Raw genomic sequence first — 57,671 nt, 5'->3', positions numbered from 1 at the left:
GGGAGCGCGCGAAGGCATAGGCGATCCCCGGCCCCACCATGGCGCGTTCGGTCGCACCGACCATCTCGCCGGTCGTCAGGTACGCGTTGTGGTCGGCGAACTCGCCGGCGCAGAACGCCGAGGCGCCCGCCTTCTCGGCCTCCGCCGCCAGCTCCGCCCCGGGCCAGGGAAGTCCCCACTCCATCGGTCCGCCTCCTCGTCAGTCCTGTTCCTCTGGTAGATAACCTAGTAAACCATGTATGCTCCGTTCGAGTAGAACCAAGTTCGAATCAACACGCGAGGAGGATGGATGTCCACCGTCCAGACCGGAGTCGCGGGCACGTCCCGCGACACCGCGTCCGACACCGGGCCCGGCTGGCGGGCGCGGCTGGGCGACTTCCTCACGGCCCACCAGGGTCGCCCGCCCCGTGACAGGGCAGCCCGCCTCCAGTGGGCCAGGGACTTCCACGCGGATCTCGAAGAGGCCGGTCTCGCCGCGCCGGGCTGGCCGGCCGACGCCGGAGGCATGGCGCTCGGCCTCGTCGACCAGATCGCCTATCACCGGCTGATGACCAAGGCGCGGGCCCCGAAGCATCCCTGCGGGCTGTCGTTCATCGTCGCGCCCACCCTCATCAAGCACGGGACTCCCGAGCAGAAGGCGCGCTTCCTGCGGCCGCTGCTGCGCGCCGACGAGTTCTGGTGCCAGGGCTTCTCCGAGCCCGGCGCGGGCAGCGACCTGACCGCCCTGTCGACCCGCGCGGTGCGCGAGGGCGACGACTACCTCGTCACCGGCCAGAAGATCTGGACGTCGATGGCGGACCAGGCCGACTGGATGTTCGCGCTGGTCCGAACCGGTCCGCCCGAACCCGGTCCCGCCGGCATCAGCTATCTGCTCATCCCGATGGACGCGCCCGGCATCACCGTCCGGCCGCTGCGCGACATCAGCGGCGGCGCCCACTTCGCCGAGGTGTTCCTCGACGAGGTCCGCGTTCCCGCGGCGAACCTGGTGGGCGAGGAAGGCGGCGGCTGGGCCATCGCCCGCACGAGCCTCGGCCACGAGCGCGCGACCGCGTTCCTCTCCGACGAGTTCCGCTACCGCCGGATCGTGGACGAGCTGTTCTCCCTGGCTCTGACCACGGGTGAGGCCGATGACCCCGTGGTCCGCCAGGCGCTCGCCGGCCTCGAGGCGGCGGTGCGGGTGCTGGCGTCCAACAGCCGCCGCGCCCTGGAGGCCGTGCTCCGCGGAGACGATCCGGGGGCGGCCGCTTCGGTGAACCGGCTCGTCAAGTCCGAGTTCGACCAGCGGCTGCACGAAGTGGCGCTCCGCGTGCTCGGTCCGGCTGCGGTGCTCGGCCAGCGCGAGCCGTCCGCGCCCGAACACGGCCGCTGGACGTACGGATACCTGATGAGCCGGTCGTCGACGATCGGCGCGGGTACCGCGGAGATCCAGCGGAACACGATCGCGGAGAAGGTGCTGGGACTGCCCTCCCATCGCGACGATCCGCGGAGCGGGGGCGCCCGATGAGCGAGGCCGAGATCGAAGGCGAGCTGCGCGGCGCCATCGCCCGGCTGCTGCGCGACCGCTGCGGCATCGAGACCGTGGCCGCGCTGGCGGACGGTCCGGACCAGTGGGACGAAAGTCTGTGGCGCGCGCTCACCGAGGTGGGCGTACCGGGACTGCCCGTCGGCGAGGAGCACGGTGGCGGGGGAGCGGGTTTCGCGCTCGCCGCCGCTGCGCAGGAGGAACTGGGCCGCCGGCTGGCGCCCGTCCCGACCGTCTCGCTGGTCGCCGTGCAGGCCGCACTGATGGCCGCCGGATCCGACGTCGCGGAACGGTGGCTGCCGCGGCTGACGTCCGGTGAGGTCGTCGCCGCCGTCGCGACGGGGCGGACCGCGGACGGCTGGAGCGCCGCCGACGACGTCTGTGCGACACGCGGCCGCGATGGCTGGTCGCTCCACGGCCACGTGCCGATCGTCGCCGACGCCCCGGCGGCCGGGCTGCTCCTCGTCGCGTGCGTCACCGACGACGGAGACCCCGGTCTCTTCCTCACCGAGATCGACGCATCGGCCGGAGTGCACGCGCTGGAAGCGCTCGACCCGACACGCCCCCTCGGCGGCGTCACCCTGGACGGGCCCGCCGAACGCGTCACCGGGCCGTCCGGCCACGACACCGTGCTGGCCGCGGCGGAGAACGCCGCGCTGGTGATGCTGGCCGCCGACATGGTGGGCGTCGGTGCCGAGGCGACCGGCCTCGCCGTCGACCACGCCAAGACCCGCCACCAGTTCGGCCGTGCCATCGGTTCCTTCCAGGCGATCTCCCACCGCGCCGCCGACATGTTCGTGGCGGTCGAGTCGGCCCGCGCGCTGGTCGCCGCCGCGGCGGGCGCGCTCGACGAGGACCCCGGTTCCGCCGAGACCCGGATCGCCGTCCGGCTCGCCGCCGCGCAGGCCGTCGACGCGGCCGTCGCCGCCACCCAGGGCTGCGTGCAGATCCACGGCGGGATGGGCTTCACCTGGGAGCATCCCGCCCACCGCTACCTGCGCCGCGCCAAGGGCGCCGAGGCGCTGATCGCCTTTCCCGACCGCCTGCGCGAGCAGGCCGTGACCGCTGTGCTCCACAGCCGAAAAGAGGACTCCCATGCGTGACGCAGTGATCGTCGACGCGGTCCGTACCCCGGTCGGCCGCCGCAACGGCGCGCTGTCCGGCGTCCACCCGGTCGACCTGTCCGCGACCGTGCTGACCGCGCTGGCGGCGCGGACCGGCGTCGACCCGTCCCTGATCGACGACGTGATCTGGGGGTGCGTGCAGCAGGTCGGCGACCAGGCCAACAACATCGCGCGCAACGCGGTGCTGTCGGCCGGCTGGCCGGAGTCGGTGGCCGGCACGTCCGTGGACCGGCAGTGCGGATCGTCCCAGCAGACCGTGCACTTCGCCGCCGCCGGACTGATCGCCGGGCAGTACGACGTCGTCGTCGCCGGCGGCGTGGAGAGCATGTCCCGCGTACCGATGGGCACCTCTGTGCTCGACGGGAACCCGATGGGACCGGGCTTCGAGAAGCGTTACGGCATCGCCATGGCCAACCAGGGCATCGGCGCCGAGATGATCGTCGAGCGCTGGGGGATGTCCCGCGAGCGGCTGGACGAGTTCTCCCTCGCCTCGCACGCCAAGGCCGCCGCCGCGATCGACGCGGGCCGCTTCGAGAGCCAGATCGTCCCGGTCACGCTGGACGACGGGACCCGCGTCGACACCGATGAGGGCGTCCGGCGCGGCGGGACCCTGGAGTCGCTCGCCAAGCTGAAGCCGGCCTTCAAGGCGGACGGCACGATCCACGCCGGCAACAGCTCGCAGATCAGCGACGGCGCCGCGGGGCTGCTGATGACCACCTCCGAGAAGGCCGCCGAGCTCGGCCTGACGCCCCTCGCCCGCGTGCACACCGCCGTGATCGCCGCCGACGACCCGGTCATCATGCTGACGGCGCCGATCCCGGCCACCCGCAAGGCGATCGAGCGGAGCGGCCTGTCCCTCGACCGGATCGGCGTGTTCGAGGTCAACGAGGCGTTCGCGCCCGTGCCGCTCGCATGGCTGCACGACCTCGGCGCCGACGAGAAGGCCCTCAACGTCAACGGCGGCGCCATCGCCCTGGGGCATCCGCTCGGCGGCAGCGGGGCCCGGCTCATGACCACCCTCGTCCACCAGATGCGCGACTCGGGCACGACCTACGGACTCCAGACGATGTGCGAGGGCGGCGGCATGGCCAACGCCACCATCCTCGAGCTGCTGTGAAGGAGACTTCGGTGATCACTTCGGCGACCACGTCCGCGCTGGCCGCGCGGTTGCGCGGGCTGGACGACGTCGGCGGCGACGTCCCGGCCGTCGAGTTCGGCGGAGCCTGGGTCGCCTGGGGCGACCTGCGGCGCCTCGCCGCCCGGGCGTCCGCGGAGCTGGACGCCCTCGGCCTGGGCGAGGGCGCGCGGGTCGGGGTCGTCCTGGAGAACCGGCCGGAGTCGATCGCGCTGGTCTGGCTCGCCCTGACGACCGGCCGGTGCCTGACCGTCTTCAACCCGCTCCAACCGATGGAGCGGCTGACCGCCGAGATCGGCCGCGGCGCACCGCCCGTGCTGTTCGCCACGTCACGGTTCTGGGACGACCAGGCGTTCACGTTCGCGGCCGTGAAGGCGGGGGCCGCCGGGTTCGTCCTGGACGGCCCGGACGCACGGGCCGCCGAGCTCCCGTCCGTCCTCCACCCGGCGAGCCCCACGCGCACCGCGCCGGGGATCGCCGTCGAGCTGTCGACGTCCGGTACGACGGGGCCGCCCAAGCGGATCCCGCTGTCGTACCGGCAAATCGAGGCGGCGCTCGGCTCGGTCAACGGTCATATGGCGCCCGGGCAGCGCGAACGCGCGCCGTTCACCGGCGGGGTCAGCCTCATCACCACGCCGATGGTGCACATCGGCGGGCTCTGGGGGGCGGTGCAGGGCCTCGCGGAGACGCGCCGGCTCGTCCTGCTGGAGCGCTTCACCGTGGACGGCTGGAGGGACGCCGTGCGCCGGCACCGCCCGCGGATCGCTGGGCTGCCCCCGGCGGCCATCCGCAGCGTCCTCGACGCGGACGTCCCCGCCGAGGACCTGGAGAGCCTGCGGGCCATCACCGCCGGCGCCGCGCCGACCCCGCCGGAGCTGGCCGACGCGTTCCTCGACCGGTACGGCATTCCCGTCCTCGTCGTGTACGGCGCGACGGAGTTCTCCGGCGCCGTCGCCGGCTGGTCCCTGCGCGACCACGGCAAATGGTGGGTGCGCAAGCGCGGCAGCGTCGGCCGCCCGTTCCCCGGCGTCGAACTGCGGGTGACCGGTGAGGACGGCGCGCCGCTCGCCACCGGCGAGGTCGGCGTGCTGGAGATCCGGACGCCGCAGGCCGGCAGCGACGGCGACTGGATCCGCACGAGCGACCTCGCCCGAGTGGACGAAGACGGGTTCCTCTGGCTGCGCGGCCGCGCCGACGACGTGATCATCCGGGGCGGCTTCAAGGTGCTGCCGTCGACCGTCGTGACCGCTCTCGAACGGCACCCGGCGATCGCCGAGGCGGCGGTCGCGGGCGTCCCCGACCGGCGGCTCGGGCATGTGCCCGTCGCCGCGTTCGAGCTGGCGCCCGGCCACGAGGCGCCGGCCGGCGACGAGCTGCGCGCCTTCTGCCGCAAGGAACTGCTGCCCTACGAGGTCCCGGTGCGGTTCCTGCCCGTGGAAGCACTGCCGCGCGGAGTCTCGCAGAAGGTCAGCCGCACCGACCTGCTCGCCCTCTTCACCGGAGCCGAAGGGAAGTGACCGCGATGGAACGCGACGTATTCGAGGCCGATCACCGGGCGTTCCGCGAGGTCGTCCGGGACTTCGTCACCCGTGAGATGGCGCCGCACATGGAGCGCTGGGAGAAGGCGGGGATCGCCGACCGGGAGATCTTCACCGCGGCGGCGAAGGTCGGGCTGGTCGGGTTCAACGTCCCCGAGGAGTTCGGCGGGGGAGGCGTGGACGACTTCCGCTTCAACGCCATCGTCGCCGAGGAACTCGCCGCATCCGACGTCCACGGCCCCGGCTTCACCCTGCACAACGACGTCGTCGCGCCGTACCTGCTGAAGATGGCGAACGATGAGCAGAAGGCGCGATGGCTGCCGCCGTTCGCTTCCGGCGAGGAGATCTGGGCGATCGCGATGACCGAGCCCGGCACGGGCAGCGACCTGAAGGGCATCGCCACGACGGCGGTGTGCGACGGCGACGACTGGGTCATCAACGGCGCGAAGACCTTCATCTCGAACGGCATCAATTCCGATCGGGTCATCGTCGTCGCCAAGACCGACCCCGCGGGCGGCAGCAAGGCCTTCACCCTCTTCGTCGTCGAGCGGGGCATGGACGGGTTCACCCGCGGCCGCAACCTGGACAAGATGGGCCTGCACGCGCAGGACACGGCGGAGCTGAACTTCGACAACGTCCGCGTTCCCGCCGCGAACCTGCTCGGCGAGGAGGGCAGGGGCTTCTACCAGCTCATGACCAACCTCCCCGAGGAGCGGATGTCCATCGCCGTGTCGGCGGTCGCCGCCTCCCGCTCGATCCTCGACCAGACGATCGAGTACGCCAAGACGCGCACCGCGTTCGGGCAGTCGATCGGCTCCTTCCAGAACAGCCGGTTCCTGCTCGCCGAACTCGACACCGAGGTCGACATCGCTCAGGTGTTCGTCGACCGCTGCCTGCGCGCCTTGTCGACCAACGAGCTGACCCACGTCGAGGCGGCCAAGGCCAAGTGGTGGACGACCGAGCTGCAGCAGCGGGTCGTCGACCGCTGCGTGCAGTTGCACGGCGGGTACGGGTACATGAACGAGTATCCGGTCGCGAAGGCGTTCGTGAACGCCCGTATCCAGACCATCTACGGCGGCACCACCGAGATCATGAAGGAGATCGTGGGCCGCGCGCTGGGCGTCTGACACCCGCCGGCCAGGGGCCGGCATCACGGGACCGCCGCCGGACCGCCGCCACGGCGGTCCGGCTCAGCCGAGGAGGAGAACGACCGTGGAGTTCGGTGCCGGTACACCGCTGGAGGACTTCCGCCGGGAGGTGAGGGAGTTCGTCGCCGCGCACGCCCCCCGCTTCAAGGTGCGCGCCGGGGTGCGAAGCCCGGAGGACGAAGGCGAGCTGAAGGCGTCCCTGCGGTGGACGGCCGAACTGTACGCCGCCGGATACCTGGGCGCCGACTGGCCTGAGCGGTTCGGCGGGACCCCGGAGCATGACCCGCTCCGCGACGTTGTCGTCCGGGAGGAGATCGCGCGGGCCCGCGCCCCTATGCCCGGCTCCGGCAGCGACCTGGCCGCGCACGCCCTGATCGGGTTCGGCACGGAGGCGCAGAGACAGAAACACCTGCCGGCCATCCGGGACGGCGAGCAACTGTGGTGCCAGCTGTTCAGCGAGCCGGACGCCGGCAGCGACCTGGCCTCCCTGCGCACCTCCGCCGTCCGGGACGGCGACGACTGGGTGATCAACGGCCAGAAGGTGTGGACGACCAACGGGCACTGGGCCGACCTCGGCTACCTGCTCGCCCGCACGGACCCCGACGCTCCCAAGCACAAGGGCATCAGCGCCTTCGTGCTGGACATGCGGGCGCCCGGCGTCCAGGTGAGGCCGCTGCGCGAGCTGACCGGCACCTCCGACTTCAACGAGGTCTTCTTCGACCAGGTGCGCGTACCCACCGAGGCGATGATCGGGAAGCCCGGGCAGGGCTGGGCCATCGCCAACACCTCGCTCGCGCAGGAACGGCACGGGGTCGGCGCCTCGGTCGTCTCGGTGGAGATGGCCTGGGAGGACCTCGTCAAGACCGCCCGCACTCTGAAGATCGACGGGCGGCCCGCGATCGACCTGGAGGACGTCCGGCAGCAGCTCGCCGCCTTCCGCGCCGAGGTCGACGCCGTCGCGGCCCTGGCGCACGCGTCGCTGATGCGCTGGAGCGCGGGCAAGGACCGCATCACCGACGCGCCGATGGCCAAGCTCGGCTTCAGCGAGCTGAACCTGCGCCTCGCCGAGTACGCGGTGTCACTGCTCGGTGAGCGCGGCGTGCTGACGGAAGGCGACGACGAGGCCGTCGACGAGGGCCGCTGGCAGGACGCCTACCTGTACGCCCGCGCCTACACGATCGCGGGCGGCAGTTCCGAGGTCATGCGCAACATCATCGCCGAGCGAGGCCTCGGCCTGCCCCGAGAGCCACGCTGAGGAGGGACGGTGCACCTGTCGGAACTGGCCCGCCGGTACCCGGGCAAGCCTGCCGTCATCACCGCGGCCACCGGCGCGGTCGTCACCTACCGGGAGCTGGACGACGCGTCCATCCGGCTGGCCCGGCTTCTGGACCGGCACGGCATCGGCTACGGCGACCACGTCGCGCTACTGTTCGACAACACCGACGGCTACTTCACCGCGGCGTGGGCGTGCCAGCGGTCTGGTGTCCTCTGGACACCGGTCAACCACCACCTGACCGCGGACGAGGCCGCCTACATCGTCCGGGACTGCGGTGCCCGCGCCCTCATCGCCTCCGCAGGCCTCGGCGACCTTCCGAAGCAGGTCGCCGACGCCTCGCCCGATGTCGAACTGCGGCTGATGTCAGGCGGACCGGGAGGCGGCGGCTTCGCCGGTCTCGCGGAGGCCACCGCGTCGGAGGCGGCGGGGGAGCGCGGCGGCGAGCGCGAGGGCCACTACATGTTCTATTCGTCCGGGACGACCGGACGGCCCAAGGGCATCCTCCCCTCCTCGCAGGGCGAACCGTTCGGAACGGGCCTGCGCATCGACCACACCATGCCGCGGCTCTTCGGCTTCGACGACCGGACCGTCTACCTGTGCCCGGCGCCGCTCTACCACGCCGCACCGACCGGCTGGACTCTCGGCACCATGCGCAACGGCGGAACGGTCGTGATCATGGACCGCTTCGACCCCGAGCGCACGCTCGCCTTCATCGAGAAGTACCGGGTGACGCATGCCCAGTTCGTCCCGACGATGCTCGTCCGGATGCTGAAACTGCCCGACGGCGTCCGTGCGGGATACGACCTGTCGAGCCTGCGGATGGTCGTGCACGCCGCGGCGCCCTGCCCGGTCGAGGTCAAGCGGCGGATCATCGAGTGGCTCGGCCCGATCGTCCACGAGTACTACTCGGGCAGCGAGGGCAACTGCTTCTTCCTTATCGACTCCCACGACTGGCTCGCCCACCCCGGTTCGGTCGGCCGCCCCACGTTCGGCAAGGTGCATGTGCTTGACGACGCCCACCGCGAACTCTCTGAAGGCGAAGTCGGCACCCTCTGGTTCGAGGGGGCGCCCCAGTTCAGGTACCACAACGATCCGGGCAAGACCGCCGACGCCTTCGACGAACGGGGTTGGAGCACGCTCGGTGACGTGGGGCGGCTCGACGCCGACGGCTACCTGTACCTGGTCGACCGCCGCACGGACCTGATCATCACCGGCGGCGTCAACATCTACCCGCAGGAGATCGAAAACGTCCTGCTCCCGCACCCGGCAGTAGCCGATGTCGCGGTCATCGGTGTCCCCGACCCCGAACTCGGACGGCGCGTGCACGCTATCGTCCAGCCCGCGGACGCGTCCGCTGCGGGCCCGCAACTGGAGGCGGTGCTGATCGCGTATTGCCGCGAGCACCTCGCCCTCTACAAGACGCCGCGTTCCCTCGAATTCGTCACCGAACTCCCTCGCACCCCCACCGGCAAGCTGCTGCGACGCGTTCTGGTCGCCGCGGCCGAAGAGAGGCAAACATGAAGCTGAGTATGACTCTGCGGTACGCCGGCGACCCCGTGAAGACCATCGAGCAGGCCGCCGCCATGGAGCGCGTGGGCGTGGACGTCCTCTGGGTCGCTGAGGCCTATGGGTTCGACGCCCCGACCCTCATGGGGTACCTCGCTGCGCGCACCGACCGCGTCCAGATAGGCTCCGGCATCCTCAACGTGTACTCTCGCACCCCCGCGCTGATGGCACAGACCGCCGCCGGCCTGGACGCGATCTCCGGCGGTCGCGGAATGCTCGGTCTCGGTGCGTCGGGTCCGCAGGTCATCGAGGGGTTCCACGGGGTGCCCTATGAGCGGCCGCTCGCCCGTACCCGCGACGTCATCGAGATCGTCCGGCAGGGGTTGCGCCGCGAGCCGCTGCGCTACGAGGGCCGCACGACGACCGTCCCGCTCCCCGCCGACCGGGGAACCGGGCTCGGCAAGCCGCTGAAGCTGCTGACCAAGCCCCTCCGCGACTCCATCCCGATCTACCTGGCGGCGCTGGGCGCGAAGAACGTCGAGCTGGCGGCGGAGCTCGCCGAAGGCTGGCTTCCGCTGTTCTACCTGCCCGAGCGGGCGAAGGAGACCTGGGGCGAGGCCGTGGAGGCGGGAAAGGCGCGCCGCGATCCAGAGCGCGGCGCTCTGCAGGTCGTGGCGGGCGGCATCCTCGCCATCGGCGAGAACCGCGATGAACTGCGTGATCTGGCTCGCCCGCACCTGGCGCTCTACGTCGGCGGGATGGGTGCTAAGGGGCGTAACTTCTACAACGACCTGGTCCGCCGGTACGGCTTCGAGAAGGAGGCCGAGCAGATTCAGGAGCTCTACCTCTCCGGACGTAAGGCCGAGGCCATCGCGGCCGTCCCGGACGAGCTGATCGACATGACGAACCTGATCGGCCCGGAGTCCTTCGTCCGTGAGCGCATCGCCGCCTACCGCGAATCGGGGGTCACGACGCTCAACCTCGACCCGGCTGGACCGGACCCGGTGGGCGCGATGGAGAAGGTGCGCGGATGGCTGTAGACGCCGTGGGCGCCGACATCGCCTCGCTGGTGCTGCGAATATCGGTCGGTGGCACCCTCATCGCCCACGGCTGGAACCATGCCTTCGGCGGGGGCAAGATCGAGGGCACCGCGGGCTGGTTCGAGTCCATGGGGCTGCGCCCGGGGCGCCTGCACGCCCTGATGGCGACGGGCACCGAACTGGGCGCCGGGCTGCTGCTGATCCTCGGCCTGCTGACGCCCTTCGCCGCGGCAGGCGCGGTCGGGACGATGGCCGTCGCCCTCATCACCGCCCATCTGCGCAACGGCTTCTTCATCTTCCGGCCCGGGCAGGGCTATGAGTACGTCATCATGATCATTCTCGTGGCATGCGGCCTCGGAGCTCTGGGCGGCGGTACGGTGTCCCTCGACCGGGCCCTGACCATCTCGGACGACCTGTCCGCCTGGACCGGGCTGATTATCGCCGCCGGAGCAGGACTCCTGGGCGCCGCCCTTCTCCTGGCGGCCTTCTGGCGCCCCCGCCGCTTGGCCGAGCAGGACTGAGTGCCCGGCTCGGGGCATCAGAGGGAGTCTTGGAGCCAGTCCGATAGGGCGTCCAGGTGCCGGGCCAAGCGGTGCCGGGCCAGGCTCCCATCGCCGGCGACAACCGCGTCGGCGATCTTCTGGTGAGTCGCCGCCGAGCGTTCTCGGTACTCGTCGTTCCCGGGCAGCCTTAGTGGAGTCGTGGCGGCCAGTACGGCGGTGAAAAGGGTCAGCAGGCGGTTGCCGCTCAACCGCGCCAGCGCCACGTGCAGGTCCGCATGGGCACGGTGGCGTACTTCGGCGACTCGTTCGTGGTCGAGGGCCGCCACCACCTCCAGCCGCTGGGCCGTAGCAGCCGGATCCGCGGCACGGGCTGCCGCCAGTTCGATCGCCTTGAGCTCAACGGCCGTTCGCACCTCGAACAGGTCGGTGGCCTTCACCTTCAGATAGCGCAGGTACAGTGCGAGAGCCTCGACGACCCTGGCCGGGTCTGGCGCGAGCACCAGGAGCCCGCCGCCCGGTCCCTGCCGCATCCGCGCGACCCCGTTGTGCTCGAGAATGCGCACCGCCTCGCGGAAGACGGCCCTGCTCACGCCCAGCTCCTCGCACAGCGTCGGCTCGTTTCCGAGGATCTCCCCGGTGGGCCAGCCGAGCCGGTGTATCTCCTGCCGGACGATCAGCGCCACCTTCTCGGGCAGTTTGGCGGAGGTCGAGTCCGCGCCCGCCTGGGCGAGCCGTTCGCGGAGTGGCAGTGCCGGCGCGACGCCATAGCGGGCGGCTCGCGGCTCGCGAACTCTGAGGAGCCAGGTCCGCTCGCCTTGAAGATGGCTGCGGACGCGCCGTTCGGCTTTGACCTCGTCACCGGACACGATCGCCTCGGCAATGGCACGCAGCGCTCTGCTCCGTTCGGCGGAACTGCTCTCTCCGAGTTCGTAGTCATCGGTTGGAGGACCGGCGAGGACACCGGTCACCCTGGTCAGCGTCGGGATGAAGATCGACAGCACCGGGTTGGCGCTGGCCCGCGCGATCGCGACGCTGAGCGGTCGGGCCACGGTGTCGGTGGCGGCAACGTCGCGCAGGTGTGCGATGTCGTCCTCACCGATACGGCGGGCCGCCAGTCGTGCGGCCAGCACTTCCAGCGTGATGCGGGCCTCGTACAGTTCCTCGACGGACACGTCCGCGAAGTGGAAGAAGGCGGCCACCGACTCGGCGACCGCGGCGCCCGCCGGCGCCCGCACCACCAGACCGCCGCCTCTGCCGCGTCGCATCGCCGCGACTTGTTTGTACTCCAGGATGCTGATCGCCTCACGGACCGCCGCACGCGAAACCCCGTAGCGGTCGATCAGTTCCGCCTCGGCGCCGAGCACCTCGCCGACGGGCCAGCCGCGATCGATGATGTCGTCCTCGATGCGCCGGGCCACCTGCTCGGCGAGTTTGCGTCGTGGCTCCGCGGGGGCCGCCTCCTCGCGCACCGTCACTTCGGGCCCCCCAGTCGCTGTCTCCCGGTCGGGGGAAATCGTAGCGAGCATCTTGGCGGGATGGATTAAACATGCTACTAATTTTGCCAAGAGAGACCTGCATCACGAGATGACCGTCGCCATGCCCGGTCGCCGGAGTGGTGCGTGAACCTGTCCGCCGATCAGCTTCATGCCGCTGAGTGATACTGCTCAAGCGCGCCTGCCGCTGACTCTGCGGGGAGAGGTGGCCTGATGGGGCCGATAACGGACCATGCGTCGAAAGACTCGGACGCCCAGTCGATCCTCTGCAAAATAGTGAACCAAATAGCGCTGATCACGCTCAACCGACCAAGCCGTCTCAATGCCCTCACACCCGAGATGCGTGAGGCGTATCTGGAGACGCTCGACCGCGCCGACCGCGACGCGGACGTCCGGGCCATCGTGGTCACGGGCGCCGGGCGGGCCTTCTGCGCCGGCGCCGACCTCACCGCGTTGGAGGGGCTGGACGCCGCGAAGATGCGGTCGCGCATGCAGGACCAGAAGGTCCCGTTCGACCGGGCGCTGCGGCTCGGCAAGCCGCTCATCGCCGCCGTCAACGGCGCCGTCGCCGGGATCGGCATGGCTCATGTGCTCATGGCCGACATCCGGTTCGCCGCGCCCGAGGCCAGGTTCACCACCGCGTTCGCCCGGCTCGGGCTGACCGCCGAGGGCGGGACGGCCTGGCTGCTGACCCGCCTGGTCGGCACGGCAAGGGCCATGGACATGCTTTGCTCGTCCCGCATGGTCGGGGCGGAGGAGGCCGAACGCATCGGCCTCGTCCAGTGGATCGTTCCTGCCGACGAGCTGCTCGATCGGGCGCTCGCCTACGCCGTCGTCCTCGCCGGGAACTCCGCGTACTCCCTGGCCCGCATGCGCGAACAGGTCTACTCCGCCTGGGAACAGGACTGGCCGTCCGCCTACGAGCACTCCCAGCAGTTCGTCTACGAGAGCCTCGATCGCCCCGAGTTCACCGAGCTCGCCGCACGCCGCAAGGCCGAGCGCGAGAGCCGTGCGGCAGATGCCAGCACGGCATCCGCTTGAACTTTCCTCGGCCGAGCCTTCCGCGCCTCCCGCGGCGCCTTCCCATCCCAGCAGCGCATGAAGGAGTTGCAACCGTGACCCAAACGGCGACCGAGACGCCCGCCCGTCCGGCGACGCTCACTCCGCTCGTCTCGCCGCGTTCGATCGCGGTGGTCGGCGCGTCCGACCAGCCGGCCCGCATCGGCGGACGCATCCTCGCCCGCCTCAAGGAGACCTACGGCGGCGGAATCTTCCCGGTGAACAGCTCCCGCACGACCGTGCAGGACCTGCCGGCCTTCCCCGACATTTCCGCGGTTCCCGAGCCGGTCGACCTCGCCATCGTCGCCGCGCCGGGCCCTGCGGTCCCGCAGATCGCCCGGGACGCCGCCGCGCAGGGCGTCGGTGCCCTGCTCGTCCTGTCGGCCGGCTTCGGCGAGGTCGGTGAGGAGGGACGCCGCGCTCAGGACGAGCTCGTGGCGATCGGCAGGGCGTCGGGGATGCGGATCTGCGGTCCGAACTGCATCGGCATCATGAACCTGACGATCGGGCTCCGCGCGGTCTTCTCCACCATCACCGGCGTCCCGCAGGAGACGGGGAACTTCGGCATCGTCAGCCAGAGCGGCGGCTTCGGCATGGGGATGTTCGAGACGGCCCAGCAGTCCGGGCTGGGCGTGTCCTACATGCTCGCCACAGGTAATGAAGCGGACGTGACCTGCGGTGAGATGGTCGCCCACCTGGTCGAACAGCCTGATGTGCAGGTCGTCGGCCTCTTCATGGAGGGGGTGCGCAAGCCCGGCACGCTCATGGCCGCGGCACGCCGCGCGGTCGAACTGGGCAAGCCGATCCTCGCCGTTCGCACTGGCCGGTCCACGGTCGGCGCCCGGGCTGCGGCCAGCCACACCGGCGCGTTGTCCTCCGCCGACGACGTGGTTTCGGCCGCTTTCGAGGCGGCGGGCATCATCCGGGTGGACGGGCCGGCCGAACTAGTGGAGTTCGCCCGTGTCTTCTCGGCCGGACGCCGACCGCGCGGCAGGCGCCTCGCGGTCATTACCTCCAGTGGTGGCGCGGGCGTGTTGATGGCCGACGCCGCGGAAAGCGCCGGACTGGAGATGCCGAGTCCGGCCGGGTCCCTTGAGGGCGAACTCGCTTCGCTGGTGCCTTCATTCGGGTCGATCGCCAATCCCATCGACCCGACCGCACAGATCGTCAACGACCAGTCGATGCTCCGGGAGCTGTTCACCAAGGTCGCCGCGGCGCCGGACTATGACATGGTCGTCGTCGCCGGCGCCGCGCGGGGCCTGGGATCCCAGCTCCGCGACACGATGCAGGCGGCGAACGAGGCCACCCCTAAGCCGTTCGCGGTGTGGGCGAGCCAGCCGGACGTCGCGCGCGACCTCATGGGACGCGGCGTCACGGCCTGCCATGACCCCAATCTGCTGATTCGTGCCATGGGGGCACTGGCCCGGTACCAGGAGAGCCGCGAGCGCCTGCTGAAGGAACCCGCTCGCCCGGAGGGCGGTGTTCCAGCCCGGGATGCGCCTTCGCGCTCGCTCGCCGAGCACGTCTCCCGGCGTTATCTGACCGAGGCCGGCATCCCGGTGCCCCCCGAGCGGATCGTGGTCGACGCCGCGGAAGCAGAAGCCGCCGCGGCCGAGCTCGGCGGCCGGGTCGTGATGAAGCTCAGCGCCGGATGGCTCACCCACAAGAGCGAGCACGGTGCCGTACGGGTCGGTCTGTCGGACCCTGTCGAGCTCCGAGCGTCGTTCGAACAGCTCACCGGCGTGGCGGAGACATTGCGCCCCGATGGCGCGCCCGCCGCCGAAGTCCTGGTGCAGCGGATGGCCGAGCCGGGCCCGGAGCTGGTCTGCGGCCTTTTCACCGATCCGACTTTCGGGCCGGTGATCACGGTGGGGCTCGGCGGGACGCTCGTCGAGATCACCAGGGACAGGCGGCTGGGACTCGCTCCGGTCAGCCGGGCGGAGGCCGAGCGGCTCGTCGGCGAGCTCTCCGGAGGACGTCTGGTCGGTGCGGCTCGCGGACTCACCCGCGAGCAGGCCACCGGCGTGGCCGATGTGCTCGTCACGCTCGGGGAGATCGCCCGCAGCCATCCCGAGGTCCGCGAACTCGAGCTGAACCCGCTCATCGTCGGCCCGTCGGGCGTCGTCGCGGTGGACGCCCTCGCGGTGGTGGCGGGAGACGGGCCATGCTGAGGACGGTCGTCATCCGGCTGCTGGCGATGATCCCGCTGGTCTTCCTCGTGGCGACGGGGGTCTTCTTCCTCAGCCAGCTGTCCGACGTCGACCCCGCCGAGAACATCGTCGGGCCCGACGCGTCCGCCACCCAGGTTGCGGCGGTCCGCGCCGAACTGGGCCTGGACCGTCCCGTGCTGGAGCAGTACACCGACTGGCTGTCCGGAGCCGTCCACGGTGATCTCGGCCAGTCGCTCTACACGAAGGCCGACGTGGCGACCTCGCTGATGCAGTCGCTCCCGGTCACGCTCTCGCTGACCTTCGGTGGGCTGCTGGTCGGACTGCTGCTCGGCGTGCCGTCGGGGATATGGAGCGCGCTGCGCGCGGGCCGCGCCGGAGACAAGGCGATCAGCCTGGTCGCCACGGTCGGGCAGGCGGTGCCCGGCTTCTGGCTGGGACTCCTACTGATCTTCGCGTTCGCGATCCGGATGCCCTGGTTCCCGTCCATCGGGTATGTCCCGATCGACCAGGACCCCGCCGGCTGGCTGCGCAGCCTGACACTGCCCTCGATCTCGCTCGGCTTGGTCGCCGCGGCCGCGATCTCCCGGCAGACCAGGTCCAGCATGATCGGCGTCCTGCAGGAGGAGTACGTGCGGACGGCGCTGAGCAAGGGCCTGTCCAAGCGCCGCGTCGTCGTCAAGCATGCGCTGAAGAACGCGGCCGTGCCGATCGTCACGGTCCTCTCCTTCCAGGTGACGACCTTGCTCGGCGGCTCGATCGTCATCGAGCGGCTGTTCGCCATGCCCGGCCTCGGGCAGCTGGCTATCAACGCGGTGCTGCGCCGCGACCCCGATGTCATCCAAGGGATCGTCGTGCTCACCGTCATCGTGGTCGTCCTCGTCAACGTGCTGCTCGACCTCTCCTATGCATGGCTCAATCCCAAGGTGCGTGCGGTATGACCGAGGCGCTCGCGACCGAGACGACCGGCGCCTCCGGGAATACGGAGCGCTCCCGGGCACGGCTGACCGCCCGCCTGCTGCGTTCGAAGGCGACGTTGTTCTGGGCGGCCGTGGTCCTGCTGGTCGCGATCTGCGCGGTACTCGCCCCGCTGATCGCCCCGTACGACCCGCTCAAGGGCGACATCCGTGACGGGCTGCTCGACCCGTCAGCCCACCACTGGCTGGGAACCGACAAACTCGGCAGGGACGTGCTGTCCCGCCTGCTTTACGGGGCACGGACAGCGCTTCTGTCGGCCGTCGAGGCGGTCGGCATCGCCGCGGTGATCGGTATCCCGCTCGGCCTGCTGTCGGGCTACCTCGGCGGCTGGACCGACCGGATCCTGATGCGGATCGTCGAGGGGGTCATGTCGGTGCCGTTCCTGGTGCTCGCCATCGCGCTGATCTCCGTACTCGGGCCCGGCCTGTGGAAATCCATGGCCGTCGTCGGCGTCGTATACGCGATGACCCTGGTACGGCTCGTCCGCGGCGAGGCGCTGGCCGCCCGCGAGGAGCTCTACGTCGACGGGGTCCGGGTGGCTGGCGCCGGGAGCGGAAGGATCGTCCTCCGGCACATCCTGCCCAACATCACCCCGCCGCTGATCGTGCAGATCACGCTGATGATCGCCGGAGCGATCATCGCGGAGGCCACGCTCTCCTTCCTCGGACTCGGCGCGCAGGCCGGTGACGCGAGCTGGGGCTCGATGCTGTCGGACGCGCAGGCGAGCATCCGCGAGAGCTTCTTCCTGGCACTGCCGCCGGGGTTCGCGATCCTGTTCACGGTCCTGGCGTTCAACCAGGTCGGGGACGGGGTCCGCGACCTGTTCGCGCGGGAGGCCAAAGCCGGCTCGCTGGGCGTGAATCCGGTGCTGAGAGCCACCGGCCACGGGGAGACGCCACCGGCGGGCGCCACCGTGGACGACCCCGTCCTGAGCGTCCGCGACCTCACGGTCTCGTTCCCGCAGCCGGGTGCGGGGCGGGTCACGGTCGTGCAGGGAGTCTCCCTGGACGTCGGCAGGGGGGAGATCGTCGGCCTGGTCGGCGAGTCCGGCAGCGGGAAGAGCGTCACGGCGATGTCGCTGCTCGGCCTCGTTCCCGATCCGGGACGGGTGCGGGCGACGTCCATCCGCCTGGACGATCGGGACCTGGCCGGGCTGACGTTCGACGAGTTGCGCAAGGTGCGCGGCGGCGAGGTCGGCGTGGTCTTCCAGGAGCCGATCGCCAGCCTGAACCCCGCGTACCCAGTGGGAGACCAGGTCGCCGAGGTGCTCCGCGAGCACGAGGGGCTGAGCCGGGCGAAGGCGCGTGAGCGCGTGGTGAACCTGTTCGACCAGGTGCACATACCGGACCCGGCCGCGCGCCTCGGCGACTATCCGCACCAGTTCTCGGGTGGCATGGCGCAGCGCGTGATGATCGCGATGGCGCTGGCCTGCGGCCCCCGGCTGCTGGTCGCGGACGAGCCGACCACCGCACTGGACGTCACCGTGCAGGGGCAGGTGCTCGACCTGCTGCTGGAACTGCGTGAGCGGACCGGCATGTCCATCCTGGTGATCACCCACGACCTCGGTGTGGTCGCCGACGTCGCGGACCGCGTCGCCGTGATGTACGCCGGGCAGCTCGTCGAGTGCGGGCCCACCGAGGAGGTCTTCCGCCGGCCGTCGCATCCGTACACCGAGGGCCTGTTGACCTCACTGCCGCGCAATGTGCGCCGTGCAGGCCGGTTGCCGTCGATTCCGGGCGTGGTGCCGCCACCGAGCGCGTGGCCCGAGGGCTGCCACTTCGCGGCGCGATGCGCGCACGCTCGGCCGGAATGTGCGGCCGGGCCGATCGAGTTGGCGGCCGGAGGACGGGACCGAGCGGTCCGCTGCGTCCGTTCGAGAGAGCTCACCCTGACCGGCGTCCGTGCGCTCGACGTCGCCCCATCCGCCGCGTCTTCGGCGTCCGTCCGGATCGAGAAGAAGCCATGACGATCACGAAGGGCAGCTCCGCCGCGGCCGGCGCCGACCTGCTGCGGGTGCGGAATCTGACCGTCACGTTCGCTGGACGCCGCAGCGCCACCTGGCGGCGGCCCGGCGCGGTGGTCGCCGTCAACGATCTGGACCTCGACCTCACGTCCGGAGAGACACTCGGACTGGTCGGCGAGTCGGGGTCGGGGAAGTCCACCACGGCGCGGGCGATTCTCCGGCTGCTGCGACCGTCCGGAGGAACCATCGAGGCCGCGGGGTTCGCGGTCGGCGCGTTCGGGCGGCGCGTGCCGCTGGAGTACCGCCGCGCCGTGCAAGCGGTGTTCCAGGATCCGCTGGGTTCCCTCGACCCGACCAAGGTGATCGGAGACATCCTCGCCGAGCCCCTGGCCGTCCACTTCGGCCTGCGCGGGACGGAACGGGACCGGCGCGTGGCCACGCTCCTGGACCAGGTCGGGCTCGCCGGTCATCACCTCCGCCGCTACCCCTACGAGTTGTCGGGTGGGCAACGGCAGCGGGTCTCGATCGCTCGCGCGCTGGCGGTCGAGCCGAAACTGATCATTCTGGACGAGCCGGTGAGCGCACTGGACGTGTCCGTGCAGAGCCAGGTCGTCAACCTCCTGGAGGACGTTCAGGAACGCACCGGTGTGGCGTACCTGTTCGTCGCGCACGACCTCGCCGTCGTGCGGCACGCCTGCGACCGGATCGCCGTGATGTACCGAAGCCGCATCGTGGAGGAGGGCCCGGCCGACCGGATCTGCGAGGCCCCGGCGCACCCCTATACCGAGGCCCTGCTGGCGGCCGTCCCGGATCCCGACCCGGCCCGCCAGCGCATCCAGCGGACCCGGCGACGAGAAATGCGCGCGACCGCTCCCGCCGGCGCCGTCCCGGCGGCCGGGTGCCCGTTCGCCTCCCGATGCCCTCACCGGATGCCGGTGTGCACCGAATCCTTCCCCGACTGGAGCCCTGTCACGGGCGGCGGCCGAGTGGCCTGCCACCTGCACAGCGGTTCACCTACCACCCCGGAGGAGACATGACGATCCGGAACCCGGCCATGGGCCGAGCGCTCGCGGCGGCGGCCGCGCTCGCGGCGGCCCTCGCATTGACCGCCTGCGGTGGCGGCGCGACAGGAGGCGGGGCCGCGGGCTCGCTGATCGACAGCACCGGTGCGCCCGCCTCGCCCACCGGCACGCTGCGCTTCGCCGCGTGGCAGGAGACGCCATCGATGGATCCGGCGCGCACCACCACACAGAACGGCGCGCTGATCTTCCCTGAGTACGACACGCTCACAGTCGTCGACGACAAGTTCGACCCGAAGCCGTGGCTGGCGACGTCCTGGTCCCAGCCCGACCCCCGGACGTGGGAGTTCAAGCTCCGCTCCGACGTGACCTTCCACGACGGCTCCAAGTTCGACGCCGAGACCGTCAAGCTCAACCTCGACCGGGCCAGGAAGGTCACCGGCGGCCCGTACACCAACATCTACGCCCCGATCACGTCGGTGAAGGTCGTGGACCCGGCCACGGTGGACGTGTCGTTCTCCGAGCCGCAACCCGATTTCCCCTACAGCATGTCCACGGTCGCCGGAGCGATGATCAGTCCGAAGGCGATCAGGGAAGGCACGGACCTGACCCGCACGGCGGCGGGCAGTGGCGGCTGGATCTGGCAGAAGGACGCCCACAAGGAGGGCGCCGAGCACGTCTACAAGGCGAACCCGAACTACTGGAACAAGGCCGCCGTCCGGGCGCAGACGATCGACGTGAAGATCATTCAGGAGGACAACGCCCGGCTGAACGCCGTGCAGACAGGCCAGATCGATGTGATGGGGACGCTGCAGCCGGGCCAGATGCAGCCGGCCCAGTCCGCCGGCCTCAGGGTGCTGTCCGACTTCACGTTCACCGGCACGTTTCTGATCATGGACCGGAGCGGGAAGAAGGTGCCGGCCTTCGCCAAGCCGCAGGTCAGGCAGGCCATCGGCCTGCTGCTGGACCGGGACGCCTACAACAAGGCGCTGCTATCGGGCAAGGGCGACTCCAAGGGTGGCGGTTTCGCGGCGCCGGGCTCGCGCTGGTACGACGCCTCGCTCGACTCGCTGAACAGGCCGGACACCGCGAAGGCCAAGCAGCTGCTCGCCCAGGCCGGCTATCCGAACGGCTTCACCTTCGAGGTCGGCAACGCCCCGGTCATCCGGCAGATGAACGAGACCATCGCGCAGCTGCTGAAAGAGGGCGGCATCACGATGAAGATCACCGATGTCGCCGACGGCCAGTACACGGCGGAGGTCCGCAAGGGGCGCTTCCCGGCGGGCTACTTCGTGCCGACCTCCATCGACCCGTACCAGTGGTGGAGCCGGACGATCTCCAACAACGGCATCTACAACTCCTTCGGGCTGAAGGATCTCGCCGACCTGGAGAGCGTCTACGACGAGGCCCGTGCGATGACCGGAGACGACGCTCGGAAGCCGCTGATCAGCCGGTTGCAGAAGGAGACCGTCGAGCGCGGTGTCGCGTTCCCGCTGAGCCAGAATCCGCGGGCGGCTGCCCTCACGCCCTCCGTGCACGCCTCGCAGCAGCCGATCTTTGCGCCGGAGGACATAGCCCCGCGCCCTTACTTCCTCTGGACAAAGTAATCTATGTTCACGAAGTCATCTAAGTGGATGTGGGCTGAGTGGACGAACTGACTCCGACGGCATGGCTGTTCGACGTGGACGGCACCCTGCTGGACTCCGTGACCGGCACGTCCTTGCGCCCGATGGCCAGGGAGTTGCTCGGCGGCCTGGCCGAGCGGGGCGTGCCCGTGCTGCTCTGGAGCGCGGGCGGCGCCGATTACGCGCGCCGCCGCGCCGACGGAGCGGGCATCGCCGGATACGTCGCGGCCGTGCACGAGAAGGAGCGGCGGGACGGTGACGGCCGCTGGGTCCTACCCGACCTGCCGCCGGAGCACACCCCGGCCGTCCTCGTCGACGACCAGCCGGACGAACTTCCCCCGGCCGGGGAGGTGCTGGGGGTCTCGCCGTACGTCGGCCCGAATCCGCGCGACACCGGACTCGCCGCACTGCTGGTAAGGCTTGCGCCTTCCAGCGAGTCGGTCCGAGTGCTCGAACGAAGGGAACCCATGAACGACGTCGGCACCGATTGCGAGCGGCCCCTGTCCGCACGGCTGCGCCGGATGATCGCCATCGATCCTTCGGCGACCGCCCTCACCTTCGGTGAGCGGACCTATCCGTGGTCCTTCCACCGCGAGGCGATCGAGGATCTGGAGCACCTGCTGGACGGGACGGAGGCAAGGCGCATCGGCATTGTGCTGCGCAACCGTCCCGCACACGTGGCGGCACTGATCGCCGTGCTGGCGACGGGGCGCGAGGTCATCACGCTCAGCCCCTTCCACGGTGACTCCGGGCTGGCCGAGGACATCGCGGGACTCGCTCCGCAGGCCGTCATCGCCGATCCCCAGGACTGGGTCAGGGAGGGCGTCGCCGCCGCGGCGCGGGGGGTGCGAGCGGTCGCGATCGAGACCGGCGACGCCCGCGCCCTCATCCGGCACGCGACCGACTGGACTCCGGATCCGCGCCAGGCCGAGGCATCCGACGTGGCGATCCTGATGCTCACCAGCGGGACTACCGGCAAGCCGAAGCGGGTCGAGCTGACCTACGACCGGTTCACCGCGGCGTTCAACGCCGCCGGCACGGGCGCCGCGATGGACGCGGAGGCGCGCCTGCGCCCCGAGACCGGCATCCTGTGGGCGTCCCTCGTGCACATCGGCGGCTTCTATTTCGCGGTGAGCGCCGTCCTGGAGGGACGGGGCACGGCGCTGATGGAGCGGTTCGACGTCGAGACCTGGACGGCTCTCGTCCGCGAGCACCGACCCAAGATCATCGGGCTGCCGCCAGCGGCCATGCGCATGGTCATGGACGCCGACGTTCCGCTCGACGTGTTCGACGGTGTGCGCGGGGTCCTGTCCGGCACCGCGCCGCTGGACCCCTCCGAGGCCGAGCGCTTCGAGGCCCGCTACGGCGTCCCCGTGCTGACCAACTACGGCGCCACCGAGTTCGCCGGTGCCATCGCCGGCTGGCATCTGAAACTGCGCCGTGAATGGGGCCATCTGAAGAAGGGCAGTGTCGGGCGCCCCCACCCGGGCATCGAGCTGCGCATTGTCGACCGCGAGAGCGGAACTCCGCTGGACACCGGCGAGATCGGAGTCCTGGAGGCGCGCGGGGGCCAGCTTCCGGGCGATGGATGGATGCGCACCACCGACCGGGCCTCCCTGGACGCGGACGGCTTCCTGTTCATCCACGGCCGTGCCGACGACGCCATCAACCGGGGCGGTTTCAAGATCGTTCCGAGTGTCATCGAGGACGCGCTCAAAGCGCATCCGGCGGTCGCCGACGCCTGTGCAGTCGGACTGCCCGACGAGCGGCTCGGCGAGGTTCCGGTCGCCGCGGTCAGCCTTCGTGCCCCGGCCGGGGCCGCGGAACTCCGCGACTGGATGGCAGGCCGGCTCGCCCGCTACCACCTGCCCACCGACATCAAGATCGTGGACGAGCTGCCGCGCACCCCGTCCATGAAGATCAGCCGCCCGGACGTCCGGGCCCTCTTCGTCACCGAAAGGACCGCCTGATGAGCGAGACGACCGATGAGCGCACCAAGGAGGAGTTCGAGCAGGCGACCTCCGCCGAGCTGGACGAGGCCGACGTCGAGAAGGACCGCGCGATCGTCGGCCGCGACTGGGCGAGCCGCTCCCAGGAGTTCCTCGGCACCGCGACCCCGGAGGCCATCCGCAACTTCGCCAACGGCTACGGAGACGACAACCCGCTCTTCACCGACCCGGAGTACGGGCGGGGCACCCGCTGGGGCGGGCAGATCGCGCCGCCGATCATGGCGGCGATCCTGAACGCGCCGCTGCGCGGTGAGCGCCCGTCCAAGCAGGAGCGAGGCGGTAGCTACCGCGGTATCCACGCGTTCGTGTCGGGAGGCACGTGGGACTGGTACCGGCCGATCCGGCCCGGCGACACCCTCTACAGCTTCGGCGGCCTGGAGTCGGTCGAGGTCAAGCGCTCGGAGTTCGCCGGACGATCGGTCGTCAAGGTGAACCGCGAAGTCAAGATGAACGGGAACGCCGAGGTCGTCGGCGTCTACCGCACCCTGGTCATCTACACCGAGCGGAAGAAGGCCCGGGAGCGGGGCAAGTACAAGAACATCGAGGACCCGAACTACACCGACGAGGACCTCGCCAAGATCGACGAGATCTATGCGGCGGAGAAGCCGCGCGGCCGAGAGCCGCGCTACTTCGAGGACGTCAAGATCGGTGAGGCGCTCCCGCCGATGGTGAAGGGCCCGCTGACCACCACCGACATGGTCGTCTTCCACGCCGGCGGCTACGGCTTCGTCCCGTACGGCTTGAAGACCGGCCGGCTCGCCTACCAGAACCGGCAGCGGATCGCCCCGTTCTACATCAAGAACGACTACGGCGTCCCGGACGTCGCGCAGCGCGTCCACTGGGACTCCGCTTGGGCACAGGCCATCGGCAACCCCCGTGCCTACGACTACGGCGTGCTCCGCGAATGCTGGGCCCACCACTACCTGACGGACTGGGCCGGCGACGACGCGTGGGTGGTCGCGCAGCACGACGAGATCCGCAAGTTCAACTACCAGGGCGACGCCCAGTTCCTGTCGGGCGAGGTCACCGGTAAGGACGACCGGGACGGGCGTTGCCTGGTCGACATCGCGTTCAAGGCCACCAACCAGCGCGGCGAGGACACGATGAAAGGCACTGCCACCATCGCGGTGCCGAGCCGCGAGCAGGGCCCGGCGCTGCTGCCGGAGGTTCCCGCCGAGCTGCAGCGCAAGGCGATCGAGATGATGGCCCGGCACGGCGAACTGCTGCGCGAGGACCGGCGATGACCGCCGATGGCGACACCGGAATCCGTCACGCCCTCACCGAGGACATGCTGCGAATCACCTTGGCGCGTCGAGAGAAGGCGAACGCCCTGCGCCGCGAGGAGATGACCGTCCTCCTCGAGATACTGGAGCGGGCGGCGGCGAGCGGCGACGTACGGGCCGTGCTCATCGACGCCGAAGGCCGGAACTTCTGCGCCGGTGCGGACCTCGTGACCGCCAACGCTCCGAGCGGCGGGAAACCACCGCTCGGTTCGATGATCCGCTCACTGAACGCGACCGCACATCGGCTGATCCAGACGCTGTGGGACTTCCCGGCCCCGACGGTCGCGGCCGTCCAGGGCCGGGCCGCCGCGCTCGGGCTGAACATCGCGCTGGCGACCGATTTCGTGGTGGCCGCCGAGACGGCCTCGTTCGCCCACCCGTTCGCGCAGCGCGGCTTCAGCGCCGACAGCGGTGCCACCTACCTGCTGCCCCGGCTCATCGGGGTTGCCCGCGCGAAGCGGATGCTCATGCGCGGAACGATCATTTCGGCGCCGCAGGCGCTGGAGTGGGGACTGATCGGCGATGTGGTCCCGGCTGAGGACCTGCCGGGGGTGGCGGAGAGCCTCACGGCCGAGCTGGCCGCGGGGCCGACGCTCGTCCATGCCCTCACCAAGACGCTGGTGTCGGAGCATCTGACGTCCGACCTGCCGCGCGCCTTGGCGGCGGAGGCCCGGACGGTCGAGCTCAGCCTGCGCGGCGACGACTTTAAGGAGGGCGTGCGCGCCTTTCTCGGCCGCCGCGCACCGGCCTTCACCGGTCGCTGACCAGGAGGAACATCGTGGATATCGGATTCACCTCCGAGCAGGAGGAGTTGCGGGCCGTGCTACGCGCCTTCCTGGACGAGCACGCCGATCGGCGCGGCCTGCTCGACAGCGACACCCGCCACGACGCGAAGCTGTGGCGTCGTATGGCCGCGGAGATCGGCGTCCAGGGGCTCGCCATCCCCGAGGAATACGGCGGTGCGGGATTCGGAGCCGCCGAGATGTGCGTGGTCTTCGAGGAACTGGGCAGGGCGCTCGCGGGCGCGCCGATGCTCGCCACCGCCGGCCTGGCCGCGGCCGCGCTGCTGGCCTGCGGGGACGAGGACGCGAAGGCCGAGTTCCTGCCCGGCATCGCGGACGGCTCGACGATCGCGACGCTGGCGCTCGTCGAGGCGGAAGGTGCCTGGGAGACCGACGCCGTTCACACGCGTGCGAGGCGGTCTGACGGCGGCCACGTCATCGACGGTGCCAAGTACTTCGTGCTGGACGGCGTGCTCGCCGATCTCGTCCTCGTCACCGCTCGCACCGAGGAGGGGACGGCTCTGTTCGCGGTGTCCGGCGACGCGGCCGGGCTCGTCCGTCGTGCGCACGAAGCCGTCGACCCCACGCGGGGCATGGCCCGGCTGGACTTCGCGTCCGTTCCCGCTCGCCTGCTGTCCTCCGACCCGTCCGTGGTCGAGACCGCGCTGGACCGGGCACGGATCGCGCTCGCGGCCGAGCAGGCCGGGGGAGCGCAGTGGTGCCTGGAAACGGCGGTCGCCTACGCCGGTACCCGTCACCAGTTCGGACGGCCCATCGGAAGCTTCCAGGCGATCAAGCATCGCTGCGCCGACATGATGGTCGCGGTCGAATCGGCACGCTCCGCCGCCTACCTCGCCGCGCTCACTGCGCACGACAACGCCGATGGACTGGCGATTGCCGCCACCAGCGCCCAGATCTGCTGCTCGCGCGCCTACACCGAGGTCGCCGCAGGCACCATCCAGATCCATGGCGGCATCGGCTTCACCTGGGAGCACGACGCCCACCTCTACTACAAGCGCGCCAAGACGGACGAGTTGCTCTTCGGCTCACCCGACTGGCACCGTGACCGGCTCGCCCGCCTCACCGGGATCGCGCCGCCCAAGACGATCGAAGGAGGCGTGAATGCCTGACGACGAGGAGTTCCGCGAGTCGCTGCGCGCGTTCTTGAAGGAGCACGCGCCGGGCAGGGCGCCGAAGGGTGCGCCCGAACGCCTGGCCTTCGCCAAAGCGTGGGCGGCGACCAAGTATGACCACGGCTTCGCCGGGCCCGCCTGGCCTCGTGACGCGGGCGGCATGGGCCTGCCGTTCGAGCAGCAGGTCATCTACCACGAGGAGATGGCCAGGTACCGGCTGCCAGCGATGCCCGGGACCGGCTGGGAGATGGTCGGCCCGACGATCATCAAGTACGGGACGCCCGAGCAGAAGGAGAAGTATCTGCGCGCGACGCTGCGCGCCGACATCGTCTGGGCGCAGGGCTTCTCGGAGCCCGAGGCCGGCTCCGACCTGCCCGGTCTGCGCACGACCGCCCGTCGCGACGGCGACCACTATCTGGTGAACGGCCAGAAGGTGTGGAACACCAATGCCGAGAAGGCCGACATGCTGTTCGTGCTCGTCCGGACCGGCACGCAGGAGGCACGGCAAAAGGGCATCAGCTACCTGCTGATCGACGCGCACGCTCCTGGCGTGACCGTCCGTCCGATCCGCGACATCACCGGCGGCGAGCATTTCTGCGAGATCTTCTTCGACGAGGTCAGGGTGCCTGTGTCGCAGCGAGTGGGAGAGGAGGACGAGGGCTGGCGCATCGCCCGGACGACCCTCGGCCACGAGCGTTCGGCGGGAGCGCTGAACCAGGCCGCGTTCTACCGCCGGATCGTGGACGAACTGATCGCGCTGGCCCGCGAGCGCGGCGCCGTCGCGGACACCGGCATCCGCCGCAGGCTCGCCGACTTCGACGTGCGCGTCCGGGTGATGAACGCGCACGCGGCCCGGACGATCGCCTCGATCGTCGCCACCGGCGAACCCGGCCCCACGTCCTCGGTGTCCCGCCTGTACAACAGCGTGTTCGAGCAGGAACTGCACGAGTTCGCGGTCGAACTGCTCGGTCCGTTCGGGCTGCTCGGACGCGGTGACCCTGACACGGTGCAGCGCGGCCGGTGGACGGGCGGGTGGCTGGCCACCCGCGCCTCCACCATCGGGGCGGGCACCGCCGAGATCCAGCGCAACACCATCGCCGAGCAGGTGCTCGGCCTGCCCCGCGACCCGGCCATGCCGCCTCGCTCGCGACCTTGACCTGTAATGAGGATACTCTTTCGATATGAGCACCACAGATTCTGTTCAGAAGGCGCCATCTCAGCAGCAGTTCGGGATACTGACTGACGATGCCATTGAGCACTCGCGAAAGCGCCTCGGTGTCCCGCAACCCCAGCACAACCCGCCTCACAACTACGAGGTGACGTGGGACGGCGTCCGGCACTTCGCGTTCGGATATGGCGACGACAACCCCCTGTACTGCGACCCCGGGTACGCGGCGTCCTCCCGGTGGGGCAAGCTGATCGCACCGCCCACGTTCCTGTACACGATGGGCGAGGATGCGGCTCCCAAGCCGTCTCCGGAGACGAAGGCGCTGCTGAAGGGCGATCCCTTCGCCGGGCTCGGCTCCTACCAGGCGGTCATGGAGTTCGAGTGGTGGCGTCCCCTGGAGCAGGGCGATCGCTGCAGGGTCCTGCAGGCGCAGGTGGGCGTCCAGCCGAAGCCGAGCAGGTTCGGCAAGCGAACCGTCCACATCACTCACGACTACATCTACACCAACGGCGCGGGCGATCTGCATGCGGTCAGGCGCGGCACCTGGATCAACGCCGAGCGGCATACCTCCAAGAAGGTGGCCAAGGAGAAGCTCGTCCAGGAGCCCTACACGCCTGAACAACTGGCCGAGATCGACGCCGCCTATGCGGCGGAGACCCGCCGGGGGGCCGAGCCGCGCCACTTCGAGGACGTCCAGATCGGTGATGAACTGCAGCCGCGGGTCAAAGGCCCGCTGACCACCACCGACGTCGTGGTCTGGCATCTCGGCTGGGGCATGCAGCTCACCCCGCCCGGGTCGTTCCGCCTGGCCCACCGCATCCGCCGAAAGGCGCCCGGTCTCTACCCGCCGAACGACCTCAACATCCCCGACACCGTGCAGCGGCTGCACTGGGAGCCGAAGCGCGCCCAGGAACTCGGCCTCCCGAGTTCCTACGACTACGGAGGCATGCGCGAGACGTGGCTCTGCCACATCATCACCGACTGGATGGGCGACGACGCCTGGCTGTGGAAGCTGCGCTGCGAGCACCGGAAGTTCAACTACATCGGTGACGTGACGTGGGTGCGCGGAAAGGTCGTGGACAAGGTCCAGCAGGACGGCCGGAACGAGGTGCACCTTGAGGTCTGGTGCGAGAACCAGCGCGGCGAGACCACCACTCCGGGCACCGCGGTCGTCCTCCTGCCGTCCCGCGGCGCCCCCCGAGTCGAGTTGCCCGCACCCCCGGCCACGGATCTGGACGGAATGGTCCAGCACGAACTCGTCCGCTACGGCGTCGGTGGCCAGGAAGACACCGAATGACCCGAAGGATTCGTGTCACCGTCGACTACCCGGTCAGCGTCCGAGGCTACGATCCGAGCCTGCTCGCACCCGAAGGCATGCGCCGGATCGCCACGGCCGCTGAAGACGCGGGGCTGGACGCCATCGCCTTCACCGAGCACCCGGCTCCGTCCAAACGGTGGCTGGACGCGGGCGGCCACGAGGCACTGGACGTCACCGCGGCGCTCTCCTTCTGCGCCGCGGTGACCGAGCGGCTGCGGCTCCACTCGTACCTTCTCGTCCTGCCCTATCGGAATCCGTTCCTGACGGCCAAGAGCGTCGCGACCGTGGACGTGCTGTCGGCCGGGCGTATGACGCTCGTCGCAGGTGCCGGCTACATGAAGTCGGAGTTCAAGGCGCTCGGCGTTCCGTTCGAGAACCGCAACGACCTGTTCGATGAGGCCCTGGAGGTGCTACGGGGTGCCTGGACGCAGACTCCCTACACTTTCCAGGGCGGTGGCTTCGAAGCCGATGCGATCGCCCCGCTTCCCCGGCCTGCCCAGAAGCCGGACGGCCCGCCGATCTGGATCGGTGGGAACAGCGCGCGAGCCCGCCGGCGTGCAGCCGAACACCAGGGATGGAGCCCCCTGCTCATCGATGAGACGCTGTCCCGCACTACGCGCACCCGAGCGCTGAGCAGCGTGAAGGAACTGGCCCAGGCCATCTCGTCCGTCCGCGACATGGCCGCCGACATACAAGGAAAGGACGCTCGCCTGGACGTTCAGGTCCAGACTCCGCAGAGCGGCTGGCTCCGAACCGGCGGCTCAGCGGAGGAGCACCGTGAGCACCTGGGCCGCCTGGCGGAGGCCGGGGTCACCTGGTTCGTCATCCAACCCCCAGGTGACAGCGTCAGCGCGACGGCGGAAGCGCTGGCCCGGTACGGCGAGGTACTTTCCACCTTCTAGGCCCATCTGCCTCCAGCACGCGAAGAGCGGCCGACGTGAAGCCACGTCGGCCGCTCTAGTGCGTCGTCTGTCAGGGCTGTCCGGGATTGAGTGCCACGAACAGGCCCTCCGCCTCGGCACAGCGGGTCTCGCCGTCGAAAATGGCACCCCTGAGGAAGCGCTTGCGGCCCTCCTCGCGGTCGAACCACGCCTCGGCGCGCAGATCGCAATCCAGGGGGGTGATGCTGCGGTAGTCGACGCGAAGGTAGGCGGTGCGGGAGATGGGACGTCCGCCGGCGTTGGCCAGCCTTCCGAGCATCTCGTCGAACACCAACGGGATCGCCCCGCCGTGGGCCGCGCCGTTGCCGCCGAGGTAGTAGCGTCCGAACCGGACACTGCCCCGGACATGCTCATCGTCGGACTCGTCGACCGTGAACACGGGAACGAGCGCTTGGCCCCGCCCGGGCAGGTCGATGCGGTGCCCCGTGATCTGCTCCCGCTCGGAGACGGCGTACAGCCCCAGTTCCACTGCTAGGTCCTCGAAGGCCCGAGTCATCTCCTTGAGCAGCTCCGGCGGCGGAGCCGCACCGGTGATCCGGTCGTGGAGCAGGCGCAGTGACTCGATCATTCCGGCAAACCCGGGGCCACCGGGAGCGGAGTCGTCCCCGTTCCCGGCTCCCCAGCCTGCGGTGGCGTAGCGGCTCATCCGCGCGCCACGGGACGGAACAGCGGCAGCAGCCATCCGTCGGAGATCGGCGAGAACAGGACTTCGAGCTCCATGCCGATCTCGACCTTCTCCGGCTCCACGTCGATGACGTTGCTGACCAGACGGGCACCCGGAGCGTCCGGCAGATCGAGGATGACGGGGACCAGGGTGATGTCCGGCAGACCGGGGAATCCGTGGACGACGGAGAAGCTGAAGACGGTCGCGCGGCCGGACAGCTCCGTCCAGTCCACCTCGGTCGACTGGCATTCCGGACAGAACGGCGTCGGCGGAAGCCGGAACGTTCCGCAGGCGGCGCACTTGGGCGCGACGAGCCGCTCCTGCTTGGCCGCCTGCCAGAACGGCTCGGTCGAGGTGTCGGTAGTGATCCGCACGTGGTCGGCCGGCAGGGCCTGTGCCTTCATGTTCGCTCCCATGCTGTTCACGCGTCCCGGCCGAGGATGAGCCCGCTGACCGGCAGCGCCGCGGGGCCGCCGGAGACCAGCGCCAGCTCCGCGTCGGCCACCTGGTTGACGGCGGTGCCGCGCATCTGCTCGACGGCCTCGCGGATGTGGGTCATGCCGATGATGTACGCCTCCGACAACTGCCCGCCGTGGGTGTTCACCGGGATCGAGCCGCCCTTGTAGCGGATCGCGCCGCTCTCGACGAACTCGCCGCCCTCTCCCTTCTTGCAGAAGCCGTAGTCCTCGAGCTGCATGAGGACCATCGGTGAGAAGTGGTCGTAGAGCAGCGCGACGTCGATGTCGGTGGGCGCGACCCCGGCGCGCTGGTACAGGTGCTTGGCGACGGGGGCGTGTCCAGATGAGGCGAACTCCTCGCCGGGCATGCCCATCCAGGCGAAGGCCCGACCCCAGTCGCGGTTGCCGCCGTGGGCCGCGGCGATGACCGGGACGGGCTTCTGCCGGAGGTCGCGGGCCTTGTCCAGGCTCGTGGTGATCACCGCGACAGCGCCGTCGGTCTCCAGGCAGAAGTCGAACAGGCATAGCGGCTCGGCGATCATCCGGGCGTTGAAGTAGTCGTCCAGGGTCATCGGCTCGCGCTTGAGGGCCGTCTCCCGGTTGCTCGCGTTCTGCCGCTGCGACATGGCGATCTCGGCGAACGCCTCGCGGCGCGTCCCGTAGTCATGCATGTGGCGGCGGGTGAGCACCGACATCAGATGACCGGGGCCGGAGAGCCCGGACGGCTGAAGGAATGAGTTGATGGGGCTCGGCGCCGCGGCTGCGAAGACGCTGCCGAGCCGTTGCCTGGCCTGCTGCAGGGCCATCACCGTGACGACGACGGTGGCGTCCCCGGCGAGGATCGCCGCGCGGGCGAGGCCGATCGAGCCGGCCGAGCCGCCGCCGCCCGACGTCAGCGCGGCGCTGAAGGTGACCTCGGGGATGCCGAGGGTCTCCATGAACTCCGCCGTGTCCATCTGGGAGCCGTATCCCGCGCCGGCACCCGAGTAGTAGGCGAACCCGTCGATGTCCTTGACCGACAGACCCGCATCCTCGCAGGCCGCGAGGATCGCCTTGCCGGCCAGCTCCGTGATCGTCTGCGGTACGGACTGCCCGCGCGGGTAGTACGGCGTCGCGCCGACTCCGACGATCGCGACCTGCGTTGCGTTGCGGCTCACATATGCCTCCACTGTGCCGTGTACCGGCCGGTGCTCTGCACGGGGCGGTTGCCTCTATTCGTTATACCGTTCATGGCTCAATCCACGCGTTCGGGGTCACGTGCGCGAGAGATCAGCAAAAACAAGATACTCATCTCTCCACTTTTCGAAGTGGCCGCCCTATAGTGAGAGCCCACCCCCGTACTCGCCCCGCCCTGCCCGGACGTGTCAGGGCGGGGCGGGGGCGCGTACGTCTGTGGAGGGAACCCATGAAGCTTCGCCCAGGTCAGCAGGTCGCCAGCACCGTGGACGGGACAAGGTTGATCGTCGTCCGGGCCCCCGCCGAAGAAGTGGCCCTGACCTGCGGCGGCGCCGAGATGGTCGATGCCAAGCAGGCGCCCGCCCCGTCCGGCGTCCCCGCTGAGGATGCGCGCGAGGGGACCCAGCTCGGCAAGCGCTACGCCGCGGAGGCGCTCGGCATCGAACTGCTCTGCACCAAGCCCGGTGAGGGGACGGTGGCCGCCAACGGGACGCCGCTGGTGCTCCAGGGCGCCAAGCCGCTGCCCGCCTCCGACTGAGCCCGTTACCGATTCTGAGCTCGGGGCCGGGACCGCGCCAGCGGACCAGTCCCCGATCGGCGAGTGGAGCATGCGATGAACTTGACGATGCTGCTGGACATGGCGGCGGACGGATTCGGCGATCGAACGGTGATCGGCTCGCGAAAGGACGGACTCACCGCCGCGCGGCTGCGAGACCTCTCGGCGGCGGCCGCCGCACAGGTGCGCGCCGCCGGGGCCGAGGCCGTCGTCTACCTCGCGGTGAACGGCCCCGCGTTTCCGCTGGCGATGTTCACCGCGGCGCGAGCGGGCGTTCCGCTCGTCCCGGTGAACTACCGGCTCGGCGCCGAGCAACTGGCGGCCCTGCTCGCCAACCACCCGAACGCGTACGGCATCGCCGACGAGACGCAGAGCGAGGCGCTGACCCGCGCAGGACTCTCCGCTCGGACGCCGGAGGACTTCATCCTCGAGGCCGCCCAGGCCGCTGAGAAGGGCGTCGGCGACCAGGACGACGCCCATGACGCACCCGAGGCGCCCGCCGTCATCATCTACACGAGCGGGACCACGTCCGCGCCCAAGGGCGTCCTGCTGCACCATCGCAATCTGGTGTCGTACGTGCTCGGAACAGTCGAGTTCGCAGCGGCCGGCGACGATGAGGCATCGCTGATGAGCGTCCCGCCGTACCACATCGCGGCCGTGTCCAACGTGCTCACCAACCTGTACGCAGGACGCCGGTTCCTGACCCTCCGGAACTTCAGCCCCGAGGGCTGGCTCGACCTGGTGCGCGCCGAGTCGGTGACCAACGCGATGGTGGTCCCCACCATGCTCGCCCGCATCGTGGACGCCGACGGCGTGGACCGCTCCGTTCCCAGCCTCCGCGCGCTCGCCTACGGCGGGGCGAAGATGACCCCGCGTGTCATCGAGCGGGCCCTGAAGGAGTGGCCGCACATCGACTTCGTCAACGCCTACGGGTTGACGGAGACCAGTTCCACGATCGCGATCCTGGGGCCCGAGGACCACCGAGCCGCGATCACGTCGGACGAGCCGCTGGTCCGGGCGAGGCTCGCATCGGCCGGACGGCCCGTCCCGTCGGTCGAGGTGGAGATCCGCGACGAGGCGGGCCGTCCCGTCCCGGCGGGCGAGGGCGGACGGATTTACGTGCGCGGCGAGCAGGTGTCGGGGGAGTACGCCGGATCCGGGCCCGCCGTCGACGAGCGCGGATTCTTCGACACCCGCGACTGGGGCCGGCTGGACGAGGACGGCTACCTGTTCGTGGAGGGCAGGATCGACGACACGATCATCCGCGGCGCGGAGAACATCGCACCGGCCGAGATCGAGGACGTGCTGCTGCGTCATCCAGGGGTCGCGGACGCCGCCGTGGTCGGCGTCCCCGACGAGGAATGGGGCCAGCGCGTCGAGGCGGTCGTCGTGCCGCTCCCGGGCGCCGATCTGGACGGCGAGACCTTGCGCGCGTACGCGCGCGAGAGGCTGCGCGGGTCGCGTACTCCGGACCGGATCGCACTCTGGACCGAGCTGCCCCGGACCCCCACCGGGAAGATCGTCAAGCGGGATGTGGTCGCCGGTCTCACGGCGGCCGACCGGCAGACGGCCTGAAGGTCGGCGGGAGGACGAAACGGCCCCCGGGACCATTGCGGTCTCGGGGGCCGTTTCGCTGCTCACCATGCCGGATGGCCGCCCGTCACACTTCGGTGCCGGTGTGGACGCGGGCCAGCCGCAGCCCTTCGGCCCGGCCGGGGGCGATGATGTCCCACCGGCCGCATGAGCACGCGCAGCGGTAGCTGCCGTCGCCCACGGGGATGACGGACTGGGCGACGCACCGTCCGTCCTCACTCGCCACGTCGTGGAGGAACTCGGTGGGCGAGTCGTGCATGACGTTGCCGCTCATCGGACTACACCGCCACCGCGTCGGCCGTCGGCAGCGGCGGAACGCCCGGGAACAGCTCGGTGAAGGCGCCGACGGTGATCCGGTGCTTCAGCGCCGGGGACACGTTGTCGAAGAGGCCGTGGAGGGTCTCCTGCGTGTGGCCGTAGGTGCCCTCCATGTGTGGGTAGTCGCTGCCCCACATGACGTTGTTGTAGCCCATCGACTGGGCGGCGGCGACCGCCGTGGCGTCGTGCTGGAAGGAGGCGTACACCTGCGAGTAGATGATCTCCCGCGGTGAGCGCTTCAGCTTGGGGCGCACCGCCATCGCGTGCTGGCGGTAGCCCTCCTCGATCCGGTCGGCGATGAACGGCACCCAGGTCGCGCCGCCCTCGGAGATCAGCACCTTCAGGTTCGGGTGCCGGTCCAGGGCGCCGGAGGCGACCATCTTCACCACGGCGCGCTGCCCGCCGAACGTCGTCTCGGTGTAGTTGAGGACGGCGCCGCCCGGCCCCCGGTACACCTGGCCGGCCATGCCGCCGCTGGACAGGTCGATGGGGTCGGTCCCGATGTGGAACGCCAGCACGATCCTGGCTTCCTCGGCGGTGGCCCAGAAGGGCTCCCAGACGTCCTGGTTGTAGTCCTTCTGCAACGGGTGCGGGCTCACCGGCATGAAGACCGCCCGGAAGCCCATCTCCGCGCACCGCTTCAGCTCGGTGATCGCGTCGTCGATGTCGAGCGTGGACACCTGGGCAGTGCTGATCAGCCGCGGCGAGTACCTGTCGATCGTGTCGTAGGACCAGTCGTTGGACACCCGCAGCGCCTCGCGCAGCACCTCCGGCGTCCGGAAGGAGCTGCTCCACATGCCGAGCGAGGGGAACACCAGCTCAGACCAGATGCCCTCCTGGTCGAGGTCCGGCAGGCGCTTGGTGACGTCGGCCGCCCCCGGCGCGCGATGCGTCGCCTCGAGGAACTCGAGGGCCTTTCCGGTCGGCAGCTTGCGGCGGAACGACATCCCGTCGATGTGGACGGTCTCCCACTGCCCGTCGGGGTCCTTCTCCGTGCGCGGCACCAGCTCGGCGAGCCTCGGGGGCAGGGACTCCCGCCACAGGTCGTCGGGCTCGAGGAAATGCGAGTCGCCCGAGTTCGCCCAGATCTTCTGCGCGTCGCTCATCGGGTCCTCCGTTCGTTGTCGTCGTTCCAGGTCGCTGCGCGGTCCAGGAGGGCAGGTACGTCCTCCAGGGCGCGCAGCATGTCGTTGAGGTGCGTGCAGGTGCTGGTGCCGGTGAAGCGGTCGCGGACGTGCCCGCGCAGTCCGGCGAGCGGGACGCCGGCCAGCCGGGAGGCGCTCGCCACGGCGGCCGGGCACTCCATCCACGGCAGGACGCGGGCGCGGGCTTCGCACCGTGTGACGGTCCCGCCCTCGATGTCGGCCGTCAGGGTGTACTCGTGGATGACGGTCTCGAGCCCGTCCAGCAGGACGTAGGAGTCGCGGAAGAACGCGTCCACGGTGGCGTGTTCGCCGGGGACGACGTCGATCCGGCGGGCGCGGCGCATCGCCTGGGGCGGCAGGGGGTCCGTGGCGTGCCAGGCGTCCGGGTCGTCCTCGGTGTCGAGCGGCGGCGCCGCCGGACCGGTGACGGTCGGCGGCAGCCCGGTCGCCTCGATCCCGTTCATGATCGTCCCGCCGGTGGCGAATCCGGCGCAGAGGTCGGCGACGAAGCCCGGGCGTCCCGGCCTTCCCGGCATCGTGCTCTGCCGCGCCATCTCCGCCTTCATCGCCTGCTCGGAGGTCCCGGCGCTGACCGCCTGCCCCGAGATCAGCGTGGTGACCGGGACCTCGTCCAGCAGCAGGTAGAGCAGGTCGTGGTCGGCGGCGAGGCGCGGATCGGCCTCGTCCAGCCGGCCCCGGAACCCCGAGCTCGCGCGGGCGCCGATCAGCGCGTCCAGCGGGCGGTTGGGATCGGTGCTCAACTCGCGCACGAAGCGTCCGCCGACGAAGTCCACGACGGCGCGCATGCCCGCCCGGGACAGGGTGCGGGACCCGCCCGCCACGCTCGTCAGCAGGTCGCGCCCCCGGCCCGCCAGGACCAGCGGGCCCTGCAGACCGTCCGGCCGGAGCATGTCGACGGTGCTGGTGCGGCGCACCGAGCCGGGGCGCCGCGCGGGCGTACCCGAGGTGGGCTCGTGCAGCCCGTGACGCGGGTGCAGGGTGCGCGCCGGCGGGATGAGGGTCATCGCTGCTCCAAGAGGCCCGGCCGTCGGCAGGTGGCCGGTTGTGTCCACATCTGAGTGAAAACGACTTTTTCAGTACTAGCCCATCCGTATCCGCTTTGTCAATCGGCGATCGAACGATGTCAGCCGATGACACCGCGCTCGCGCAGCGCGGCGATGGCGGTCGCGTCGTAACCGAGCTCGCTCAGCACGGCATCGGTGTGCTCGCCGACCGAGCATCCGCCTTCCGCCTTGGTCGCGGAGCGCGAGAACCGTACGAGCGGCCCCATTCGCAGATGCTCATCGAAGATCGCGTTCGTCGCCGTGACGCAGTACTCCGCCGCGAGCGCCTCGTTGGTCTGCAGGACCAGTTCCGGCAGCCGCTCGGTCACCCGCACGCATCCCACGTCGGCCTTGGTGAGCAGGTCCTCCCACTCGGTCGCGGGCCGCCGCACGAACACCCCGGCCAGCGTCTCCGCCAGCGCCCCGTCGTTCGCGCGCCGGGCCTCGGGCGTCGCGAAAGGCCCGCCGCCGAGGTCGGCCTCCCCGGCGAGCGCCGCTGCCAGGGGCTCCCATTCCCGAGGCTCGGGGGCGGCGAGGAACACCCATCCATCGGAGGCCTTGTACATCCGGTAGAGCGCACTGAACCCGTGCCCATCCGGATCCGGCGTCGGCGCCGGGCGGCGGCCCGGGTAGTCGACGACCTGCTCCAGGATCGCGTGCGTCGCGCTGCCGACCATCGTGGCGGTCAGGGGGCCCATCGGCCGGCCGAGCCGCCGCGCCAGCACGCCGAGCAGGATCGTGGACGCGACGCCGAGCGCGGCGATCCCGTCGGCCTGCATGGTCGGCACCGCCGTCGCGCTCGCCAGCCGCATGGCCCCGGCCTTGATCTCCTTCAGTGACTCGGTCCCGTGCGCGGCGTCCGGCGCGTCCGTGAGCGCCAGGCCGAAGGCAGCGCCGATGGAGGGCGCGTATGCGGGCCGTCCGCCGGACGGGCCTCCGGTTCCGTAACCGGGCGCGCTGACGTAGATCAGGTCCGGGTTGATCTCGCGCAGCGTGTCGGCGTCCACCCCCGCACGCTGGGCGGCGCCCGCCCGGAAGCTCTGCAGGACCACGTCGGCCTCGGCGGCGAGTTCGCGGACGATGCGCAGCCCCTCCTCGGTCGTGAGGTCCACCGCGACGCTCTCCTTGCCCTGGAGCACCTTCGCGCCGCCCGACTCGGGGAACGGCCCGATGTTGCGGATGCCGTCGCCCTCCTTGGCCTCGATCTTGATCACGCGGGCGCCGAAGTCGGTGAGGACCGTCGCACCGTACGGCCCGGCGAACATCGTGCCGAGCTCAAGGATCGTGACGCCCGCCAGGGGGAGCGCCGCGGGCGCGGCCGGGGGAGCCGCCGCCGGAGCGGGGGAGGCCGCGGCCCGCCGCAGTTCGTCGCCGTGCTCGTCCAGGCGGGGCGCGGAACGGGGAGCCCTGAGCGGCATCTCGTTCTCGTGCACCAGGGTGGACGGCTGGACGACCCGGCCGAACTCCGGGTCGTCGGCCTCGGCGACCCGGTGGTCGTGGTGCAGCTGCGGGTGGTTCAGGACGTCCGGACCCGCCCGGAACACCTCGGCCATGAGGTCGGGATTGGTGTCGAAGACCCGCTGCCACTCGGCGAGCGTCCGCTCCCGCACCTTCCCGATCATGATCTCCCAGAGCCCGGTGCGCAGCTCCTGGGTCTCCAGGACCGGAAGCCCCTTCCACTTCGGGTCCGCCAGCATCTCGGTCAGGCCGAACTCCTTGAGCATCGCGGCGAACAGCCTCGGGGCCGTCTGCGCGAACTGCAGCCAGTGGCCATCCTTGGTCGGCGCGATCAGCAGCGGGTAGACCAGCGGCGCCTGCGGCTCGCCGTCCTCGGTGAACGCCTCGACGTTCTGGTAGGCGTCGGGCCAGCGCAGCCCCACCATCTCGGTGAACCACGTCCAGGTGTCGAGGGCGGTGACGCCGCGGACCATGTCCGCCTCGACATGCTGGCCGAGCCCGCTCGACGCGCGCTCGAAGAGCGCGGTGAGAATGCCGTGGACGGCCGTCTGCGACGCGCCCCACCCCGCGTAGGGAACGGACACGAACGCCGGTCCGGGCCGTGTGACCATCCGGCTCTTCGTCTGGAACATGCCGAGCTTGGCCATCACCATCCCCTCGTAGCCCTTGAGGTGGGCCCAGGGGCCGGACGCGCCGAACCCGGTGATGGCCGCGCTGACCAGCCGCGGATTGAGGGCGGCGAGGTCGGCGGGGGCGAGCCGCAGCCGGGCGGCCGCCCGCGGCCGGAAGGTCGTGACGAGCACGTCCGCGGTGGCGATCAGGCCGTCCAGCACCGCCCGGTCGGCGTCGTCGCGCAGGTCCAGACGGACGCTGCGCTTCCCGCGGGCCAGGGCCGGCCAGGCGGTCCGGTCGCGCAGCGGGCTGCCGCCCGGCGGCTCGACCTGGACGACGTCCGCGCCCGCGTCGGCGAGGAACTGCGTCGCCTGCGCGCCGGGGATCGTGGTCGACAGGTCGATGACCGTGATCCCGGCGAGCGGGCCGTCCTCCGGCCGCTCGCGCCCGGCCACCGTGTTCGCCGCAGGACCTTCGCCCACCGTGCCACCTCCGTGAAGAGCTCAAGAATCTATATTCTTTAACTCGGTACGATACGTAGGGGACTGTGAGCCGGGCAACACGTCGGAAACAAAAGATTGCACTGAATAGACCGAGAGGGCGAGAGGCGCCCGCTCCGCACGGGGCGGGGGTCAGCTCGCGGGACGGCCGGCGCCGAGCGCGCGCAGCGCGAAACCGGTGATCTGCGCCGCCACCGTGGACGCGCCGTCCCGCGCCGCCCCGGTCATCTGGTCCTCGAAGGCCTGTCCCAGGACGGCGCGGATGGAGCGCGCGTCGGGCTCCGGGTCGGTCCAGGGGAACGAACCGTCCGCCTGCCCGGCCCGCAGGATCTCGACGATGAGCTCCTGCTGCTCGGCGAGGGCCCGGGCGCGCTCCTCGGCGTAGCCGCGCGCCCGGGTGGCCTCACCCGAACTGAGCGCCAGCACGCGCTTGCGGCGCCGGTCGTCGGCGGTGATGCCCAGCATCCCTTCGATCAGGGCTCCGAGGGCTTCGGCCGGGCCGCCGGCGGCGGAGGCGAGCGAGCGCAGCTCCGTCATCACCCGGATGCCGTCACGGCGGAACATCGCCAGGAACAGGGCGTCCTTGGATTCGAAATGCCGGTAGAAGGCGCGCGTCGACAGCCCCGCGGCGGTGAGGATCTCGGTGATGGACACCGGCGCGCCTTCCGCCTCCGCCAGGCAGCGGTACGCGGCGTCGAAGATGCGCACCCTCTCCGCGGCCTGACTCGGCACCGGCACCGTCCCCTCCTGCGTTCCGCGCCCGGACGGCTCTCGGTGACGGCCGGGGTTCGGGACCACCAGCCTATCCAGGCCGGAACGCGCCGGAAGGACGGCGCGGACCGGACGAGCGCGGGCGAGCTCAGTGCCACCATTCGTTGAGGATGGCGAGGTGGCGGCGCATCCGGTGCCGGGCGAGGCTCTCGTCGCCCGCGAGGATCGCCTCCAGGATTCCCCGGTGGACTTGCTCGACGTCCTCCGCCGCCTCGGCGCCCGGCAAGGACGGCGTCTGGGCGCTCGTGTGCCGCGTCCACAACTCGGTGAGGACGCGCAGGAACAGCACCAGGACGGGGTTGCCCGCCAGCAGCGCCAGTTCCCGATGGAAGGGGTCCTGCGGCGCACCGCGGCCGTCGCTCGGCCAGAGCACCCGCACGGCGTCCCGCAGACGGGCGGAGACGCCCGGCTCGTCCCGGCGGGCGATGACCGGGCTGAGCGTCCCGAGTTCGATCGCCTCGCGGACCGACAGGAGGTTCGCCACCCCGGCGCGCTGGTAGTCGAGGTACAGCGCCATCGTCTCGATGCTGGCGCGCGGGTCCGGCGCGGTGACCAGCAGCCCGCCGCCGGGCCCCCGGCGCATCCGCGCGACGCCGTGGTACTCGAGCAGGCGAACGGCTTCGCGGAGCACCGCGCGGCTGACGCCGTAACGGGCGAGCAGCTCCGCCTCCGAGCCGAGCGCCTCCCCGATCGGCCAACCGTCGGCGGCGATCTGATGATGGATCCGGGAGGCCACGACCTCGCCGAGCTTGCCGTCCGGTGCCTCGATCAGCTGCGGCGCGATCGGGCCGTCCGGCTCGCCGCTCCGGTGCGTCCTCAGCCAGTCGGCCGTCGCGGTGAGGTGCTCGACGACCAGCGCCCGGGCCCGTCCGGTGTCACCGGCGATGACGGCCTCGACGATCGCCGTGTGGTGGCGCCCGGCGGACTCCTTGCTGCGCACCGCCTCGGCCTTCGGGGTGTGCGTCGCGGTGTGCGCGTAGCGGGTCGTCAGCCGGGTCAGGATCTCGATGAACGAGCAGAGCGCCGCATTGCCCGACAACTCGCCGAGGGCCAGGTGCAGCACGTCCTGGGACCAGATGCCCGGCTCCTCGCGCCGGCGCGACTCCTCCTCCAGGAGGCCGCGCAGCCGCCGGACGCCGTCCTCGGTGAGGCGTTCGGCCGCCAGCTCCGCGGCGCGCGGCTCCAGCAGCAGCCGCGCCCCTATCAGGTCGTCGACACTGGTGCCGACGTAGTCGAGGTAGATGACCATCGCCCGGGTGGCGGGGGCCGCGTCGGGCGCCGTCACGAACAGGCCGCCGCCGGGGCCGCGGCGCATCCGCGCCACCTGGTGGTGCTCGACCAGGCGCAGGGCCTCGCGCAGGACGGCCCGGCTCACGCCGTACCGGTCCTGCAGGTCCTGCTCGGAGCCGAGATTGCGGCCGACCGGCCAGCCCGCGGCGATGATCTCGTCCTCGATCCGGCGGGCGACCTGCGCGCCGAGCGTCCCGCCGCGCGCCCCGGATCCCCGTTCCCGATCGGACGCGGTCCCGGCTTCGCCCACCGGCGAAAGGCCCGCAGCAGGCGTCGGCATGGACCTCGGTGCTCCTCGCAGATCGGTTTGAGTATCCTCAGTTTAGTCGATCAGGAGGACGGCGCGGAGCGCCGGTCGGCCGCCCGGCGTCAGCGCGGAGCGAAGCGCTGGCCGGCGTCCAGCCGGAGGCACTGCCCGTTCAGCATCTGGTTGTCGACGATCGAGAGCACGAGCTTGGCGTATTCCCCCGGGCGGCCCATCCGCTTGGGGAACGCGGCGTCCTTCGTCAGCGTCTTGGCGAAGTCGTCGGGGATCTTGGCGGTCGCGCCGGTCGCGAAGAGGCTCGGCGCGATCGCGAGGACGCGGATGCCGAGCGAGCCCAGGTCACGGGCCATGGTCAGGCACATCCCGGCGATCCCGGCCTTAGCGGCGGTGTAGGCGACCTGGCCGATCTGCCCCTCGAACGCGGCGATGGACGCCGTGTTGACGATCACGCCGCGCTCGTCGTCCTCCGGCTCGTTGCCGCTCATGTGCGCGGCCATGAGCCGGGAGATGTTGAAGGTGGCGATCAGGTTCAGGTCGATGACGCCCCGGAAGCTCTCCAGGTCGTGCGGCCCCTCCTTGCCCAGCGTCCGCTTCGCGATCCCGCCGCCCGCCGTGGTGACGCTCACGTGCACACCGCCCAGGCCGTCGACCGCGGCGGCGATCGCCGTCTCGGCGGCTTCGAAGTCGGTGATGTCGACGGGGTGGAACGGCGCGCCGAGCTGCGCGGCGACCTTCTCGCCCTCCGATCCGGGACGGTCCAGGATCGCGACCTTCGCGCCGCGTCGCGAGAGGAGCTCGGCCGAGGCCCGCCCCATGCCGGACGCTCCGCCGACCACGATGGCCTTCTTGCCGCTGATCTCCATGTTCTCCTCCGTCCGCCGGGGGCGTGCACGCGAGCGAGGTGCACGATTCCCTGGAACCTATTACTGAGTTAACTAGGTTAGTCTAGTATGTCGATGATCTGCCGGCGACCGGCCCCCGGGTCCTCGAACAGGTGCTCCTGCGCCCGGCGCATGTGCGCCGCCCAGTGCCGCTCGGCTCCGGCGCCGTCCCGGCGCCGGACCAGTTCGACGAGGCGCTTATAGGAGCGCAGCGCCAGCCGGTTGCCCTCCTGTAGCGCCGCGCCCTGACGCGGCGTCTCGTCATAGGCGGCGGCGATCTGCCGCGACATGATCTCGCCGAGCAGCGTCACCATGGTCGACAGCGTGCGGTTGCCCGACAGCTCCACGATCCGCTGATGGAACCGGACGGTGGCGGCCCCGAACGGCCCGCCGACCGCGGCCTCGACCTTCTCCAGCTCCGCGGCCAGAGCGTCGTGGCCGGCATCGGACCCCTCCTCGGCCAGCAGCCGGGCCGCGGGCGGCTCGATCACCATCCGCGCCGCGTAGACGTCCTCGACCGTCGTCTCCTGCAACGCTAGAAGCAGACTGAAGATCGGCGCCGCCGCCTCGGGTCCGGGTACGCTGACCCGCGCCCCGCCGGGCGGCCCGCGCCGGACCCGCACCAGCGAGTCCGCCTCCAGCAGCCGGAACGCCTCGCGCAGCGTCGGCCGTGACACCCCGAACCGCTCGATCAGCTCCGGCTCGGTCGGCAGCCAGTCGCCGTCCCGCAGTTCGCCGCGCACGATCTGCTTGCGGATCCGATCGGCGACCAGATCCGCCATCTTCTTCGGACGCAGCTCGGGTCCGCGCCGCATCAGCGCAGCGCCCACTCGCGGGTCGGCACGGCCGACCGCTCGACCTCCGCCTGCCCGATCGGGTTGCCGATCTGGGTGTAGGACAGCCCGGTCCGCAGCGCCTGCGTGCGCGTGGAGTCCAGCGACTCCCACACGGCCCGGACGGTCCCCTGTACGGCCGCCGGGGGCTTGGCGGCGATGAGCCGCGCGAGCTCGGCGCCCCGGTCCCACAGCTCCTCGCGCGGCAGCACCTCACTCACGAGGCCGATCTCCAGCGCCCGCTTCGCGGACATGCGCTCGTCCAATCCGAGCAGCGCGATGCGCATGACCTCGCCCATCGGAATGCGCCGGGCCAGCCCGATCGGCTCCAGCGCCGCCGTCAGCCCGTAGCTGACGTGCGGATCGAAGAACGTGGCGTCGTCCGAGCAGATCACGATGTCGGACTCGTTGATCCAGTAGAACGCGCCGCCCGCCGCCATCCCGTGCACGCAGCACACCACGGGCTTCCAGACGTAGTTGAGCTTCGGCGACAGCTGGGCGCCCGGGTCCTCCTGCGTCCAGACGTTCTCCGGCCGGTGGATGCCCTGCTTGACGTCGACGCCGGTGCAAAAGGCCCGGTCTCCCGCCGCGCGCAGGACGACGACGTGCACGTCGTCGTCCTCCCGGACCATCTTCCAGAGCTCGGTGAACTCGTCGCACATGGCCTGGTTGAAGCTGTTCATCGCCTCCGGCCGGTTCAACGTGACCGTCGCGACGTGCTCGGCGACCTCGTAGGTCACGGTCGTGAAGCCCATCGGCCCTCCAGATCTGAAGAATCTATATTCATTAGATCTATAGCGCCTCGCGGGCCGGAACGGAAGCCGCCGCCGGCGTCGGCGCCCAGCTCGGACCGATCGGAATATTGACAAGAGGTAGCCATAACGACAATCTGTTGTCATGTTCCCGGACGACGACCACCCGCTCGCCGAACTCGTCGACGAAGTGCTCCGCTGCCACGGCAGGCTGCTCACGGCGACCGCGAACCTCGGCACGGAGGACGGGCTGACCGGCGCCCAACTGCTCGTGCTCACCACCGTCGTCCGGGCGGACCGGGCCCCGACCGTTCCCCAGATCGGCCGCAGCCTCGGCCATTCGCGGCAAGCCGTGCAGCGGCTGGCCGACGCGCTCGTGGAGCGCGGGCTGATCGAGGCCGTGGACAACCCCGATCACAAGCGCGCACGGCGGCTCGTCCCGACCGCCGTGGGGAGGCGCGCCTACGACCGCAGCAATGCGCGCGGCCGCGACTGGGCCTCGCGCGTCACCGAAGACATGAGCCCGGCCGAACTGACCGCGGCCGCCGAGACCCTCAGGCGGCTGCGCCGGCGGCTGGAGGCCGACGACCACCCCCGATGACCTCGAGGAGGTCCCGTGTGGGACTTCAGTACTGATCCCGATTTCCAGGCCAAGTTGGACTGGATGGACGCCTTCGTCCGCGAGGAGGTCGAGCCGCTCGATCTGCTGTTCCCGAGCGGCGGTGCCCCCTACGACGTCGGCGACGCGGCCGCGCGCGCGATCCTGCGTCCCTTGCAGGCACAGGTCAAGGAGCAGGGGCTGTGGGCCTGCCACCTCGGCCCCGAGTTGGGCGGCCAAGGGTACGGCCAGCTCAAGCTGGCGCTGATGAACGAGATCCTCGGACGGTCCTACTGGGCGCCGACGGTCTTCGGAACCGCCGCACCCGACACAGGGAACGCGGAGATCCTGGCCATGTTCGGCACCGACGAGCAGAAGGCCCGGTACCTGCGTCCGCTGCTCGACGGGGAGATCGTGTCGGCGTTCTCGATGACCGAGCCGCAGGCGGGCGCGGACCCCAAGGAGTTCACCTGCCGGGCGTACCGGGACGGCGACGGCTGGGTCATCGACGGAGAGAAGTGGTTCACCTCGAACGCCCGCGTCGCCGAGTTCCTCATCGTCATGGCCGTCACCGACCCGGACGCCCCGCCGCACGAGCGGATGTCGATGTTCGTCGTGCCCGCGGACACCCCCGGCATCGAGGTCAAGCGCAACGTCGCGACGATGGCCGAGCGCGACGACCTCGACGAGGGCATCCACGCCTACATCCGCTACGACCAGGTCCGCGTGCCCGCCGACGCGCTGCTCGGCGGCCCGGGGGAGGGGTTCCGCGTCGCTCAGGCGCGGCTCGGCGGCGGCCGCGTGCACCACGCCATGCGGACGGTCGGCCAGTGCCGGCGCGCGTTCGACATGATGTGCGAGCGCGCCCTGTCCCGGCGGACGCAGGGCGGGCGGCTCGCCGACAAGCAGGCGGTGCAGGCCTTCATTGCCGACTCGTGGATCGAGTTGCAGCAGTACCGGCTGCTCGTCCTCAACACCGCTTGGACCATCGACACCCAGCCGCACGGCGCCGCCCGCACCCAGATCGCGATGTGCAAGGTCGCGATGGCGAAGGTGTACCACGACATCGTCCAGCGCGCCCTCCACCTGCACGGCTCGCTCGGGACCACGCATGAGACCCCGCTGGCCGGCATGTGGATGAGCGTCCCGGCCCTCGCGCTCGCCGACGGCCCGACCGAGGTGCACCGCACCACGATCGCCAAGCAGATGCTGCGGCGGTACGAGCCCGCGGAGGGGCTCTTCCCCAGCGAGCACATCCCGCCGAAGCTCGCCGCCGCACGCGAGCGCTACGCGTCCGTCCTGAAGGAGCACGCGAGATGAGCGACCTGTTCGACCTGACCGGGAAGGTCGCCTTGATCACCGGCGGCAGTCGGGGCCTCGGCCGCGAGATGGCCCTGGCGTTCGCGCAGGCCGGCGCCGACGTGATCGTCACCAGCCGCATGGCGGACGCCTGCCGCGCGGTGGCGGCGGAGGTCGAGGCGCTTGGACGCCGCGCGCTCGCGCACGCCTGCCATGTCGGCAAGTGGGATGAGATCGACGCCTTGGTCGAGGCCGCCTACACCGCGTTCGGCCGCGTCGACGTCCTGGTCAACAACGCCGGAATGTCACCGCTGGCGCCGTCGTCGGCGGAGACCAGCGAGGAACTGTTCGACAAGGTCCTCGCCGTCAACTTCAAGGGCCCATTCCGGCTCGGCGCGCTGGTCGGCCGCCGGATGGCCGACGGCGACGGCGGCTCGATCATCAACGTCTCCTCGACCGGCGCGCTGATGCCGCAGCCGCGCTTCGGTCCCTACGCCGGCGCCAAGGCGGCCCTGAACGCGCTCACCCAGGTACTCGCGCTCGAATACGGGCCGTCCGTCCGGGTGAACACGATCTCGGCCGGCCCGTTCCTCACCGACATCGCCAAGGCGTGGCCCGCCGAGGCGCGCGAGCACGTCCGCAGCGCGGCCGGCCGCCCCGGACGGCCCGAGGAGATCGTGACCTCGGCGCTCTACCTGGCCAGCCCCGCGTCGAGCTTCACCACCGGTGCGCTGCTGCGCGTGGACGGAGGTCTGTTCTGATGGCGGAGGATCTCGTCGCCTCACTGCGGCGGCGAACCGCCCGGGCGGCACGGAAGTGGGCGCCCGGGGCGCAGGTGGCCGGCGTCGAGCCCCTCACCGGCGGGACCTCGAGCCTCACCTTCGTCGCCCGGGTCCGGACCGGAGCCGGGCAGGAGGAGCGGGTGGTGCTCAAGGTGGCGCCGCCCGGGCTCGCCCCGGTCCGGAACCGGGACGTGCTCCGGCAGGGCCGGGTCATGCGCGCCCTGCACGGACGACCCGGAGTGCGCGTCCCGCCGGTGCTGTTCGAGGACGCGGGTGACCCGCCGGACACCCCGCCGTTCGTCGCGATGGGCCTGGTGCCGGGGGAGTGCGCGGAACCCGTCCTGGCGGACGTGCGGGACCCGGCCGGGTTCGCCGAGGTCCGGACGAGCGCGCTCGATGCGGCGGCGGTGCTCGCGGCGATCCACGCCGTGCCGCCCGACAAGGCCGGTCTGGAGGACGAGCCGGCCGTGCCGCTCGCCGACGAGGTCGACCGCTGGACACGCGCCTTCGCGACCGTCCCGCCCGATCTCCAGCACGACTACGAACGCTGCGCCCGCGCCCTGCACTCGACCGTGCCCCCGGCGGCGCAGCCGGTGATCAACCACGGCGACTACCGTCTCGGCAACACGCTGTGCAGGCGCGGCCGGGTCGAAGCGGTGATCGACTGGGAGATCTGGTCGGTCGGGGACCCCCGCGTCGACCTGGCCTGGTTCCTGTTCTTCACCGACGAGGCGCGGCATCCGGCGGCCCCGTCCGACGACCCGAGCGGCATGCCCGCCGGAGCCGAGCTGCTGGCCGCCTATGCGGAGGCCGGTGGCGCGGACGTCACCGACCTCGCCTGGTTCGAGGCTCTGACCTATTACAAGGAGGCGGCGGCGACGGCACTGCTGATCAAGCGAGGGCGCCGTGGCGGCGATCTTGCGCCGGCGATGCGGCGGATGGTCCCGGCGCTGCCCGGCCTGCTCGCCAAGGCCGAGGCGATCCTCGGCTGACCGTGCCGATCCGGACGCCCGCAAAAGAGTGTTCTGTATCGTCGCCCCATTCCGGGAGGGACCATGACCGACGAGAACATCCTGCTCACGGCGACCACGGGGACGGTGCGGCTGCTCACCCTGAACCGCCCGGCGGCGCGCAACGCGCTGAGCGCCGACCTGAACACCGCGCTCCACCGGGCTCTGGACGAGGCGGACGCCGACGAGTCGGTGAAGGCGGTCGTCGTCACCGGCGCGGACCCGGCCTTCTGCGCCGGGCTCGACCTCAAGGAGGCCGGTGCCGAGGGCGCCGCCTTCTTCCGCCGTTTCCAGGACGCCAACTGCATCGTGCGGATCGGCGAGATGCGCAAGCCGGTCATCGGCGCGGTGAACGCCGCGGCCTTCACCGGCGGCCTGGAGATCGCCCTCGGCTGCGACTTCCTCGTCGCCTCCGAACGGCCGTGTTCGCCGACACCCATGTCCGGGTCGGCGTGCTTCCCGGCGGCGGTCTGACCGCGCGGCTGCCCCGGGTGGTCGGCGCCGCCAACGCCCGCCGCATGTCGATGACCGGCGAGGTCGTGGATGCCACCCGTGCCGAGCGCATCGGGCTGGTCACCGAGGTCGTCCCGCACGGCGGGCTGCTGGACCGGGCGATGGTGCTCGCCCTTGCGGCTGCGGACGTCCCCGTGGAGGCGATGCGGGGCCTGAAGCGCATGTACGTCGAGAGCGACGGACTGCCGGACGACCTGGCCGCCGAGATCGCCATCGCGCGCGCCTACCAGCCGGACTACGACGGCATCGAGGGCCGCCGAGCCGGAATCCAGAGCCGCAACCGCGCGCAGATACAGGAGGAACGTTGAGCGAGATCGTCGTGTCCCGGCCGCGGCCGGGCGTCACCCGCATCGCGATGAACCGGCCCGACCGGCTGAACGCGATGACCGCCGGCATGGTCGAGGGACTGCACGCCGCGCTCGCCGAGGCGGGTGCCGACACGGGCTGCCGGGTGATCGTGCTGACCGGTGCGGGCCGCGGCTTCTGCGCAGGCCTGGACCTCAACGGGTACGGCGAGCCCGAGGGGGCGGACGGTGCCGGGGCGGTGCAGCGCGGGTTGGCCATGCAGCGGCACATCGCCGGGCTGGTGCAGCGGATCCGGCGCCTCCCGCAGCCGGTGATCGCCGAGGTGAACGGTGCGGCCGCGGGCGGCGGCCTCGCGTTGGTGCTGGCGTCCGACCTGCGGATCGCCTCGACGTCGGCGGTGTTCGCCGTGTCGTTCATGCGGGTCGGGTTCTCCGCCTGCGACATCGGCACGTCCTGGATGCTGCCGCGGCTGGTCGGCGCCGGGCGGGCGCACGAGCTGATGATGACCGCGCGCCGGTTCGACGCCGAGGAGGCGCTCCGGATCGGCCTGCTCGCCGACGCCGTCGAGCCGGACGGTCTCGCCGCCCGCGTCGACAAGGCCCTGGACGACCTGCTGTCGATGCCGCCGCTGTCGCTGTCGCTGACCAAGCAGGCGATGTGGCTGTCGCTGGAGATCCCCTCGTTCGACGCCGCGGTCGAACTGGAGAACCGGCAGCAGACGCTGACGATGATGACCGCCGACCAGGCCGAGGCCATGGCCGCGTTCGTGGAGAAGCGCGCCCCCGACTACCACAACCGCTGACAGGAAGCCGTGCCGGGAGCGGTGGCCCGGCCGCCGCGCCGGGCTACCGCTCGAGCAGGCGCATGGCGAGGTCGACCGCCGTCGTACAGCGCGCCTCCATCTCGGCCTCGCTCACGAGCGGCTGCTCAAGGCCGTGATTGAGGACCCTCATCACCATCGCTCCGTAGAGGCATTCGACAACCGGCTCCACGGCCGCCTCGTCGATGTCGTCGCCGCGTTCGCGCGCGCGGTCGAACACCCGGCGTGCGGCCTGACGGTGCCGCTGGGCCAGTTCCCTCGCGACGTGCGTGTAGGCGGGGTTCGCGATGGCGTCGACGGTGATCCGGAATGTCGCGTAGCCGACGGGGTCGAGCAGGAAGCGCAGCAGGTTCGTCGCGAGCCGGATCAGGTCGCCTCGGAGCGATCCGGTGTCGACGTCTTCGATCCCCTTGGAGCGCGCCCGGACGCCGTCGACGAGCAGGGCGTCCCGGTCGGGCCAGCGCAGGTACACGGTGGACTTCCCGACTCCCGCACGGCGGGCGACGCCGTCGATGGTGAAACGGGCCGGTCCGCGTTCGAGGAACTCGTCGATCGCGGCGTCGAGGATGCGCTGCTCGAGCACCGGGTCACGCGGTCGCCCGGGACGTTTGCGGATCGCGGTGGCCTCGGTCGTCTGTTCGCCGCTGAAGCCGGACATCCCGTCCATCACACCACGTCCTTCCAACACCGTCACGCCGTGCACGATATTTCCGACGATCTCGTCCGTAACTCTTGACATGTGCCCCCGATCACACGAGATTGATTACTCAGTTAACTTAGTCATTCTCGAGGAGGGGTACGTGCCCGACGTCGATCGCACGCCGCCGAAGGTCCACCTCCGGATCAACGGCGAGAAGCGCGAGCACGGGTCCGGTGGGACCTACGACCACATCAGCCCGGTCACCGAGCAGGTGGACGCCCGCATCCCGCTCGCCGGCAAGGAGGAGATCGACCTCGCCGTCGCCAGGGCGCACGAGGCCTTCCAGACATGGAAACGCATGTCGCCCGCGCAGCGCCGGGCGCCACTGAACAAGCTGGCCCACCTGATCGAGGCGAACGCCGCGGAGTTCGCCCGGCTCGGCGCCCTCGACAACGGAACCCCGGTGACCGTCGGCTCGGCGTTCCCCGTGACCTCCGCCGAGTGGACCCGCTACTACGCGGGATGGGTCGGCAAGATCCAGGGAGACGTCACGGGCGATCCCGTCCAGGACGGCGAACTCGGCTACACCCTCGCCCAGCCGTACGGTGTGATCGGGATCATCATCACCTGGAACGGGCCGCTGATCTCGCTCGCCATGAAGATCCCGCCCGCGGTCGCGGCCGGCAACACGGTGGTCGTCAAGCCGTCCGAGCTGACCCCGTTCAGCGGTGAGCTCTTCATGGACCTCGTCGAGGAGGCGGGCTTCCCGCCCGGCGTCATCAACGTCCTTCCCGGCACGGCGGAGGCCGGTGCCCGGCTCGTGGCGCATCCGCTGGTGAAGAAGGTGAGCTTCACGGGCGGCCCGGCCACGGCCACCAAGATCCTGGAGACCTGCGCGCCCGACATGAAGCCGGCGGTGCTGGAGCTGGGCGGCAAGTCGGCGAACATCGTCTTCGCGGACGCCGACCTGGACGCCGCGTGCCGGCTCGGCACGACGCTCTCGCTGATCGCGCTGTCCGGCCAGGGATGCGCCTTCGCCACCCGCATGATCGTCCACGAGGACGTCCACGACCAGGTCGTCGAGCAGGTGAAGGCGATCGCCGAGAACATCCCGATCGGAGATCCGCTCGACCCGGCGACCATGTCCGGACCGGTCGTCAACGAGGCCGCCGTCGAGCGGATCACTGGCATGATCGAGCGCGCCAAGGAGCAGGGCGCGACCCTGGTGACCGGCGGCGCCCGGATCGACCGCGACGGCTACTTCATCCAGCCGACGGTGTTCACCGGCGTCGACCCGGAGTCCGAACTCGCGCAAACCGAGGTCTTCGGCCCGGTGCTCGCGATCTTCAAGTTCTCGACCGAGGAAGAGGCGATCGCGCTCGCCAACGGCACGCGCTACGCCCTCTCCTCCTACGTCCAGACCAAGGACCTCGCGCGGGCGGTCCGCGTCGCCGCCGAGCTCGATGCCGGCGAGACCCTCGTCAACGGTGCCGCGAACCTGCAGGTGGGCCGCCCGTTCGGTGGCTTCGGCCTGTCCGGGACGGGCAAGGAGGGCGGCCGGCAGGGCATCGAGGAGTTCGTCCGCATCCGCAGCGTCGGCATCGCCGTCTGACCGCAAGCCCAAGAGGAGAGAACACCATGACCGGAAGCCTTGAAGGGCGCGTCGCCTTCATCACCGGTGCAGCCCGCGGCCAGGGTCGTGCGCACGCCGTACGCCTGGCCCGGGAGGGCGTCGACGTCATCGGACTCGACATCTGCGAGGACATCGCCAGCTTCGACTACTCCTGCGCCACCTGGGAGGAACTGGAGGAGACCGCCGCCCTGGTCGCGAAGGAGGGGCGGACGATGGTCATAGGCAAGGCCGACGTCCGCGACCCGGCGGCCGTGAAGCAGGTCTTCGACGACGGGTACGCGCGGTTCGGCCGCGTCGACATCGTCATCGCCAACGCCGGAATGATCCGCTACGGCGAACCCGAGAACCCCGTTCAGGAATGGCAGGACACTCTCGACGTCATCCTCACCGGTGCCTTCAACACCGTGCAGGCCTCGATCGACAAACTCGTTGAGGGCGGCAACGGAGGATCGGTCGTCCTGGTGAGCTCCAGCGCGGGCCTCAAGGGCACTGGCAGCCCTCTGCCCTCGGCGCAGGCCTACACCGCGGCCAAGCGCGGGCTGGTTGGCTATATGCAGGTGCTCGCCCAGCAGTACGCGGAGCACTCGATCCGGGTCAACACCATTCACCCGACCGGTGTGGTCTCGGGCATGACCACCAACGCGGCGATGATGAAGATGGCCGCCGACCCGAACACCAACATCGCGGCCATGCAGAACCTGCTGCCGATTCAGATCCTCCAGCCGGAGGACATCGCCAACGCGGTGGCCTATCTCGTCAGCGACGAGGCGGCTTTCATCACCGGCACCCAGTGGGCGCTGGACGCCGGTTTCTCGGTGCACTGAGAAAGAAGGCGGACATGTCTCTTACCGACCACCGCATCGTGGGAACGGGCTCGGTCGAGGCGGCCGGTGACCGGTTCGACGTGCTTCGCGCGCGTCATCGGATCGTCAAGGTCGAGGAGCCGGAGCGCACGTACTGGATGGTGCTCGGCCACGACCTGACGCGCGAATGCCTACAGAACCCGGATGCGTTCTCCAGCGAGATCATCACGCCGCTGAACCCGGATCCGCCGTTCAGGATGATCCCGATTCAGCTCGACCCGCCTGAGCACACCAAGTGGCGCCGGCTGATGGCGCGGTACTTCTCACCGCGCCAGATGGCGTTGCTCCGTCCCAGGCTCGAGCAGCGGACGAGGGAACTCGTGGCGGAGATCGCGAGGGAGGGGGAATGCGATTACGTCTCCGAGTTCGCACTCAAGCTCCCGACCGTCATGTTCCTGGAGATGATGGGCCTCCCAGTCGAGGAGCTTGCGACCTTCCTCGAGTGGGAGAAACTCGCGCTGGCGCCGAGCGAGGACGGGACGTTCGACGCCGACCGCCAGGCCGCCGGGATCCTTTCCGTGGTCGGATATTTCCACATTGAGATAGCGCGCATGCGCGGCGGCGGTGCCCGCGACGACCTGCTCTCCCAGATGATGGAGTGGGAGCTGGACGGCGTCCCGGTCGCGGACGACGCCCTGGTCAACTGCTGCGTGCTGTTGTTCTTGGCGGGCCTCGACACGGTCGCGATGAGCCTGTCCTTCGCGATGCATCACCTCGCCACCCACGACGCGGACCGTGAGCATGTCGCGGCGGTCGCCGCCGCGGGCGGTTCCATGCACGAGATCGTCGAAGAGATGCTGCGCTTTTACGCGGTCCCCGAGATCGGCAGGAAGGTCGCCCGGGACATCGAGATCGACGGTCACCTCCTCAGGGCCGGCGACCTCGTCCTCTTTCCATTGGTCGCCGGGAACCGCGACGACGCGTTGGTCACCGACGCCGGCGAGGTGGATCTGCACCGTGGCCGTACCACTCCGCACCTGGCCTTCGGCGGAGGACCGCACCGCTGCCTCGGCTCGCACCTGGCCCGCATCGAAATGGACATCGCGCTTCGGGGATGGCATGAGGTCATTCCCGAGTACAGGTTCGTGCCCGGCGAGACACCGCAGGCGTACTGGTCCAACGTGCACGGCCTGCTGGGACTCCGGTTGTCCGGCTTCGGGGGAGCCGGGTGAGACGAGGGCCCGGACCGAGACGACTAAGCTTACTACGTTGACGTAGATGGCTTTCTTTGTCGAGAATGCGCCCTACCCGATCAGAGGAGGCCCCCGTGGGACCACTGGACCAGTGCTTCGACGTCACCGGGGAGGCGGGGTCCGGCAAGCCCCTGAGCCAGACGGCCTGGATCTTCGTGCCGGACGACCCCGCCGAGGTGAAGGGGGCCATCCTGTGCCTGGCCGGCGGCACCTACGACAAGAGGTACTGGCATCTGGAGGTCCCCGGCCACGATGGCTACAGCTTCGCCCGGCATCTCGCCGGGCGGAATCATGTCGTCATCGCCCTCGACCACCTCGGTGTCGGCGGCAGCAGTGACCCGGCCGCTTCAGCCGTCGATCTGGAGATCCTCGCTGACGGCGACGCGGCCGTCGCCGCCCAGATCAGGGCGCGACTGGACCGCGGAACGCTCGTCCCGGGACTGCCGCCCCTGCCGGATCTCCCGCTGATCGGGGCAGGCCACTCGATGGGAGCCTGCCTCACCACGATGGTCCAAGCGCGGTCCGGACCGTATGACGCCGTCGTGCTCCTGGGCTACGGCGTCGACATCACCAACGTCCACGATGAGCAGGTCACCTCCGAGGCCCTCGAGGAACGCGTCGAGGAAAGCGAGGCCATCTTCCGTGCGACCACGGGAACGGCTCCGGACGCGACGTCGGCGATCGTGCCGCGCGAGCCGTTGCGGTCGCTGTTCCACGGCCCCGACGTACCCGACGAGGTCGTCCGCGCCGATGACGCGGCGCAATCCCGGGTGCCGGTCCGCGCGGCCTCCGAGGTCACGACCCCGGGCTTTGTCCGCCGGTACGCCGAAGCGGTCGACGTACCGGTCTTCCTCGGGTTCGGGCAGGTCGATGTCTCACCCGACCCGCACGCGGAACCCGCCTGTTATCGCGCCTCCCGCGACGTGACGCTGGTGGTCGTCGAGGGATCGGGCCACTGCCACAACTTCGCGGGCCGCAGGCGGGAGCTCTGGAACCGCATCGCGTCCTGGGCGGACACGATCGCGTCGCGGCGCATGGCGGCGGCCGGCGACCGGAAGGGCGGAGTGCGATGACGGTCGAGAACACGGCCGAGGTCCAGCCGGGCGCCGGCCCCGCCCACCTGGCGGCCGCGCTACGGGAAGGCGCGGCGCGACGCCCCGCCGCCCTGGTCTTCCACAGCGAATCCGGGACGACCGAGACCACGTCGCCGGAGGTCATCGAACGGGCCGGCCGGGTCGCCGCCGGGCTCGCCGCGCTCGGCGTCCGGCCCGGAGACGTCGTCGGCTTCCAGTTGACCAACCGCGTCGAGAACGCGGTCGTCCACGCCGCCGTGCTGCTGTGCGGCGCGGTCGCGTTGCCGATCGTGCCGATCTACAAGCCGCGAGAGATCTCCTTCATCCTGCGCCAATCCGGAGCCGCCGCGCTGATCGCTTTTCCAGGGGCGGCGGCGGACGTGCTGGCCGTCCGGAAGGAACTGCCCGGTCTCCGCGCCGTCATCGCCGTCCCCGACGGCGGCGACGCTCCGGTGCCGCCGGGCGCCACCGCGTGGACGGAACTGGAGTCGGCCGGAGCCCTCGCGGCATCTGCTCCCGCATCGCCGGACGAGGTGGCCGTTCTGGTCTACACGTCCGGCACCACGGCCGAGCCGAAGGGCGTTCAGCACACCCACCGGACGCTCCTGGCGGAAATGGCCACGCTGCCGGGCCTCCGCCGCGACGCGGACGGCGTCGTCTACCTCGACGCATTCCCTCCAGGCCATGTCGCCGGACTGAACGTCGTCCTGCGCGCGATGATCCATGGACTTCGGACCGTCTTCATGGAGCGCTGGAGCGCCGAAGCCGCGCTGGATCTCATCCACCGCCACGGCGTCACGTCTTCGGCGGGCGTCCCGTTCCACCTGGCGGCCCTGCTCGACGCGGCGGAACGCACCGGACGCGGCACCGGAACCCTGCGCGACTACCTCGTCGGCGCGGCCAGCGTTCCGCCCGTGCTGGTCGAACGCGCTGAACGCGCAGGCGTCTCCGCCTACCGCTCCTACGGATCAAGCGAGCACCCGACGATCAGCTCCGGCACCCCCGGCGACCCGCTCGCCAAACGCGCGCGCACCGATGGCCGCCCGATGCCCGGTAACGAGGTTCGCATCGTCGACGCCCAAGGTCGCGATGTGCCACCCGGCCAGGACGGCGAGATTCTCTCCCGCGGTCCCGAACTGTTCCCCGGCTACCGCGACGCGGCTTTGAACGCGAAGACCTTCACCTCGGACGGTTGGCTCCGTACAGGGGACATCGGACGAATGGACGAGGAAGGCTATCTGACCGTCACCGACCGGTTGAAGGACATCATCGTCCGAGGCGGAGAGAAGATCTCGTCCAAAGAGGTCGAGGACCTGCTTGCGGCGCATCCTTCGGTCGCCGAGGCCGTCGCCGTCGCCGAGCCTGACGAGCGCTACGGCGAACGCGTCTGCGCGTTCACGGTCCTGCATCCTGGCGCCTCCCTCGACCTTGACGCCGTTCGAGCGCACTTCGCCGCCGCAGGAGCCGCCCGGCAGAAGACCCCGGAGCGTTTGATCGTAGTCGACACCCTGCCGCGGACTGCGGCAGGAAAGGTCCGCAAAACGGAACTCAGGGCAACGCTCAACCCGTAAGCGCTCGGATCGACCCGCGGACGCCGACGGACGCCGCCCCATCCCCAGGAAGCCGCCGTGCCGTCGACGAAACACCCTCTTATCACCCCGCCCGAGCGGACTGAGGGGCTCCGGCCATGTGGAGCGTGAAGACCCGGGCCCCCTCTCGGGCTCTGGGAAGCCAGGCCCTCACCATGAACAGGTCCGTGCTGCGCTGGTACTCCTGGCAGGAACGCCCGCCGTTGGCGATATGGAACTGGCCGGCAGGTGCCGATGTCTGCTCAGGCGGTGGGGAGCGAGGGCCGGATTCCCGTGACGAACAGGTCGAGGCCGGCGGTGAAGGCAAGGTCGCGGCGGGAGCGGGGCCATCGCGCGAGCGGCTCTTGCGGGACTGTTCCTCAATGGTGAAGCCGTTGGCGTAGGCCAAGACGGTGTCGAGAGAGAGCAGGGCCGTCTCGGCAGGAACGCCCGCGGCGGTCAGTGCGGTGATGAGGTCACCGATGACGGTGCGCCTCGTCACCGGCGCCTGCGGCGTCGCCTGAAGCGGAGGGCTGGACCGGCCGGGCCTGACACTTCGGCCCGTGTTCCAAGCCACACAGCGATGGTGTCCGCGCTCGGACAGGGAGTAGTCTGGCCATCGAGTGACCGACCGGTCGGTCAGTGAAGAGGAGATGCAGGATGCCTTTCGTCCGAAGTAGAGCGGGGCAGGTGTTCTATGCCGAGCAGGGCCGTGGCCGACCGGTCGTGCTGTTGCACGGCGCACTGCACGACCACACCGACTTCGACGCGGTGGCCGGGCCTCTGGCGGCCGCCGGCCATCGCGTGCTGGCCGTGGACTGGCCAGGTCACGGTCGTTCCGAGATGCCGGCCGGGGGGCCTCGGTTGGTGACCGCGCCGCTGCTCGCGGGCGTTCTCGCCGATCTCGTCGCCGAGCTGGACCTGGATAGGGCCGTGTTCGTCGGCAATTCGGTCGGCGGGTACGCCTCGGCCAGGCTCGCGCTGGACCACCCGGACCGGGTCGCCGGGCTGGTCCTGGTCAATGCCGGCGGGTTCGTCAAGGTCCCCCGCCTCGCGGCCCGAGCCCTGGGGGTCCGGACCGTGAACCGGGCGGTGTTCCCCCGGCTCGTTCCCCGGTACATGAAGCCGGACAGCGACCGGCTCCGCGCCATCACCCGCCGGGTCCAGGACAGGGCGCGCAGCAGGACGGGCGCCGCCGTGTCCGCCGCGCTGTGGCGCAGCATCGCCGATCCGGCCTACGACCTGCGGGCCGACGGGCCCCGGCTCGGTGTACCTGTGCTGCTGGCCTGGGGGGCCCGCGACATCA

Annotated in this window: 50 protein-coding genes and 1 pseudogene (2 of these 51 cut by a window edge); 36 read left to right on the top strand and 15 right to left on the bottom strand. The window is 70.7% G+C overall.

The window, feature by feature from the left end; all coding sequences use genetic code 11:
- Positions 1 to 184: the 5' end (the start) of an LLM class flavin-dependent oxidoreductase gene (locus ABT299_RS02875; protein ID WP_500249567.1), read on the bottom strand. Its footprint begins 806 nt before the window's first position; the window shows 184 of its 990 coding nt (coding positions 1-184); its start codon is at positions 182 to 184; its stop codon lies beyond the left edge, outside the window.
- Between the two features lie 105 nt (positions 185 to 289).
- Between ABT299_RS02875 and ABT299_RS02870 the strand changes: the two genes are divergently transcribed.
- The 9 genes from ABT299_RS02870 (at position 290) to ABT299_RS02830 (ending at position 10,810) form a co-directional block, all read left to right on the top strand.
- Complete coding sequence (locus ABT299_RS02870) at positions 290 to 1,504, top strand: acyl-CoA dehydrogenase family protein (protein ID WP_202125231.1); 1,215 nt, start codon at positions 290 to 292, stop codon at positions 1,502 to 1,504.
- Entirely contained in the window at positions 1,501 to 2,625 is a 1,125-nt protein-coding gene (locus ABT299_RS02865; protein ID WP_500249566.1) for an acyl-CoA dehydrogenase family protein, read from the top strand. Before ABT299_RS02870 ends, ABT299_RS02865 begins: the two co-directional genes overlap by 4 nt.
- Positions 2,618 to 3,763 carry a thiolase family protein gene (locus ABT299_RS02860; RefSeq protein WP_151595678.1) on the top strand — a complete coding sequence of 382 codons (1,146 nt, stop codon included), beginning with the start codon at positions 2,618 to 2,620 and terminating at the stop codon, positions 3,761 to 3,763. The genes ABT299_RS02865 and ABT299_RS02860 overlap by 8 nt, the downstream gene beginning before the upstream one ends.
- 11 nt (positions 3,764 to 3,774) lie before the next feature.
- Positions 3,775 to 5,298 carry a class I adenylate-forming enzyme family protein gene (locus ABT299_RS02855; protein ID WP_500249565.1) on the top strand — a complete coding sequence of 508 codons (1,524 nt, stop codon included), beginning with the start codon at positions 3,775 to 3,777 and terminating at the stop codon, positions 5,296 to 5,298.
- A gap of 5 nt (positions 5,299 to 5,303) precedes the next feature.
- Positions 5,304 to 6,446, top strand: a complete 1,143-nt coding sequence (locus ABT299_RS02850) for an acyl-CoA dehydrogenase family protein (protein WP_500249564.1) — start codon at positions 5,304 to 5,306, stop codon at positions 6,444 to 6,446.
- Between the two features lie 85 nt (positions 6,447 to 6,531).
- Positions 6,532 to 7,722 (top strand): acyl-CoA dehydrogenase family protein, encoded by a 1,191-nt coding sequence (locus ABT299_RS02845; protein ID WP_151595680.1) that lies wholly within the window; start codon positions 6,532 to 6,534, stop codon positions 7,720 to 7,722.
- A 9-nt stretch (positions 7,723 to 7,731) separates the two neighbouring features.
- Positions 7,732 to 9,264: an AMP-binding protein gene (locus tag ABT299_RS02840; protein ID WP_151595681.1), complete on the top strand. Its 1,533-nt coding sequence runs from the start codon at positions 7,732 to 7,734 to the stop codon at positions 9,262 to 9,264.
- Positions 9,261 to 10,289, top strand: coding sequence for an LLM class F420-dependent oxidoreductase (locus ABT299_RS02835; protein ID WP_500249563.1), 1,029 nt, complete (start codon positions 9,261 to 9,263; stop codon positions 10,287 to 10,289). The genes ABT299_RS02840 and ABT299_RS02835 overlap by 4 nt, the downstream gene beginning before the upstream one ends.
- Complete coding sequence (locus tag ABT299_RS02830) at positions 10,280 to 10,810, top strand: DoxX family protein (protein WP_151595683.1); 531 nt, start codon at positions 10,280 to 10,282, stop codon at positions 10,808 to 10,810. Before ABT299_RS02835 ends, ABT299_RS02830 begins: the two co-directional genes overlap by 10 nt.
- A 17-nt stretch (positions 10,811 to 10,827) precedes the next feature.
- Here the strand turns inward: ABT299_RS02830 and ABT299_RS02825 are convergent, their stop codons facing one another.
- Positions 10,828 to 12,267, bottom strand: a complete 1,440-nt coding sequence (locus ABT299_RS02825) for a FadR/GntR family transcriptional regulator (protein ID WP_160573713.1) — start codon at positions 12,265 to 12,267, stop codon at positions 10,828 to 10,830.
- 231 nt (positions 12,268 to 12,498) lie between these two features.
- Between ABT299_RS02825 and ABT299_RS02820 the strand changes: the two genes are divergently transcribed.
- From ABT299_RS02820 to ABT299_RS02760, 13 genes are all read left to right on the top strand, one after another.
- Positions 12,499 to 13,326, top strand: coding sequence for an enoyl-CoA hydratase-related protein (locus ABT299_RS02820; protein WP_151595685.1), 828 nt, complete (start codon positions 12,499 to 12,501; stop codon positions 13,324 to 13,326).
- A 74-nt stretch (positions 13,327 to 13,400) separates the two neighbouring features.
- Positions 13,401 to 15,515, top strand: coding sequence for an acetate--CoA ligase family protein (locus tag ABT299_RS02815; RefSeq protein WP_500249562.1), 2,115 nt, complete (start codon positions 13,401 to 13,403; stop codon positions 15,513 to 15,515).
- Positions 15,509 to 16,453, top strand: coding sequence for an ABC transporter permease (locus tag ABT299_RS02810; protein ID WP_500249561.1), 945 nt, complete (start codon positions 15,509 to 15,511; stop codon positions 16,451 to 16,453). The genes ABT299_RS02815 and ABT299_RS02810 overlap by 7 nt, the downstream gene beginning before the upstream one ends.
- Positions 16,450 to 18,456, top strand: a complete 2,007-nt coding sequence (locus ABT299_RS02805; RefSeq protein ID WP_500249560.1) for a dipeptide/oligopeptide/nickel ABC transporter permease/ATP-binding protein — start codon at positions 16,450 to 16,452, stop codon at positions 18,454 to 18,456. The genes ABT299_RS02810 and ABT299_RS02805 overlap by 4 nt, the downstream gene beginning before the upstream one ends.
- Positions 18,453 to 19,490: an oligopeptide/dipeptide ABC transporter ATP-binding protein gene (locus ABT299_RS02800; RefSeq protein WP_500249559.1), complete on the top strand. Its 1,038-nt coding sequence runs from the start codon at positions 18,453 to 18,455 to the stop codon at positions 19,488 to 19,490. The genes ABT299_RS02805 and ABT299_RS02800 overlap by 4 nt, the downstream gene beginning before the upstream one ends.
- Positions 19,487 to 21,079: an ABC transporter substrate-binding protein gene (locus tag ABT299_RS02795; protein ID WP_500249557.1), complete on the top strand. Its 1,593-nt coding sequence runs from the start codon at positions 19,487 to 19,489 to the stop codon at positions 21,077 to 21,079. The genes ABT299_RS02800 and ABT299_RS02795 overlap by 4 nt, the downstream gene beginning before the upstream one ends.
- 38 nt (positions 21,080 to 21,117) lie before the next feature.
- Positions 21,118 to 23,067, top strand: coding sequence for an AMP-binding protein (locus ABT299_RS02790; protein WP_500249556.1), 1,950 nt, complete (start codon positions 21,118 to 21,120; stop codon positions 23,065 to 23,067).
- Positions 23,067 to 24,350, top strand: coding sequence for an FAS1-like dehydratase domain-containing protein (locus ABT299_RS02785; protein ID WP_500249555.1), 1,284 nt, complete (start codon positions 23,067 to 23,069; stop codon positions 24,348 to 24,350). The genes ABT299_RS02790 and ABT299_RS02785 overlap by 1 nt, the downstream gene beginning before the upstream one ends.
- Positions 24,347 to 25,153 carry an enoyl-CoA hydratase/isomerase family protein gene (locus ABT299_RS02780; RefSeq protein ID WP_500249554.1) on the top strand — a complete coding sequence of 269 codons (807 nt, stop codon included), beginning with the start codon at positions 24,347 to 24,349 and terminating at the stop codon, positions 25,151 to 25,153. The genes ABT299_RS02785 and ABT299_RS02780 overlap by 4 nt, the downstream gene beginning before the upstream one ends.
- 14 nt (positions 25,154 to 25,167) lie before the next feature.
- Positions 25,168 to 26,301, top strand: coding sequence for an acyl-CoA dehydrogenase family protein (locus tag ABT299_RS02775; protein ID WP_500249553.1), 1,134 nt, complete (start codon positions 25,168 to 25,170; stop codon positions 26,299 to 26,301).
- Positions 26,294 to 27,460 carry an acyl-CoA dehydrogenase family protein gene (locus tag ABT299_RS02770; protein WP_500249552.1) on the top strand — a complete coding sequence of 389 codons (1,167 nt, stop codon included), beginning with the start codon at positions 26,294 to 26,296 and terminating at the stop codon, positions 27,458 to 27,460. Before ABT299_RS02775 ends, ABT299_RS02770 begins: the two co-directional genes overlap by 8 nt.
- 25 nt (positions 27,461 to 27,485) lie before the next feature.
- Entirely contained in the window at positions 27,486 to 28,769 is a 1,284-nt protein-coding gene (locus ABT299_RS02765) for an FAS1-like dehydratase domain-containing protein (protein ID WP_500249551.1), read from the top strand.
- Entirely contained in the window at positions 28,766 to 29,692 is a 927-nt protein-coding gene (locus tag ABT299_RS02760; RefSeq protein WP_500249550.1) for an LLM class F420-dependent oxidoreductase, read from the top strand. The genes ABT299_RS02765 and ABT299_RS02760 overlap by 4 nt, the downstream gene beginning before the upstream one ends.
- Positions 29,693 to 29,762: 70 nt before the next feature.
- Here ABT299_RS02760 and ABT299_RS02755 read toward each other — a convergent pair whose 3' ends face one another.
- From ABT299_RS02755 to ABT299_RS02745, 3 genes are all read right to left on the bottom strand, one after another.
- Positions 29,763 to 30,299 (bottom strand): hotdog domain-containing protein, encoded by a 537-nt coding sequence (locus ABT299_RS02755; RefSeq protein WP_500249549.1) that lies wholly within the window; start codon positions 30,297 to 30,299, stop codon positions 29,763 to 29,765.
- 74 nt (positions 30,300 to 30,373) lie between these two features.
- Complete coding sequence (locus ABT299_RS02750; protein ID WP_202125238.1) at positions 30,374 to 30,799, bottom strand: Zn-ribbon domain-containing OB-fold protein; 426 nt, start codon at positions 30,797 to 30,799, stop codon at positions 30,374 to 30,376.
- Positions 30,800 to 30,816: 17 nt separating this feature from the next.
- Positions 30,817 to 32,010 carry a thiolase C-terminal domain-containing protein gene (locus ABT299_RS02745; protein WP_151595695.1) on the bottom strand — a complete coding sequence of 398 codons (1,194 nt, stop codon included), beginning with the start codon at positions 32,008 to 32,010 and terminating at the stop codon, positions 30,817 to 30,819.
- A 248-nt stretch (positions 32,011 to 32,258) separates the two neighbouring features.
- Between ABT299_RS02745 and ABT299_RS02740 the strand changes: the two genes are divergently transcribed.
- Positions 32,259 to 32,567 carry a hypothetical protein gene (locus tag ABT299_RS02740; protein WP_151594851.1) on the top strand — a complete coding sequence of 103 codons (309 nt, stop codon included), beginning with the start codon at positions 32,259 to 32,261 and terminating at the stop codon, positions 32,565 to 32,567.
- A 75-nt stretch (positions 32,568 to 32,642) separates the two neighbouring features.
- A complete protein-coding gene (locus ABT299_RS02735) occupies positions 32,643 to 34,160 on the top strand; it encodes a class I adenylate-forming enzyme family protein (protein ID WP_151594850.1) in 1,518 nt (505 codons plus the stop codon).
- 85 nt (positions 34,161 to 34,245) lie between these two features.
- Here the strand turns inward: ABT299_RS02735 and ABT299_RS02730 are convergent, their stop codons facing one another.
- The 9 genes from ABT299_RS02730 to ABT299_RS02690 all read right to left on the bottom strand — a co-directional run bounded on the left by ABT299_RS02730 (position 34,246) and on the right by ABT299_RS02690 (position 44,070).
- Positions 34,246 to 34,452, bottom strand: a complete 207-nt coding sequence (locus tag ABT299_RS02730; protein WP_500249548.1) for a hypothetical protein — start codon at positions 34,450 to 34,452, stop codon at positions 34,246 to 34,248.
- 4 nt (positions 34,453 to 34,456) lie between these two features.
- Positions 34,457 to 35,602: an amidohydrolase family protein gene (locus ABT299_RS02725; RefSeq protein ID WP_151594849.1), complete on the bottom strand. Its 1,146-nt coding sequence runs from the start codon at positions 35,600 to 35,602 to the stop codon at positions 34,457 to 34,459.
- Positions 35,599 to 36,666: a DUF2889 domain-containing protein gene (locus ABT299_RS02720; RefSeq protein ID WP_500249547.1), complete on the bottom strand. Its 1,068-nt coding sequence runs from the start codon at positions 36,664 to 36,666 to the stop codon at positions 35,599 to 35,601. The genes ABT299_RS02725 and ABT299_RS02720 overlap by 4 nt, the downstream gene beginning before the upstream one ends.
- A 119-nt stretch (positions 36,667 to 36,785) precedes the next feature.
- Entirely contained in the window at positions 36,786 to 39,257 is a 2,472-nt protein-coding gene (locus ABT299_RS02715) for a CaiB/BaiF CoA transferase family protein (protein WP_500249546.1), read from the bottom strand.
- Between the two features lie 150 nt (positions 39,258 to 39,407).
- Positions 39,408 to 40,013 carry a TetR/AcrR family transcriptional regulator gene (locus ABT299_RS02710; RefSeq protein ID WP_151594847.1) on the bottom strand — a complete coding sequence of 202 codons (606 nt, stop codon included), beginning with the start codon at positions 40,011 to 40,013 and terminating at the stop codon, positions 39,408 to 39,410.
- A gap of 121 nt (positions 40,014 to 40,134) precedes the next feature.
- Positions 40,135 to 41,616, bottom strand: coding sequence for a FadR/GntR family transcriptional regulator (locus ABT299_RS02705; RefSeq protein WP_151594846.1), 1,482 nt, complete (start codon positions 41,614 to 41,616; stop codon positions 40,135 to 40,137).
- 89 nt (positions 41,617 to 41,705) lie between these two features.
- Positions 41,706 to 42,464, bottom strand: a complete 759-nt coding sequence (locus ABT299_RS02700) for an SDR family NAD(P)-dependent oxidoreductase (RefSeq protein WP_500249545.1) — start codon at positions 42,462 to 42,464, stop codon at positions 41,706 to 41,708.
- A 77-nt stretch (positions 42,465 to 42,541) separates the two neighbouring features.
- Entirely contained in the window at positions 42,542 to 43,297 is a 756-nt protein-coding gene (locus ABT299_RS02695; RefSeq protein ID WP_500249544.1) for a FadR/GntR family transcriptional regulator, read from the bottom strand.
- The gene (locus ABT299_RS02690) at positions 43,297 to 44,070 is read right to left on the bottom strand and encodes an enoyl-CoA hydratase/isomerase family protein (protein WP_151594843.1); all 774 of its coding nucleotides are present in this window, start codon (positions 44,068 to 44,070) and stop codon (positions 43,297 to 43,299) included. The genes ABT299_RS02695 and ABT299_RS02690 overlap by 1 nt, the downstream gene beginning before the upstream one ends.
- Before the next feature lie 142 nt (positions 44,071 to 44,212).
- Here ABT299_RS02690 and ABT299_RS02685 point away from each other — a divergent pair, with 142 nt between their 5' ends.
- The 6 genes and pseudogenes from ABT299_RS02685 (at position 44,213) to ABT299_RS02660 (ending at position 49,377) form a co-directional block, all read left to right on the top strand.
- Positions 44,213 to 44,668: a MarR family winged helix-turn-helix transcriptional regulator gene (locus ABT299_RS02685; protein ID WP_500249543.1), complete on the top strand. Its 456-nt coding sequence runs from the start codon at positions 44,213 to 44,215 to the stop codon at positions 44,666 to 44,668.
- Between the two features lie 15 nt (positions 44,669 to 44,683).
- On the top strand, positions 44,684 to 45,985 hold the full coding sequence (locus ABT299_RS02680; protein WP_500249542.1) for an acyl-CoA dehydrogenase family protein: 1,302 nt from the start codon (positions 44,684 to 44,686) through the stop codon (positions 45,983 to 45,985).
- Positions 45,982 to 46,725: an SDR family NAD(P)-dependent oxidoreductase gene (locus ABT299_RS02675; protein WP_500249541.1), complete on the top strand. Its 744-nt coding sequence runs from the start codon at positions 45,982 to 45,984 to the stop codon at positions 46,723 to 46,725. The genes ABT299_RS02680 and ABT299_RS02675 overlap by 4 nt, the downstream gene beginning before the upstream one ends.
- Positions 46,725 to 47,738, top strand: a complete 1,014-nt coding sequence (locus tag ABT299_RS02670) for a phosphotransferase family protein (protein WP_500249540.1) — start codon at positions 46,725 to 46,727, stop codon at positions 47,736 to 47,738. Before ABT299_RS02675 ends, ABT299_RS02670 begins: the two co-directional genes overlap by 1 nt.
- A gap of 63 nt (positions 47,739 to 47,801) precedes the next feature.
- Positions 47,802 to 48,577 (top strand): annotated as a pseudogene (locus ABT299_RS02665) (enoyl-CoA hydratase).
- Positions 48,574 to 49,377 (top strand): enoyl-CoA hydratase/isomerase family protein, encoded by an 804-nt coding sequence (locus ABT299_RS02660; RefSeq protein ID WP_500249539.1) that lies wholly within the window; start codon positions 48,574 to 48,576, stop codon positions 49,375 to 49,377. Before ABT299_RS02665 ends, ABT299_RS02660 begins: the two are co-directional and overlap by 4 nt.
- Positions 49,378 to 49,420: 43 nt before the next feature.
- Here the strand turns inward: ABT299_RS02660 and ABT299_RS02655 are convergent, their stop codons facing one another.
- Positions 49,421 to 50,089, bottom strand: coding sequence for a TetR/AcrR family transcriptional regulator (locus ABT299_RS02655; RefSeq protein ID WP_500249538.1), 669 nt, complete (start codon positions 50,087 to 50,089; stop codon positions 49,421 to 49,423).
- A 106-nt stretch (positions 50,090 to 50,195) separates the two neighbouring features.
- Between ABT299_RS02655 and ABT299_RS02650 the strand changes: the two genes are divergently transcribed.
- From ABT299_RS02650 to ABT299_RS02625, 6 genes are all read left to right on the top strand, one after another.
- Positions 50,196 to 51,647, top strand: a complete 1,452-nt coding sequence (locus ABT299_RS02650) for an aldehyde dehydrogenase family protein (protein ID WP_500249537.1) — start codon at positions 50,196 to 50,198, stop codon at positions 51,645 to 51,647.
- A 26-nt stretch (positions 51,648 to 51,673) separates the two neighbouring features.
- Complete coding sequence (locus ABT299_RS02645) at positions 51,674 to 52,492, top strand: mycofactocin-coupled SDR family oxidoreductase (protein ID WP_500249536.1); 819 nt, start codon at positions 51,674 to 51,676, stop codon at positions 52,490 to 52,492.
- 14 nt (positions 52,493 to 52,506) lie between these two features.
- Positions 52,507 to 53,703: a cytochrome P450 gene (locus ABT299_RS02640; RefSeq protein ID WP_500249535.1), complete on the top strand. Its 1,197-nt coding sequence runs from the start codon at positions 52,507 to 52,509 to the stop codon at positions 53,701 to 53,703.
- 95 nt (positions 53,704 to 53,798) lie between these two features.
- Positions 53,799 to 54,797, top strand: coding sequence for an alpha/beta hydrolase (locus ABT299_RS02635; RefSeq protein WP_500249534.1), 999 nt, complete (start codon positions 53,799 to 53,801; stop codon positions 54,795 to 54,797).
- Positions 54,794 to 56,368 carry a class I adenylate-forming enzyme family protein gene (locus ABT299_RS02630; protein WP_500249533.1) on the top strand — a complete coding sequence of 525 codons (1,575 nt, stop codon included), beginning with the start codon at positions 54,794 to 54,796 and terminating at the stop codon, positions 56,366 to 56,368. The genes ABT299_RS02635 and ABT299_RS02630 overlap by 4 nt, the downstream gene beginning before the upstream one ends.
- Positions 56,369 to 57,025: 657 nt before the next feature.
- Positions 57,026 to 57,671 carry the 5' portion of an alpha/beta fold hydrolase gene (locus ABT299_RS02625; RefSeq protein ID WP_500249532.1) on the top strand. It continues 164 nt past the right edge of the window, so the window shows 646 of its 810 coding nt (coding positions 1-646); it begins with the start codon at positions 57,026 to 57,028; its stop codon lies beyond the right edge, outside the window.

Source organism: Spirillospora sp. NPDC000708 (genome assembly GCF_040299565.1).
Lineage (GTDB): Bacteria > Actinomycetota > Actinomycetes > Streptosporangiales > Streptosporangiaceae > Spirillospora.
Note: the sequence above shows the minus strand (reverse complement) of the source record. Positions and strands in the feature narration are given on the sequence as shown.

Bases quoted from the DNA above. Each gene is read 5' to 3' on its own strand.
- ABT299_RS02765 (WP_500249551.1), top strand. From the start codon at position 27,486: ATGAGCACCACAGATTCTGTTCAGAAGGCGCCATCTCAGCAGCAGTTC.
- ABT299_RS02865 (WP_500249566.1), top strand. From the start codon at position 1,501: ATGAGCGAGGCCGAGATCGAAGGCGAGCTGCGCGGCGCCATCGCCCGG.
- ABT299_RS02755 (WP_500249549.1), bottom strand. From the start codon at position 30,299: ATGATCGAGTCACTGCGCCTGCTCCACGACCGGATCACCGGTGCGGCT.
- ABT299_RS02795 (WP_500249557.1), top strand. From the start codon at position 19,487: ATGACGATCCGGAACCCGGCCATGGGCCGAGCGCTCGCGGCGGCGGCC.
- ABT299_RS02645 (WP_500249536.1), top strand. From the start codon at position 51,674: ATGACCGGAAGCCTTGAAGGGCGCGTCGCCTTCATCACCGGTGCAGCC.
- ABT299_RS02675 (WP_500249541.1), top strand. From the start codon at position 45,982: ATGAGCGACCTGTTCGACCTGACCGGGAAGGTCGCCTTGATCACCGGC.
- ABT299_RS02820 (WP_151595685.1), top strand. From the start codon at position 12,499: ATGGGGCCGATAACGGACCATGCGTCGAAAGACTCGGACGCCCAGTCG.
- ABT299_RS02735 (WP_151594850.1), top strand. From the start codon at position 32,643: ATGAACTTGACGATGCTGCTGGACATGGCGGCGGACGGATTCGGCGAT.
- ABT299_RS02700 (WP_500249545.1), bottom strand. From the start codon at position 42,464: ATGGAGATCAGCGGCAAGAAGGCCATCGTGGTCGGCGGAGCGTCCGGC.
- ABT299_RS02870 (WP_202125231.1), top strand. From the start codon at position 290: ATGTCCACCGTCCAGACCGGAGTCGCGGGCACGTCCCGCGACACCGCG.
- ABT299_RS02640 (WP_500249535.1), top strand. From the start codon at position 52,507: ATGTCTCTTACCGACCACCGCATCGTGGGAACGGGCTCGGTCGAGGCG.
- ABT299_RS02630 (WP_500249533.1), top strand. From the start codon at position 54,794: ATGACGGTCGAGAACACGGCCGAGGTCCAGCCGGGCGCCGGCCCCGCC.
- ABT299_RS02690 (WP_151594843.1), bottom strand. From the start codon at position 44,070: ATGGGCTTCACGACCGTGACCTACGAGGTCGCCGAGCACGTCGCGACG.
- ABT299_RS02805 (WP_500249560.1), top strand. From the start codon at position 16,450: ATGACCGAGGCGCTCGCGACCGAGACGACCGGCGCCTCCGGGAATACG.
- ABT299_RS02720 (WP_500249547.1), bottom strand. From the start codon at position 36,666: ATGACCCTCATCCCGCCGGCGCGCACCCTGCACCCGCGTCACGGGCTG.
- ABT299_RS02810 (WP_500249561.1), top strand. From the start codon at position 15,509: ATGCTGAGGACGGTCGTCATCCGGCTGCTGGCGATGATCCCGCTGGTC.
- ABT299_RS02740 (WP_151594851.1), top strand. From the start codon at position 32,259: ATGAAGCTTCGCCCAGGTCAGCAGGTCGCCAGCACCGTGGACGGGACA.
- ABT299_RS02705 (WP_151594846.1), bottom strand. From the start codon at position 41,616: ATGCCGACGCCTGCTGCGGGCCTTTCGCCGGTGGGCGAAGCCGGGACC.
- ABT299_RS02850 (WP_500249564.1), top strand. From the start codon at position 5,304: ATGGAACGCGACGTATTCGAGGCCGATCACCGGGCGTTCCGCGAGGTC.
- ABT299_RS02785 (WP_500249555.1), top strand. From the start codon at position 23,067: ATGAGCGAGACGACCGATGAGCGCACCAAGGAGGAGTTCGAGCAGGCG.
- ABT299_RS02780 (WP_500249554.1), top strand. From the start codon at position 24,347: ATGACCGCCGATGGCGACACCGGAATCCGTCACGCCCTCACCGAGGAC.
- ABT299_RS02695 (WP_500249544.1), bottom strand. From the start codon at position 43,297: ATGCGGCGCGGACCCGAGCTGCGTCCGAAGAAGATGGCGGATCTGGTC.
- ABT299_RS02730 (WP_500249548.1), bottom strand. From the start codon at position 34,452: ATGAGCGGCAACGTCATGCACGACTCGCCCACCGAGTTCCTCCACGAC.
- ABT299_RS02860 (WP_151595678.1), top strand. From the start codon at position 2,618: ATGCGTGACGCAGTGATCGTCGACGCGGTCCGTACCCCGGTCGGCCGC.
- ABT299_RS02770 (WP_500249552.1), top strand. From the start codon at position 26,294: ATGCCTGACGACGAGGAGTTCCGCGAGTCGCTGCGCGCGTTCTTGAAG.
- ABT299_RS02830 (WP_151595683.1), top strand. From the start codon at position 10,280: ATGGCTGTAGACGCCGTGGGCGCCGACATCGCCTCGCTGGTGCTGCGA.
- ABT299_RS02670 (WP_500249540.1), top strand. From the start codon at position 46,725: ATGGCGGAGGATCTCGTCGCCTCACTGCGGCGGCGAACCGCCCGGGCG.
- ABT299_RS02760 (WP_500249550.1), top strand. From the start codon at position 28,766: ATGACCCGAAGGATTCGTGTCACCGTCGACTACCCGGTCAGCGTCCGA.
- ABT299_RS02685 (WP_500249543.1), top strand. From the start codon at position 44,213: ATGTTCCCGGACGACGACCACCCGCTCGCCGAACTCGTCGACGAAGTG.
- ABT299_RS02835 (WP_500249563.1), top strand. From the start codon at position 9,261: ATGAAGCTGAGTATGACTCTGCGGTACGCCGGCGACCCCGTGAAGACC.
- ABT299_RS02800 (WP_500249559.1), top strand. From the start codon at position 18,453: ATGACGATCACGAAGGGCAGCTCCGCCGCGGCCGGCGCCGACCTGCTG.
- ABT299_RS02725 (WP_151594849.1), bottom strand. From the start codon at position 35,602: ATGAGCGACGCGCAGAAGATCTGGGCGAACTCGGGCGACTCGCATTTC.
- ABT299_RS02750 (WP_202125238.1), bottom strand. From the start codon at position 30,799: ATGAAGGCACAGGCCCTGCCGGCCGACCACGTGCGGATCACTACCGAC.